This is a genomic window from Eikenella sp., assembly GCF_057315495.1.
On sequence record NZ_DBHKXY010000012.1, the window covers coordinates 1 to 40604 of the forward strand.

At 57.4% G+C, this 40604-nt stretch carries 35 protein-coding genes, 2 tRNA genes and 3 pseudogenes; 13 read left to right on the forward strand and 27 right to left on the reverse strand.

Features of this window, described 5'->3' with window-relative positions; genetic code table 11:
• Positions 1 to 491: 491 nt before the first annotated feature.
• The 12 genes and pseudogenes from apbC to ACO6EE_RS02090 form a co-directional block, all read right to left on the reverse strand.
• Positions 492 to 1574 (reverse strand): iron-sulfur cluster carrier protein ApbC, encoded by a 1083-nt coding sequence (apbC, locus tag ACO6EE_RS02035; protein ID WP_485958862.1) that lies wholly within the window; start codon positions 1572 to 1574, stop codon positions 492 to 494.
• 107 nt (positions 1575 to 1681) lie between these two features.
• Positions 1682 to 2932: a cell division protein ZipA C-terminal FtsZ-binding domain-containing protein gene (locus ACO6EE_RS02040; RefSeq protein ID WP_485958864.1), complete on the reverse strand. Its 1251-nt coding sequence runs from the start codon at positions 2930 to 2932 to the stop codon at positions 1682 to 1684.
• 190 nt (positions 2933 to 3122) lie between these two features.
• The gene (locus ACO6EE_RS02045) at positions 3123 to 4562 is read right to left on the reverse strand and encodes a sensor histidine kinase (RefSeq protein WP_485958866.1); all 1440 of its coding nucleotides are present in this window, start codon (positions 4560 to 4562) and stop codon (positions 3123 to 3125) included.
• A gap of 184 nt (positions 4563 to 4746) precedes the next feature.
• The gene (locus ACO6EE_RS02050) at positions 4747 to 5424 is read right to left on the reverse strand and encodes a response regulator transcription factor (protein ID WP_023887968.1); all 678 of its coding nucleotides are present in this window, start codon (positions 5422 to 5424) and stop codon (positions 4747 to 4749) included.
• A 302-nt stretch (positions 5425 to 5726) separates the two neighbouring features.
• On the reverse strand, positions 5727 to 7580 hold the full coding sequence (locus tag ACO6EE_RS02055; RefSeq protein WP_485958867.1) for a PglL family O-oligosaccharyltransferase: 1854 nt from the start codon (positions 7578 to 7580) through the stop codon (positions 5727 to 5729).
• The gene (locus tag ACO6EE_RS02060; protein ID WP_485958909.1) at positions 7577 to 7924 is read right to left on the reverse strand and encodes a DUF2069 domain-containing protein; all 348 of its coding nucleotides are present in this window, start codon (positions 7922 to 7924) and stop codon (positions 7577 to 7579) included. The genes ACO6EE_RS02055 and ACO6EE_RS02060 overlap by 4 nt, the downstream gene beginning before the upstream one ends.
• A gap of 341 nt (positions 7925 to 8265) precedes the next feature.
• Complete coding sequence (locus ACO6EE_RS02065; RefSeq protein WP_485958869.1) at positions 8266 to 9156, reverse strand: hypothetical protein; 891 nt, start codon at positions 9154 to 9156, stop codon at positions 8266 to 8268.
• A gap of 220 nt (positions 9157 to 9376) precedes the next feature.
• Complete coding sequence (locus tag ACO6EE_RS02070; RefSeq protein WP_485958871.1) at positions 9377 to 9517, reverse strand: hypothetical protein; 141 nt, start codon at positions 9515 to 9517, stop codon at positions 9377 to 9379.
• Positions 9518 to 9666: 149 nt separating this feature from the next.
• Positions 9667 to 10416 (reverse strand): twin-arginine translocase subunit TatC, encoded by a 750-nt coding sequence (gene tatC, locus ACO6EE_RS02075; protein WP_485958872.1) that lies wholly within the window; start codon positions 10414 to 10416, stop codon positions 9667 to 9669.
• Positions 10413 to 10889: a Sec-independent protein translocase protein TatB gene (tatB, locus tag ACO6EE_RS02080; RefSeq protein WP_485958873.1), complete on the reverse strand. Its 477-nt coding sequence runs from the start codon at positions 10887 to 10889 to the stop codon at positions 10413 to 10415. Before tatB ends, tatC begins: the two co-directional genes overlap by 4 nt.
• 3 nt (positions 10890 to 10892) lie before the next feature.
• Complete coding sequence (gene tatA, locus ACO6EE_RS02085) at positions 10893 to 11102, reverse strand: Sec-independent protein translocase subunit TatA (RefSeq protein ID WP_023887973.1); 210 nt, start codon at positions 11100 to 11102, stop codon at positions 10893 to 10895.
• A 381-nt stretch (positions 11103 to 11483) separates the two neighbouring features.
• Positions 11484 to 11710 (reverse strand): annotated as a pseudogene (locus ACO6EE_RS02090) (IS5/IS1182 family transposase); the annotation flags it as partial.
• Between the two features lie 24 nt (positions 11711 to 11734).
• Here ACO6EE_RS02090 and recC point away from each other — a divergent pair.
• The 4 genes from recC to dusA all read left to right on the forward strand — a co-directional run bounded on the left by recC (position 11735) and on the right by dusA (position 16431).
• Positions 11735 to 14980, forward strand: a complete 3246-nt coding sequence (gene recC, locus ACO6EE_RS02095) for an exodeoxyribonuclease V subunit gamma (protein WP_485958874.1) — start codon at positions 11735 to 11737, stop codon at positions 14978 to 14980.
• A gap of 240 nt (positions 14981 to 15220) precedes the next feature.
• Positions 15221 to 15296: transfer RNA gene (locus ACO6EE_RS02100), tRNA-Asn, on the forward strand.
• Positions 15297 to 15298: 2 nt separating this feature from the next.
• Positions 15299 to 15374 (forward strand) — tRNA-Lys (locus ACO6EE_RS02105).
• Between the two features lie 55 nt (positions 15375 to 15429).
• A complete protein-coding gene (gene dusA, locus ACO6EE_RS02110; protein WP_485958875.1) occupies positions 15430 to 16431 on the forward strand; it encodes a tRNA dihydrouridine(20/20a) synthase DusA in 1002 nt (333 codons plus the stop codon).
• 351 nt (positions 16432 to 16782) lie between these two features.
• Here dusA and yccS read toward each other — a convergent pair whose 3' ends face one another.
• The gene (gene yccS, locus ACO6EE_RS02115; RefSeq protein WP_485958911.1) at positions 16783 to 18978 is read right to left on the reverse strand and encodes a YccS family putative transporter; all 2196 of its coding nucleotides are present in this window, start codon (positions 18976 to 18978) and stop codon (positions 16783 to 16785) included.
• A 528-nt stretch (positions 18979 to 19506) separates the two neighbouring features.
• Here yccS and pnp point away from each other — a divergent pair.
• From pnp to ACO6EE_RS02130, 3 genes are all read left to right on the forward strand, one after another.
• Entirely contained in the window at positions 19507 to 21612 is a 2106-nt protein-coding gene (pnp, locus tag ACO6EE_RS02120) for a polyribonucleotide nucleotidyltransferase (protein ID WP_485958877.1), read from the forward strand.
• A gap of 344 nt (positions 21613 to 21956) precedes the next feature.
• Positions 21957 to 22451, forward strand: coding sequence for a winged helix-turn-helix transcriptional regulator (locus ACO6EE_RS02125; protein WP_485958879.1), 495 nt, complete (start codon positions 21957 to 21959; stop codon positions 22449 to 22451).
• 575 nt (positions 22452 to 23026) lie between these two features.
• Complete coding sequence (locus ACO6EE_RS02130; RefSeq protein ID WP_485958881.1) at positions 23027 to 24916, forward strand: ABC transporter ATP-binding protein; 1890 nt, start codon at positions 23027 to 23029, stop codon at positions 24914 to 24916.
• Positions 24917 to 24984: 68 nt separating this feature from the next.
• Here ACO6EE_RS02130 and tehB read toward each other — a convergent pair whose 3' ends face one another.
• From tehB to ACO6EE_RS02165, 7 genes are all read right to left on the reverse strand, one after another.
• Complete coding sequence (tehB, locus tag ACO6EE_RS02135; protein WP_485958883.1) at positions 24985 to 25848, reverse strand: tellurite resistance methyltransferase TehB; 864 nt, start codon at positions 25846 to 25848, stop codon at positions 24985 to 24987.
• A gap of 224 nt (positions 25849 to 26072) precedes the next feature.
• Positions 26073 to 26810: a TfpX/TfpZ family type IV pilin accessory protein gene (gene tfpZ, locus ACO6EE_RS02140; protein WP_485958885.1), complete on the reverse strand. Its 738-nt coding sequence runs from the start codon at positions 26808 to 26810 to the stop codon at positions 26073 to 26075.
• A 44-nt stretch (positions 26811 to 26854) separates the two neighbouring features.
• Positions 26855 to 27292 (reverse strand): pilin, encoded by a 438-nt coding sequence (locus ACO6EE_RS02145; RefSeq protein ID WP_485958886.1) that lies wholly within the window; start codon positions 27290 to 27292, stop codon positions 26855 to 26857.
• 121 nt (positions 27293 to 27413) lie between these two features.
• Positions 27414 to 27860, reverse strand: a complete 447-nt coding sequence (locus ACO6EE_RS02150) for a pilin (RefSeq protein ID WP_485958887.1) — start codon at positions 27858 to 27860, stop codon at positions 27414 to 27416.
• Positions 27861 to 28420: 560 nt separating this feature from the next.
• Positions 28421 to 29107, reverse strand: a complete 687-nt coding sequence (tsaA, locus tag ACO6EE_RS02155; protein ID WP_485958889.1) for a tRNA (N6-threonylcarbamoyladenosine(37)-N6)-methyltransferase TrmO — start codon at positions 29105 to 29107, stop codon at positions 28421 to 28423.
• Positions 29108 to 29425: 318 nt separating this feature from the next.
• Positions 29426 to 29863 carry an MliC family protein gene (locus tag ACO6EE_RS02160; protein WP_485958890.1) on the reverse strand — a complete coding sequence of 146 codons (438 nt, stop codon included), beginning with the start codon at positions 29861 to 29863 and terminating at the stop codon, positions 29426 to 29428.
• 373 nt (positions 29864 to 30236) lie between these two features.
• A complete protein-coding gene (locus ACO6EE_RS02165; RefSeq protein ID WP_485958892.1) occupies positions 30237 to 30869 on the reverse strand; it encodes an MBL fold metallo-hydrolase in 633 nt (210 codons plus the stop codon).
• A 126-nt stretch (positions 30870 to 30995) separates the two neighbouring features.
• Here ACO6EE_RS02165 and orn point away from each other — a divergent pair, with 126 nt between their 5' ends.
• The 3 genes from orn to pgi all read left to right on the forward strand — a co-directional run bounded on the left by orn (position 30996) and on the right by pgi (position 33789).
• The gene (gene orn / locus ACO6EE_RS02170; RefSeq protein ID WP_485958894.1) at positions 30996 to 31583 is read left to right on the forward strand and encodes an oligoribonuclease; all 588 of its coding nucleotides are present in this window, start codon (positions 30996 to 30998) and stop codon (positions 31581 to 31583) included.
• A 153-nt stretch (positions 31584 to 31736) separates the two neighbouring features.
• Positions 31737 to 32132 (forward strand): energy transducer TonB, encoded by a 396-nt coding sequence (locus ACO6EE_RS02175; protein WP_485958895.1) that lies wholly within the window; start codon positions 31737 to 31739, stop codon positions 32130 to 32132.
• Between the two features lie 7 nt (positions 32133 to 32139).
• On the forward strand, positions 32140 to 33789 hold the full coding sequence (gene pgi, locus ACO6EE_RS02180) for a glucose-6-phosphate isomerase (protein WP_485958896.1): 1650 nt from the start codon (positions 32140 to 32142) through the stop codon (positions 33787 to 33789).
• Between the two features lie 60 nt (positions 33790 to 33849).
• Here the strand turns inward: pgi and ACO6EE_RS02185 are convergent.
• Positions 33850 to 33998 (reverse strand): annotated as a pseudogene (locus ACO6EE_RS02185) (IS5/IS1182 family transposase); the annotation flags it as partial.
• Between the two features lie 51 nt (positions 33999 to 34049).
• On the opposite strand from ACO6EE_RS02185, the gene ampD reads away from it, so the two are divergent.
• From ampD to ACO6EE_RS02200, 3 genes are all read left to right on the forward strand, one after another.
• Entirely contained in the window at positions 34050 to 34613 is a 564-nt protein-coding gene (ampD, locus tag ACO6EE_RS02190; RefSeq protein ID WP_485958897.1) for a 1,6-anhydro-N-acetylmuramyl-L-alanine amidase AmpD, read from the forward strand.
• A 576-nt stretch (positions 34614 to 35189) separates the two neighbouring features.
• A complete protein-coding gene (gene fabG, locus ACO6EE_RS02195; RefSeq protein ID WP_485958898.1) occupies positions 35190 to 35918 on the forward strand; it encodes a 3-oxoacyl-ACP reductase FabG in 729 nt (242 codons plus the stop codon).
• The gene (locus ACO6EE_RS02200) at positions 35918 to 37141 is read left to right on the forward strand and encodes a beta-ketoacyl-ACP synthase (protein ID WP_485958899.1); all 1224 of its coding nucleotides are present in this window, start codon (positions 35918 to 35920) and stop codon (positions 37139 to 37141) included. Before fabG ends, ACO6EE_RS02200 begins: the two co-directional genes overlap by 1 nt.
• 157 nt (positions 37142 to 37298) lie before the next feature.
• On the opposite strand, the gene ACO6EE_RS02205 is transcribed toward ACO6EE_RS02200, so the two are convergent.
• The 6 genes and pseudogenes from ACO6EE_RS02205 to ACO6EE_RS02230 all read right to left on the reverse strand — a co-directional run.
• Positions 37299 to 37772 carry an OsmC family protein gene (locus ACO6EE_RS02205; protein WP_485958901.1) on the reverse strand — a complete coding sequence of 158 codons (474 nt, stop codon included), beginning with the start codon at positions 37770 to 37772 and terminating at the stop codon, positions 37299 to 37301.
• Positions 37773 to 37931: 159 nt separating this feature from the next.
• A complete protein-coding gene (locus ACO6EE_RS02210) occupies positions 37932 to 38558 on the reverse strand; it encodes an alpha-ketoglutarate-dependent dioxygenase AlkB family protein (protein ID WP_485958903.1) in 627 nt (208 codons plus the stop codon).
• Complete coding sequence (locus ACO6EE_RS02215; protein WP_485958905.1) at positions 38548 to 39210, reverse strand: methylated-DNA--[protein]-cysteine S-methyltransferase; 663 nt, start codon at positions 39208 to 39210, stop codon at positions 38548 to 38550. Before ACO6EE_RS02215 ends, ACO6EE_RS02210 begins: the two co-directional genes overlap by 11 nt.
• Complete coding sequence (locus tag ACO6EE_RS02220) at positions 39168 to 39380, reverse strand: hypothetical protein (RefSeq protein WP_485958906.1); 213 nt, start codon at positions 39378 to 39380, stop codon at positions 39168 to 39170. Before ACO6EE_RS02220 ends, ACO6EE_RS02215 begins: the two co-directional genes overlap by 43 nt.
• Positions 39381 to 39538: 158 nt before the next feature.
• The gene (locus tag ACO6EE_RS02225) at positions 39539 to 40300 is read right to left on the reverse strand and encodes an SDR family oxidoreductase (RefSeq protein ID WP_485958908.1); all 762 of its coding nucleotides are present in this window, start codon (positions 40298 to 40300) and stop codon (positions 39539 to 39541) included.
• A gap of 175 nt (positions 40301 to 40475) precedes the next feature.
• A pseudogene (locus ACO6EE_RS02230) lies at positions 40476 to 40604 on the reverse strand (4,5-DOPA-extradiol-dioxygenase); the annotation flags it as partial.

A 40604-nucleotide genomic window follows, 5' to 3' on the forward strand; every position in this document is an offset into this window, starting at 1 on the left:
CTATTCTAAATTTGAGCAGAATCCAAACCCTTGGGGCAGGGGGATGCGCTGCCCTTCTGGGGAAAGTGAGTTTGAGCAGAGAACGGTTACCTTTGCAATTAAAGTTTTAATCCCATCCAATCTCAGTCGGAGACTACAAAATGACTAATCAACAAAAGCAGAACCACACAGCCACCACTAATAGAATGTGCAAACCGGTTCGCGCAATAAATCCATTCTGTCGCCAACAGCCTGCGGCCATCAGGCTACCTGAAACCCGCTAGGCAGGCTTTGATTCCTGCCTGCCGCATTAAAAGGCTACCTGAAAACATCAACTTCGGCGCAGTGGAAACAAACCTGTGGCTTGCGCCTGTTCCTGCCTGCCACATCAGGCGGAGAAATAGTTTTCAGGTAGCCTCACCGTGGGCTTACCCGATAACAGATAACCAAAGGCTACCTGAAACCGCAGACAAACGGTTTCAGGTAGCCTTTTTGTATTCCGGCCGCACTGTTTATTCCACCACAATCTGCGGGAAGCGGTTGCTGAAGTCTTTGCCTTTGGCGGCCACGGCCAGGGCGGTTTGCCAGGCGGCTTCTCTGTAGATTTGGGCGATGGCGGGGTGGGCGGCCTGCATTTGGGCGGCGCTGCCGCTGTCCATGGCTTCGCGCACGGGCAGGCTCAGGGGCAGCTGGCCCAGCAGCGGCACGCCGAGGCGTTCGGCCAGCGCTTTGCCGCCGTCTTGGCCGAAAATAGGCTCGTGATGCCCGCAGCGGCTGCAAATATGCACCGACATATTTTCCAGCACGCCGAAAATGGGGATGTTGACTTTGCCGAACATATCCACGGCTTTGCGCGCGTCGATCAGGGCGATGTCTTGCGGGGTGGTCACCACGATGGCGCCGGTAACGGGGATTTTCTGCGACAGGGTGAGCTGGATATCGCCGGTGCCGGGCGGCAGGTCAACCAACAGGTAGTCCACATTATCCCATTCGCTTTGAAACAGCAGCTGCTGCAGGGCCTGGCTCACCATGGGGCCGCGCCATACCACGGCTTGGTCGGTATCGACCAGAAAGCCGATAGACATCACTTGGATGCCTTCGGCCGAGCGCACGGGGATGAAGTGTTTGTTTTCCTGCTGCGGTTTGCGCTCGGGCACGCCGAGCATGGTGGGCTGGCTGGGGCCGTAGAGGTCGGCATCGAGGATGCCCACGCGCGCGCCCATGTTGTGCAGCGCCACGGCGAGGTTGGCGGCGGTGGTGGATTTGCCTACGCCGCCTTTGCCGGAAGCGACGGCGATGATGTTTTTCACGCCGTTGATGGTGCGCACGCCGGGCTGGACTTTGCGGGCGGTGATTTCGCTGCGGATGTTGGTTTGCACGTTGGCATCAAAACCGGCTTGGGCCAGCGCGGCGGCGATGTTTTGCTTGAGCCGGTCGGCAATATGACCGACGGGAAAACCGAAGCAAAGTTCGATTTGCAGGCCACTAGCAGTTTGTTCGATAGCTTGCAGGGCATGGCTGCTGCCGATGGTGAGGCTGCTGTTGGGAATAGCGACGGCCTCGACGGCGGCGCGTAGGGTGTTATCGTTGTGCATGATGTTTTTCCTTGAGGTGTGTGTGGATTGGGGAAACAGGCTACCTGAAAACGGGAAATACCGTTTCAGGTAGCCTGTTTGGTTGGCCGGGCGTTTGAGCGGGTTGGCTACGAGAACAGCCGTTTGGCCAGCTCGCTGCCGGGCTCGATGCCCACCCGTTTCATTTCGTCTTGCCGCGCCACCACATAGCTGCGGATTTCTTTCAGCCATTGGGTGGACAGCTCTTCGAGCTTGTCGTTGACCAAATCCAGGCCGAGCATGCTGGAAAGCTTAACGGCGATATCCATGAAGCGGTTGAAGTTTTTCTCGCCATCGGGGATGTGCGGGGCATCAAACAGCATGCTGATGCCGCGATAATTCTGGGTGGAGAGTAGGGTGGCGGTGAAGGCGCTGTTGTCGAGGGTGGAGATGGCAAACAACGGCTCGCCTTTGGCATCGTTCAGGTAGAACATGCCGTCGTGGGAAAGCTCGAAGCCTTGGCGCTCTACCGCGTTGCGCAATTCTACGCCGCTCACGTTGTTGCGGGACACCAAATGGATGGCGATGGTTTGATCCACGCGGGCGCACAGGTCGTCCAGCGGGCGGGCGATGGAAAGGAAGGTGTCGATGTCGGTGAGCAGCAGGCCGCCGTCCATTTTTTCGGCAAAGGCATTGGCCTGTTCGCCGAATTGCTCCAAATCGGCAATACTGGCCAAGCCGTTGCGGCTGATGGCTTGCAGGCCAATCACGAAACCTTGGTAGTACACGCTGGGAATCGGCTCGGCGATTTGGAAGCGGTCGTCCATGGTGCAGCCGGCGATGCGGAAGCGGTGGCGGCTGGAAAGGCGCGGCATGGCGTGCAATTCCTGCGGCTCTTTCAGGGAAATGTAGCAAAGGTAGTCGAAGCGGCTGTCGAACCAGGGCAGCTGCTGCTTGGCCAAATCCTGCAAATCGAGCAGCAGCTTGCGTTTGGCCGGCTCTTGGGTTTGCGAGGGTGCGGCCGCCGGCACGGGCTGGAAGTTGAACGCGGGGGCTTCGGCGGCGGGCTCGGCCTGCAATACCGGCTCGGCAGGGGCGCTGTCGGCTGCGGCCGGCGTTTCGGCAACAGGCGTTTCGTCGGCCGGTTCGCTTGAACGGCTGAATTTAACAAAGGCCGGCTGCAGGCGCGGCGCAGCCTCTGCTTCGGCTGCGGGAGCTTGCTGCTGGCCGTCGCGCACGGAATGGGTGTGGCTTTCCATCAGCGCGTCTTTATCGGCATGGCCGAATTGGGCGCGGATGGAATCGCGGTATTTCTTTTCCTGATAGGTGTTGTATAGCAATACGCCGAACACAGGGGCAAAAATGAGGATGGCGATAATCAGAATGGTGTTGGTGCTCATTGATACTTCCGAAGGGGAGCTGTCGAAACAGCGGAATTATATAGCGAAAAGGCTTTCTTTCCCATAGACGGCCGTTTCAAACCCGGCCATATTGTGTTGGCTCGGTTTAATTTGAAACGATTATCGGGGTGCGGGCGGGAATAAGGCTACCTGAAAAATACGCGCTCCTACTGCAGCAACGGCTTCCGGTTTATTTGCCTTCATCCTGCCCGCGCTCTTTTTCTTCGCGTTCTTTTTCTTCCAGCTTCTGCTGTTTGGCGGTGAGCTCGGGCAGCTCGAAGTGGATGTTCAGGCCGTTGGGCTGCACATTGGCGGCGCTGATGCGGCCGTTGTGTTTGCCAATTACATGGCGGGCAATGGCTAGGCCAAGGCCGGTGCCGGGTTTGTGCGCTCCGCTGTCGGCGCGGTAGAAGGCGGTGAAGATGTGCGGCAGCTGGCATTCGTCCACGCCCGGGCCGTTGTCGGCAATATCGATGTACCAATGGTGTTTGTGGCCGGAGAGACGAACGTGGATTTTGCTGCCTTCCGGGCTGTAGGCCATGGCATTGCGCAATACGTTGTCGAAGGCGCGGTAGAGGTAGCCTTCGTTGGCAGAAACAGTGGCTTCGGCATCGGCCGGGTCGTAGGCAAAATCGATTTGCTGATTGTTTTGGCAGGCGATGGCGCGGCAGTCGTCCACCAAGTTTTCCAAGAAGGGCACCAGCTTGAGCGGGTCTTTTTCCATTTCCACGTTGGCGGTTTCCAAACGGGAAAGGGTGAGCAGCTCGCCCACGAGTTTGTCCATACGGGTGAGCTCGGATTCCAGGCGCTTGATGTTTTGCTCCTGTTTGTGCGGCTGCACTTGCAGCAGGGCGAGCAGCGCCTGCATACGCGCCAGTGGGGAGCGCATTTCGTGCGAAACGTGGTGCAGCAGGTGGCGTTCGCGTTCCACCAGTTTTTGCAGGCGGCCGGCCATGTGGTCGAACTGGACGGCGAGTTTGGCCAGTTCGTCGCGCCGGCCGAGCAGCTGGTGGGAAATCCGGGTTTCGAGGTCGCCTTCGGCCAGGCGGCTCATGCCGCGCTCCAGCGTGCGGATGGGCTGGGAAATATTGCGGGCAAGGATGTAGGCCAGAAGCAGGCCGACAATGATGATGAAGCTGAGGATGATGAGCTCGTGCCACACCGGCGCCATTTCCACGCCGGGAATCATCAATGGGGAAGGCAGACGGGTGGGCTGTTGTTTGTCCCAATCGGCCAGCATGAAGATGTATTCTTCGCCCAAAGGGTCGTAGGCCACGCGCACGGCGCGGGTGTTAGGGTATTCGGCGGCAAATTTGCGGGCGGCCAGGATGCGGGCGGGCTCGACCTGGCGCTGGAAAATATCGGCTTTGCTGTCGCCGGAAATCACTAAGATGTTGTCGAACGTGGGGGTATTATTCCAGTCTTGCAGGGTTTCGCGCACGCCGGAGAGGCCGCGGGTTTGGAATACGGTAACGGTGCTGTTGAGCAGGCCGGTTTCAAAGGCACGCTGCTGCTTGAAACGACTTTCGGCCATTCGGTCCTGCACCAGCCAGAAAGAGAAGCTGGCCACGAAAATGGCGGCGATGATGACGAAGAAAAAGGTGAGGAAAATCCGCTGGAACAGTTTCATGAATATGCTTTGGCGGGAAGGTTTGGCCGGCCACAAAACAATGCCGCCGTCAGTCGGTTTAGGCTTGGCGGCGGCCGTTGGGTGGACAGTGCAAACGAAGAAGCGATATTTTCAGGTAGCCTTTATCCTGTTTGATGCAGGCTACCTGAAAGCGCAAGCTTCAATTAAAGTTCAAATCGAAATATCAGTTTTTCACAAACAGATAACCCAGGCCGCGCACGGTTTGGATGAGCGAGGCATCGCCCAGTTTGTGGCGGATGCTGGAAATGTGCACATCGATGCTGCGGTCGAACTTGGCCAGCTTGCGGTCGAGCGCTTCGAGCGAAAGGGTTTCTTTGTTCACCACCTGGCCGGCATGGCGCATCAGCACTTCCAACAGATTGAATTCGGTGCTGGTGAGCTCCAGCGGGGCTTCGTTGATGGTGGCTTGGCGCTTGGCCGGATAAAGGGTAACGTCGCTCACGGAAATCACATTGGGCGTGTTGTTGTCCGGCTCGGCCAGGCGGGTGCGGCGCAGGATGGCGTTGATGCGCGCCAAGAGTTCGCGCGGCTGGCAGGGCTTGGGCACATAGTCGTCGGCGCCCATTTCCAAGCCGATGATGCGGTCGATGTCGTCGCCTTTGGCAGTAAGCATGATGATGGGGATTTTGCTCTGCTGGCGCACGGTTTTGAGCACATCCAGCCCGCTGAGCTTGGGCATCATGGAATCCAGCACCACCACGTTGTAGTTGCCGGAGAGAATTTCGCTTACGCCGGCTTCGCCGTCCGGCACGCTGCTAACTTCCAGCCCTTCGGCGCTCAGGTATTCGGTTAAGAGCTCGGTGAGCAGGGCGTCGTCGTCTACCAATAAAACACGGTTCATACTTACTCCTTAGTATTTTATGTGCCGTTGCAGCACAGAAATTTTGCTGCCGGGGCTTGCCCGGCAATCTGGCCAACCAACGTGATTTTTCCAGCTCGGCAGCCGGGATTAGGCTGGTTGACTATTGAATTTCAAGCGTCTTAACACTTTGCCTGATACAGGCGAACAAGCCAAATTCTTTTGCGTATCTTTGCGTAAGCCGGGCGGGATATCACGGATGTTATGCTTGTTTAAGCCCGGCAACAAATGGCGCTTGGTTTTAACGGGGTTGCCGCTTCACTTTCAGGTAGCCTCATCCCTCGTCAAACCCCGCTGCCGCTGCGCGAAGCCGGGCGGCTGCCGCTGTTGCCGGCAGGGGCGGAAGCGTTGCCGCAGGTGAGGTTGCCGGCGGCCTGGGGCATGGTTTGCACATACAGCTGGCACTGCTCGCGCAGGGGCTGCACCACTTCGGGCGCGGCACGAAAAGCGGCAGCGGTGCTGAGCAGGCCGGGCATTTGTTTGGGGTAGTAGCGGCCCATGTTCACCAGCCAATCGGCAGCTTCGCGCGGGCGGCCTTCTTGCTCTAAATAGAAGGCGCGCACGGCAGTGTTGGCATAGGGTCGGAACAGGCTGGCGCGCAGGGCGGCATCACGCCCCCACTCGGGCAGCGGGCGCAGCCAATCCACTTTGCGAATCAAGCCCATCTGTGCGTAGTATTTGAGGAAATAGTGTTTGCTTTCCAGCTCGCGCAGGGTGTCCACCTGTTTGTATTGCGGATAGTTTTCGGTGGGATTGGCGTAGGCAAATACCAAGCGGTGGTAGGCAAAGCCGTATTGCACAATGATAACGGCCGCCAGCGCGGCAAAGGCCATGCCGAAACGTTGCGGCCACTTGCCGGCCTGCACGATATACCAGCCGGGCGCTTTGGCCGGCGTGAGGCTCATCATCACAACAAACGGCGTGAGGAAATACACATACCACAGCGGATACTCCAGCAGGCTGTGGCACAGCGACACGCTCATCAACGCCAGCATCAGCGCCGAAGACGCGCCCAATCCCTTTTTCAGGTAGCCCTTGGCCACCGCTAGCCAGCCGCCGAACACCAAAATGGCACCCACCACGCCCATCTCGGCCAAGATTTCCAGCATACTGTTGTGGCTGTGGGTAAACAACACGCCCACGTCATAATTGCGAAACGCCGAGCCACGCATGGCCAGCGCGAAACTCTCGTGCGCATAGCCCTGCCAGCCTACGCCCAGCCACGGATGCTCGGTAAACACCGTCCACGCCTTCGCCCATTCCGAAGAGCGCCCCGGGCTGGCCGCATCGCCCGACACCAAACGCCCCACGCCGGAAGATTGCACATCGGGAGCCAGCCACGTATCCACCAGCCAAGGCATAATCAACTGCGCCGCCAGCACGCCCAGCACCAACAGCCCCGTCAGCGCGCACCAACGGCGCAACGGGCGGCCGCCCAACACATACAATAGCGGCACCAGCAGCAACAACGCCCCCACATACACCATAATCGTGCGCGAAGTAATCACTCCGATGACTTGCAGCAAAAACACCGCCAGCGCCAACGCAATCAGCCCCGGCAACCGCCGCCTGCTCCACAGGTAGCCCAGCGCTAGCACGCCCCACATCATGTAGTGCCCCAAATGGTTGCGCTGCCCCACCTGGCCGAACACAAAATACTTCTGCGGCGCGCGCATCATCCCCGGCAGCCAGGCCGTGTGGCCGACAAACTGAAACACGCACACCAAGCCCTGCAACACCGCCCCGCAAAGCAGCGCCCAGGCAAAAATTTCCACCACCCTATCCTGCCCCAGCCGGGCTACCTGAAGCCGACAAGCCCAAGCCAGCAGCGCCATCACACAAAACACCGCCGCCGTCAAATCCGACATTTCCGGATACGGCAGCCGCAAAATCCGCGCCTGCACCAGCCAAAATCCCGCCAGCAGCACAAAAAACACCATCGCCCCCGGCAGCCGCGCGCGCGCCGGATTGCGCCACAGCGTGAGCAATGCAAACAAAGCGGCAAACAGCAGCGAGCCGCTCTCAATAAACCAGCCGCCCTGCGGCCCCGTGCGCCAAGACGACAAAAACGGCACCACCGCCATCAGCGCCATGCCCAGCCACACCACCCAGCTTTCTTTCAACCGTTCCCACATCATGCCCGCTCCCTCTTGCCTGCCCGCATAAACATCAGGCACGACACAAAAAACACCACGCCCGCAGCCAAAGCCGCCGCCGCACAAACCCGGCTTGCCGGCTGCGCGTCAAACAGCCGCACTACCGCCTCCGCCGCATAAAACAGCACCAACATCCCGCCCAGCAGGAAAGTTTGCCTGTTGCGCCGCAACACCCCCGGCAGCAGCAGGCACAAAGGCAGCGCCTTCAAAGCCAGCCAAGAACCGCCCGGGCGCAGCGGCGAGAGCCACAGCTCCCAAGCCAAGGAAAGGAAAATTAGCGCAAACAGGCTGCACACAGCCGCGCGGTAGGCAAAAGATGGCGAAATCGGCATTGCTTGTTCAAATTAAAAAAGAATCGGGTTGAATAAATTAAAGAGGCTACCTGAAACCGGCAGGCACGATGCCGCGCCCGCCCGTTCCGGCAGAAATTATAGCCAAAGCAAACATGTTTTCATACAAACGGCAGATACAAAAACTGCCCGCAATCCGCCTCCCCGCCCGAGGGGTGATAGAGCGGGCGGCAAACCGCAGCTTGGTTTTCACTTCGTTAGCACTGAAGTTTTCAGGTAGCTTGATGGCCGCAGGCTGTTGGCGACAGAATGGATTTATTGCGCGAACCGGTTTGCACATTCTATTAGTGGTGGCTGTGTGGTTCTGCTTTTGTTGATTAGTCATTTTGTAGTCTCCGACTGAGATTGGATGGGATTAAAACTTTAATTGCAAAGGTAACTGTTCTTTGCTCAAACTCACTTTCCCCAGAAGGGCAACGCATACCCCTACCCCAAGGATTGGGATTTTGTTCAAGTTCGGAATAGCCTAACTCCGGCACAAAGGCATACATGGTTTTCTCAGCCATTAGTTCATTGGTTTGGGTATCGATAATCTTGATGGTTGTTCCCGCTATCCAATGTTTGCGGTTTTCCCAGGAAATATCGTTTTCGTAGGTAACAGCATAGCGGGCACGGGGGTGGGGATTCAGTTGTTTATCCTCAACCCACTCCTGATTTACCTTGTAAATGCTATAATGAATAATTGAATTATCTTTCTGTAAAACGTCAGCATAGATATACCTTGGAAAGCTAAGATTAGAACGGAGAAGAAATTCCTCAATATATCCCTCTCGCTTCGACTCACTCTCCACCGCCGCATCCTCCCACATCTGGTCTTTCAGCGGGTTGTAGCTGTTATCCTGATACTTCTCGTCATCCCCGCGCACTTTCAGCAGCAGGATGCCGTCCACATTGTCCGCCGTGCGGTAGATCTTCTCGCCGGCGTTTTGGCACAGCTGGTCGAAGCGGGCTTTGGCGGGATCGTAGCGTTTGCGCCATTCGGCTTCTTCCGCTTCGGCTTCCCGCCTCTCCTGCATTTTTTCTACCTGCCCTACCGCATAAAGCAGCCCGGCTACAGCCAGCCCGGGCAGAAATATTAACTGCGGGTTTTTATTAAATAGTTTGGGGTTTATCTGATAACAGGCAAAACTTACGGCCAGGATCAGCAATATTATCCCGCCCCAATGAAACAGGTTATAGATGAAGAGAACATCGCGTGTGGTAATCATGAAGGATGGTGTCCTTTGCTTATTTGGCCGGGTTTTGAATCGGGCTGCCTATAAGGCTACCTGAAAAGTTTTCGGCATGTTTGGGAGGGGCTTTCTGATTGCAGGCTTGGCTTTTAAGTTTTCACTTCGCTGAAGTTTCTTATTTTCAGGTAGCCTTTCGGTAGGCACTTTTCCCTTCTTGAGGCTACCTGAAAACCTTTCCTTTGCTCTTTACCAATCTTCACCGCCTGTTTTCAGGTAGCCTCTTCCGTACCAATCCCCGCCAAACAACAACACCGCTGTGCGCAGCATGAAGGCCATGCTGGCGGCAGCGGTGTTGCTGTTGGTGCGGCGGTACGGCGTGTTCGCGGGGGGAATCCATTTGGGCTCCGGATCGGGTCGTATCGGTATCGTTTATGTGCGGCATGGTAACTTGGTGGCAAAAATGCACTTTTGCTTCCCCGCCCGCCGCAATGGAAAGGCTACCTGAAAATGCCAACGCAGGGCTTGGCGGCGCTAAAGCTGAGGCTTTCAGGTAGCCTCATCTGCTTCTGCGCTGTCCGCCGCATCTGCATTCGGCTTAAACAGCCGGCACATCAGCAAGCCCGCCTCATACAGCGCAATCAGCGGCACCGCCAGCAGAAACTGCGAAATCACATCCGGCGGCGTCACAATCCCCGCCACCACAAATGCCACCACCACCACATAAGGCCGCGCCGTTTTCAGCGCCGCGAGCGATACCGCCCCCATCCGATACAGCAGCACCACCAACACCGGCAGCTCAAACGCCATACCGAAGGCCACAAACATGCCTAGTACGAAGGAAAGGTAGCGGTCGATGTCCGTCATCATGCTCACCCCTTCCGGCGTGGCCGAGGCAAACACTTTAAACACCAGCGGGAACACCAAAAAATAGCAAAACGCCATCCCCGCAAAAAACAGCCCCACGCTCGAGAGCAACAGCGGCAGCACCAGCCGTTTCTCGTGCCGGTAGAGCGCCGGCGCCACGAAGGCCCACAGCTGGTAGAGCGTATGCGGCAGCGACACCAAAAACGCCGCCATCAGCGCCACCTTCAGCGGCACAAACACCGGCGCAATCACATCGATCGCCTGCATATGCGCCCCCGGCGGCAGGCTCGCCATCAAAGGCTTGGCCACCAGCGCATACAGCCGGTTGGCAAACGGCACCGCCGCAAACAGGCACAGCAGCAACACCGCGGTCACCCACATCAGGCGGCGGCGCAATTCCTTCAAATGTTCCACCAAAGGCTGCGCGTTCATCTGCCGCCTCCCGCCTGTTTGCGCACCCGCAAACGCGGCTGCACCCGCACGCGCGGCTGCAGCTTGCGCCGACACGCGCGCGAGCGCTGCCCCAGCGAAGGCGTGTGAAAGCCCGGGGCATGGGGCGTATCCCGCAGGGCGGGCAGGCCGTCTTCATCCAGGCCGAAATCCGCCGGCGTGCGCTGCGGCGGCAAACGCTCCCAGGCGGGCACATCCGGCGCGGCTGCCGAACGCAGATGCTGCATTTCCTGGCGCAGCTCGCTGGCTGTATCCGCCAGCGTTTCCTGCATCCGGCGCAAATCCGCCATATCAGCATGCTGCGCCAGCTCGGCTTTCAGGCTGCCGGCCAGGCGTTGGAGCTTGCCCGCCATCCGTCCGGCAGCACGCGCCGCCTGCGGCAGCCGCTCCGGCCCGAGCACCACCAGCGCCACCAGCGCCGCCAGCAGCATCTCGCTGAACGCGAAATCAAACATCGCCTATTCGCCCGGCTTCTCTTCTTTATGCTCGACAATCTGCTTGGGCGCAGCCGTTTCGCTTTCGCCCTCGCTGCCTTCGTTTAGGCCTTTTTTAAAATCGTGAATCGCCCCGCCGAGGTCTTTGCCCACATTGCGCAGCTTCTTCGTGCCGAAAATCAGCACCACCACAATCAAAATCACCAGCCAATGCCAGCCGCTAGAAATACCCATCATTCTTTCCTTTCAATCCATTCAACGGCAGCACACATAAGGCTACCTGAAACCGGCGCGGCAGGTTTCGCCAAAACGTTGTTTCCGGCCGAATCAAACAGCCCCGCCGCCAATCTGCAAACAGCCGCGATTGTAACAGCGGGCGCGGCAAACCGAAAGAACGGCGCGGCGGGCGGATGGTATTGCAACAGGGCGGCAAGCAGCCCAACAGTCGGCGCAAACCATGCCTTGCCAATTTCAGGTAGCCTTTGCTACGGCGGCGGGCGGGTATTAAGCCCATTCCCACGGGTTTCAGACAGCCTGCCAGAGAGCGGGCTGCAAGCAATCTTGTGGCGCAAACTTATCTGCCAATCTGGATGAAGGCTACCTGAAAACGGGAGTCTAACCAGCCGCCGGCTTAGCCAAGCCGCTATATGCGCCCGCCAAGCCCATTCTCATCATTTCAGGTAGCCTGCTGCCACGCCGCCAAACCCGGCCGTTCGCTATATATAGTGAATTAAATTTAAACCAGTACAGCGTTGGCTCGCCTTGCCGTACTATTTGTACTGTCTGCAGCTCGCCGCCTTGTCCTGATTTAAATTTAATCCACTATAATGCCGATTCCTTCTTAATTTCTTGCCTCCGCCCGCGCCATGCTCCATCTTTATTCTTCCAACCGCCTCGAATTTCTTGCCGAAACCGCCGTTGCGCTGATGCAGACTACGCCGCCGGAAGCGGTGTTTGCGCCGGAAGAAATCGTGGTGCAGAGCCAGGGGATGCGCCGCTATCTCAATCATTATTTAGCCGAGCGCAGCGGCATTGCGGCCAATTTGCATTTCAGCCTGCCTGCAGCCTTGAGCTGGCAACTCACGCGCCGCTTCCTGCCCGATGCGCCACGCCTGAACCCGTTTGCGCCGGAAGTGTTGCGCTGGCGGCTGCTGCCGCTGTTGGAAAATGCCGATTCGGCTCTGCCGGCCGTATTGCAGGGCTACCTGAAAAGCAGCACGGCGGCGACCTATCATTTGGCAGGGCGGCTGGCGGACGTGTTCGACCAATATTTGGTGTACCGCCCACATTGGCTGGCGCAATGGGAGCAGGGCAAACTCAACGGCTTGGGCGCAGACGAAGCCTGGCAGGCCGCATTGTGGCGCACGCTCGCCGCCGAAGCCCCCGCCGCCCACCGCGCCGCGCAGCACGAACGGCTGCTGGCCGCGCTGAATCCGGCGCGCCTGCCGCAGCGTTATTTGGCGTTCGGCATTTCCACGCTGGCGCCGGTGTATCTGGATTTGTTGCAGGCCTTGGCCGAACACACCGATGTGCACCTGTTCGCGGTCAATCCCAGCCAGCAATACTGGGGCGACATCCAAAGCCCGAAACGGCTGGCCGCGCAGGCCGAACCCGCAGCCGAAGAAGCCGGCCACCCGTTGCTCTCCTCGCTGGGCAAACAGGGGCGCGATTTTTTCGACCGCCTGGCCGTGAGCACCCGCGCCATGGAACAGGTGGAACTCTTCCCCGCGCCGCCCGAATCGCCCAGCCTGCTGCAACGCCTGCAGACCGATATCCAGCTGTTGAGGCTACCTGAAAAAGGCAACGCGCAGATGGACGGCAGCATCGTGATCCAAGCCGCCCACAGCCCACTGCGCGAGCTGCAAATCCTCAAAGAACACCTATTGCGCCGTTTGGCAGACAAGCCCGAGCTGCAACCGCACCACATCGCCGTGCTCACCCCCGCCGTGGAAGACTACCTGCCCTTCATCCACGCCGTGTTCGGCGAAGCCGCGCCCGGCAGCCGCGCCCTGCCGTATTCCGTGGCCGACGTGCGCCTCAGCCGCAGCCAGCCTTTGATGTTGCTGGCCGAGCAGCTCATCGCCCTGATGCAAAGCCGATTCGAAACCGAACGCCTGCTGCCCCTGCTCGATGCGCAAGCGGTGCGCCGCCATTGGCAGATTGATGAAACCGATGCCGAATTCCTGTGCCGCAGCGTGGCCGAACTCAACGTGCATTGGGGCGCGGATGCCGAAATGCGCGCCGAGCACGGCGGCAGCGGCAAGGCCTTCACTTGGCAACAGGCCGCCGAACGCAGCGTGCTGGGCTGGCTGCTGCCCGAGGGCGAAGATGCGCTGTGGCAGGGCGTACACCCTTGGGCGGCCGATTTTGCCCGCCAGCCTGCCCAAGCCGCCTGGTTTGTATTGCTGGGCAAACTGCGCGAACACCACCGCCGCTGGCAAAGCCCCGCGCCCGTTGAAGGCTGGATCGAACGCTTCCGCGCCCTCTTGGCCGATGCCGCGGGCGATACCCCCGCCGAGGCCGACCAGGCCGCCTGGCAACAAATCAGCCAGGCCTTGGCTGCATGGCAGGAAGAAGCCTCGCTGGCGGGCTATACCGCAGCCCTACCCCCCGACACCGCCTGCCAGCACCTGCACCGCTTCTTCGGCCAAAGCAGCGAAGCCGCCCTTTTGCGCGGCGGCATCACCTTCTGCAGCATGGTGCCCATGCGCAGCCTGCCGTTCGACACTGTGTGCCTGCTCGGCCTGAACGACGGCAAATACCCGCGCCAAACCCCCGCCCCCGCCTTCGACCTGATCGCCCACCACCCCCAATCCGGCGATCGATCCCGCCGCGACGACGACCGCTACCTGTTCCTCGAATCCCTGCTCAGCGCCCGCAGCCACCTCTATCTGTCCTACATCGGCCGCGACCACCTCAAAGACGAAGCCCAAGCCCCCTCGCCGCTGTTGAGCGAACTCATCGACACGCTGGCACAAATGGCCGGCCAAAGCAGCGCCGACTTCACCGCAGCCCATGTGCGCCAACACCCCCTGCAAGCCTTTTCCGCCCGCTATTTTGCCCCGCCAGAGAATGGGGAAAACTCAGCCGGTCTTAGCGAAAACGGGCTTTCAGGTAGCCTGTCCGGCCTCCGCCAAGACTATGCCCAAGCCCTCAACCAGCCTGCCGCCGAAGCCACCCCCTTTATCGGCGACACCCCGCCCAAAGCCGCTGTCGAGCCCACGGTATCGCTCGACAGTTTCCTAAACTTCTGGAACAACCCGGTGCGCTATTGGCTGCGCCACGCCCTGCAATGGAAAGGCCCCTATGCCGACCGTCCCTCCGATTCTGCCGAGCCCTACGCCATCGAACATCCCGACGAAGTGAAGCAGCGCTACCTCGACGCCCGCCGCCAGCATGAAGATTTCGCCCAAACCGAAGCCAAGCTGCAGGCCGACAGCCTCCTGCCCGCCGGCCTGCTCGGCGAAATCCTGCAAGAGCCAGAGCGCACCGCCGCCAAGCAGCTCGATTCCGAACTGCTTGCCAGCCCGCGCGAGCCCGATTTCCCCTTCCGCTTCGAGCACGGCGGCCACACCCTTATCGGCAGCCTCACCCACCTGCACCAACACGGCCAAATCTTCTACTGCGCCGCCAAACTCAAAGCCCCCGCCGAAATTAGGCTGTGGCTGCAACACCTGGTGTATTGCGCCGTTCACCCCAAAGCACAAGCCACCCATCTCATCTCCCTCGACAGCCCGCAAACCCTGCCGCCGCTGCCGCAAGCGGAAGCTGCCGAACAACTTGCCCGCTGGTTCGACTACTACCTGCTCGGCCAACAGCAACCCCTGCCCCTTTTGCCCCGAACCAGCCTCGCTGCCGCCAAAGCCTGCACTGCTAAAGACCTTTCTGCCCAAGGGCTACCTGAAAAAGCCCTTACCGCCGCCCGCGGCAAATACCGTGACAGCCGCGACTACTCCGGCCAAAACCAAGATCGCGAAATCGCCCAAGTGTATGGCCGTGATGAAGACGAGCCGATTAACAGCCCCCTGTTTGCCCGCCTCGTTTTAGAGCTGCTCGCCCCGCTGCATTTATGGTTTACTTCTGAAGAGGGCAAAGGCAAAAAGGCCGGTTAAACAGGCAGGCCGTACTAAAAACATGTCGCACTCAGACAGAGGCTACCTGAAATTTGTTTAGCCGCATCAGAGGCGTGCGAGCCAGTTTCAGGTAGTCTTACTTCAAATTGCATCACAATTTAACCATCTGTATTTAAATTGCATTTTTAAATTTTCGCACAAACTGTTAAAAAATTTCCTCATTCGTGCCAAATTTCTATTGACAACTCTCCGCCCCGTCTCTAAAATGCGCGCTTCCTTTCCCCGATAGCTCAGTCGGTAGAGCGACGGACTGTTAATCCGCAGGTCGCTGGTTCGAGCCCAGCTCGGGGAGCCAAAGGGTCGTTAGCTCAGTCGGTAGAGCAGCGGACTTTTAATCCGTTGGTCGAGCGTTCGAATCGCTCACGACCCACCAAATTTTAAAAAGCCTAAACATCCCGTTTAGGCTTTTTCTTTATCCCCTGCCCATCATGCCCGTTCGCCAAACCCCCCCCGCCCGCCGTTTATCCGTTGCCCCGATGCTGGACTGGACAGATCGGCATTATCGCTACATGGCACGCCAAATCAGCCGCCATGCCTGGCTCTACACCGAAATGATTCATGCCGGCGCCATCATCCATGGCCAGGCCGAGCGTTTTTTAGGCAAAGACGAAAGCGAAAACCCGGTTGCCCTGCAGCTGGGCGGCAGCAACCCGGCCGATTTGGCCAAGGCCGCCGCCATCGCGGCAGGTTGGGGCTATGACGAAATCAACCTCAACTGCGGCTGCCCCAGCCCGCGCGTGCAAAAAGGCGCGTTCGGCGCCTGCTTGATGAACGAAGTGGATTTGGTGGCCGATTGCCTCAACGCCATGCAGGAAGCCGCGCCCGATTGCGCCGTAACCGTGAAACACCGCATCGGCATCGATCGCCAAACCGAATACCAAACCGTATGCGATTTCGTGGGCACGCTCTCCGACAAAACTGCCTGCCGCACCTATATCGTCCACGCCCGCAATGCCTGGCTGGAAGGCCTGTCGCCCAAAGAAAACCGCGATGTGCCTCCCTTGAAATACGACTATGTTTACCGCCTCAAACAGGATTTCCCCCATTTGGAAATCATCATCAACGGCGGCATCAAAACCAATACCGAAATCGCCGAACACCTGCAACACGTCGACGGCGTGATGATTGGCCGCGAGGCCTACCACAACCCGATGCTGATGCAATCGTGGGACAGACTGTTTTACGGCGAAAGGCTACCTGAAACCGATTTCAACACCCTTATTCACACGCTCTACCGCTATATGCAGCGCTCGCTCGCCGCCGACCCGGGTCTCACCATTCGCCACATGTTGCGCCACTACCTCGGGCTGCTGCATGGCCGCAACCATGCCCGAGTGTGGCGGCAGATGCTCTCCGATGCCACCTTGCTGCAAAGCAACCGCCCCGAATTGATTTTGGAAGCGTGGGAGAAGGTTTCCGCCGGGGTTTAACTGCATAAAAGGCTACCTGAAAATTCAGGTAGCCTTTTGCTTGGGCGCTGGTTTGAGTAGCGGCATGATGCAAGACTGCATGAACAGGCTGCCAGTGCGGGCTACCTGAAAGCCATCTAGCAACGCAGCCGCCAATAGCAACCGTGTTTTATAGTGGATTAAATTTAAACCAGTACAGCGTTGGCTCGCCTTGCCGTACTATTTGTACTGTCTGCGGCTCGCCGCCTTGTCCTGATTTAAATTTAATCCACTATAGCTTCGCAGAAACTCAGCCTTGGCTACGCCAAGACATGGTTTTAACTCCGTTGAAGCTTACGCTTTCAGGTAGCCCTTTGGGGCGCGAAGCATTGCCTAACCGCTGGTGCCCGCTGCGGCCGCCTCCTGCGTTTCGGTTTGGGTATCCTCCACGTCTTGCAAGGCCTGGTAGGCGGGGAGCAGGAGTTTGGCAATCAAGGAAAGCTGCTGCCAGAGGGTGTGGGCGTGGGGGCTGGCGCTGCCATCGGGGCGCAGGGCGGTGAGCTGTTGGCGCAGGGCGCTGTAGGCTACCTGAAATTCGGCTTCGGTCAGGCTGGGCAGCTGTTCGAGCAGGCGTGCGGTTTCATTAGCGGCCTGGGCGAAGGCGGCGTTGAAATCGGGCTCTATTTGGCCCGGGCTGAGGCGGCTACGGTAGGCGCCGAGGGCGGAGATATAGCCGTTGATGGCGTAAACGGTTTTGAGCAGGGTGAAGCCGCCGGGCAGGTGCGCGGCGTATTTTTTCGGCTCGCCGGACATGTCGGAAAGGGTGCTGCTCAGTTGGGCGGCGCGTTCGTGGGCGCGGCGGCGTTCGCTGCGGTAGGCGGCATCGTCGCACTGGCCGCCGTGCTGGAGCTGGTCGGTGATGCTTTTCAGGTAGCCTGCGTTGCCGGCCAAGGCGCGTTGGGCGGTGCGGGCGAGAGAAAGGTAGCGCCAATCCGGCCAGAGCATGGATACAGCCCACCAGGCCAGCACGCAGCCGACGATGGTGTCGAGCAGCCGCCAAGGCAGGGCGTCGATGCCGTGCAGGCCGGCGATGTAGAGATTGGTGATGGCTTGGATGGTGATGAAGAAGGTGGAGTAGCTGTATTTGTTGGTGCGGAAGAAGAAAAACAGGGTGCTGGAGGCGGCCACCACCGCCAATTGGGTGGCGAGCGAGGGGGTGAAATAGGGCAGTAGCGAGCCGACGGCCACACCGGCCATTGTGCCGACCACGCGCTGGATAAGGCGGCTTTTGGTGGCGGAATAGTTGGGCTGGCACACGAATACGGCGGTGAGCAGCACCCAGTAGCCCATGGGCAGCTTGAGGCTTTCCACTAAGGCGATACAGAGGAACACCACAATGGAAAGCCGCACGGCGTGGCGGAATACGCCGGATTCGAAGCTGAGGTGGCGGCGCAGGATATTGAGATGGCTGCGCCAGCCGTCGGCATCTTCGCGCACGATGCGGGTTTGCTCGCTGGCTTCGGTATAGCCAGCTTGTTCGCCGGCCAGGTGGGTGAGTTGGTAGTTGATACCGTAGAGGTTGTCGATAAGGCGGCGCAGGCTGCGCGGGCTCTTATCGGCTTGGGTGGATTGGTGGTGCTGGTATGAGCGGCGGATGCTGGCGGCCAGTTTGTCCAGCTTGGCATTGTCCGGCACCGTGCTGCCACGTTGCAGGCTGTGCGCCATGTCGCGGCAGGCCTGCGCCTGCCATTCGATCAGCCGCTGGATGCGGAAGATGAGGTCGCTGTGGCTGAGCTCGGCCACAAAGCGGCGGTATTCGCCGATGTAGCTGGAGCTGGCGCGCTCGTGGATGTCTTGCGCGGCAAAGTAGTAGTGCAGCATGCGGGCGGTGCGTGGGTGGCGGTGCTGGCCGCGCATGCGGTAAAACAAGGCGCTACGCACTTGGTTGAACGCGGCAATCACTTTGCCGTTTTGCATGGCCAGCGCGATTTGCCGCTGCTCGAGCTGGTCAGTGTCGTCGGGGTCGAAGAATTGGGCTTTGATGTCGAGATAGCCCGCGAGCTCGGTATAGGCAGCGGCCATGCTGTCTTGCACCGGGCGGTGCGGCAGGATGAGGTGCAGCAGCAGGGTGTTGCCGCTGTAGAGCAGCGTGCCGCACAAAATCAGCAGGGTGTTGGCATACCAAACCATGCTGTGGTTGATGGTGAGGATGGTGTAGAGCGCCACCACCAGTGTGCCGAAGGAGATGGTGCGGTAGCGCAGGCTGATGGCGCCGGACAGAGTAAACACGAAAGTGAGCAGCGTCATTGCGGGTAGAAACAACAGCGGCTGGCCAAAAGTAAACTGCACGGTGAGCGAGGAAACGCTGAAGGCGGCAATGGTGGAGAGCAGGTTTTGAATGCGGCCGGTGAGGCGGTTGTCTAAATCCACCAGGCCGCCGGCAATCACGCCGAGCACCAGCGGCATACACATCAGCGGCTTCTGCCAATACCACACGGCCAGCACGGCCATGCACACGCTAACCAGCATCGGCAGCGCGGCCAGCACGCGCGCGGAAAGCCATTTGAGCCGGGATGGGATAAGGGGCATGGTGGATAAATAAAGGATGAGTGGGAAAGGGCTGTATTTTAGCGCAGGCGGGCGCGGCATGATACGGCTGCACCTTCAGCAGTGGGGCAGGGTTTTCAGGTAGCCTTGCAATACGGAACACGAGCACTCCTATCGTGTTTGTCCGCACCGCAGCAAGTATGGCCGCCTGCTTTTGTAGCGGAAAAGACGGACGGCAGGCTACCTGAAAGCGCAAACTTCAACGAAGTTATAGTGGATTAACAAAAATCAGGACTAGGCGGCGAGCCGCAGACAGTACACACGTTACGGCAAGGCGAGCCAACGCTGTACTGGTTTTTGTTAATTCACTATATCTTGTTTATACAGTGCAATCTGCCCGGCAGCGTGTTAGAATGCGCGCCGGTTTCGGGCTGCGCTTTCAGGCAGCCTCAAGCCTTTATTTTATTTCCAACCTGCCCTGCCTGTCTGAAACCCTAACCATGCGCCTGCGTCTGTGCGGGCTTATGCTTAGTGTTTTAGCGGCAGCGGCCTTTTCCTAAAGGAATCTTAATGTTTAACAAACACGTCAAATCCTTCCAATACGGCCAGCACACCGTTACCATCGAAACCGGCGAAATCGCCCGCCAGGCTGCGGGCGCGGTAAAAGTATCCATGGGTGAAACCGTGGTGCTGGTGGCCGTTACCGCCAATAAAGAAGTGAAAGCCGGGCAGGATTTCTTCCCGCTCACCGTGGATTATCTGGAGCGTACCTATGCCGCAGGCAAAATCCCCGGCGGCTTCTTCAAGCGCGAAGGCAAACAGAGCGAAAAAGAAATCCTCACCAGCCGCCTGATCGACCGCCCCATCCGCCCGCTGTTCCCCGAAGGCTTCTTCCACGACATCCAAATCGTGGCCACGGTGGTATCGGTTGATCCGGAAATCGATTCCGACATCCCCGCCATGATCGGCGCTTCTGCCGCGCTGGTGTTGAGCGGCGTGCCTTTCGCCGGCCCCATCGGCGCCGCCCGCGTGGGTTACCTGAACGGCGAATACGTGCTGAACCCGACCAAAACCCAGCTGGCCAAATCACAGCTGGATTTGGTGGTGGCCGGTACTGCACAAGCCGTGCTGATGGTGGAATCCGAAGCCCAAATCCTGCCCGAAGACGTGATGCTCGGCGCCGTGGTATACGGCCACAATGAAATGCAGGCCGTTATCCGCGCCATCAACGAGCTGGCCGATGCGGTCAACCCCGAAGTGTGGGACTGGAAAGCGCCCGAAACCGATGCCGCCCTGGTGGCCAAAGTGCAGGAAATTGCCGGTCAAACCGTGGCCGAAGCTTTCAAAATCCGCCAAAAACAGGCTCGCACCGCCAAGCTGGACGAAGCCTGGGCTGCTGTGGAAGCCGCGCTGATCACGGAAGACACCGACACCCTGGCCGCCAACCAAATCAAAGGCATCTTCAAACATTTGGAAGCCAACGTGGTGCGCAGCCAGATTCTGGCCGGCCAGCCGCGCATCGACGGCCGCGACACCCGCACCGTGCGCCCCATCAGCATCCAAACCGGCGTGCTGCCGCGCACCCACGGCTCCGCCCTCTTCACCCGTGGCGAAACCCAAGCCCTGGCCGTGGCCACCCTCGGCACCCAGCGCGACGAGCAAATCATTGATGCCTTGAGCGGCGAATACACCGACCGCTTCATGCTGCACTACAACTTCCCGCCCTATTCAACCGGCGAATGCGGCCGCATGGGCGCGCCCAAACGCCGCGAAATCGGCCACGGCCGCCTGGCCAAACGCGCCCTGCTCGGCGTGTTGCCCACGCCCGAAGAATTCAGCTACACCATGCGCGTGGTGTCTGAAATCACCGAATCCAACGGCTCTTCTTCCATGGCCTCCGTGTGCGGCGGCTGCTTGAGCCTGCTCTCCGCCGGCGTGCCGCTCAAAGCCCACGTGGCCGGTATTGCCATGGGTCTGATTTTGGAAGGCAACAAATTCGCCGTGCTCACCGACATCTTGGGTGATGAAGACCACCTCGGCGATATGGACTTCAAAGTGGCCGGCACTACCGAAGGCGTTACCGCCCTGCAGATGGACATCAAAATCCAAGGCATCACCAAAGAAATCATGCAGATTGCCTTGGCACAAGCCAAAGAAGCCCGCCTGCACATCCTCGAGCAGATGAAAGCCGCCGTGGCCGGCCCGCAGGAGCTCTCGCAGCACGCGCCGCGCCTCTTCACCATGAAGATTAACCAAGACAAAATCCGCGACGTTATCGGCAAAGGCGGCGAAACCATCCGCGCCCTCACCGCCGAAACCGGCACCGAAATCAACATTGAAGACGACGGCACCATCACCATCGCCGCCGTGAACGTGGAAGCCGTGGAAGCCGCCCGCAAACGCATCGAAGAAATCACTGCCGAAGTGGAAGTGGGCCAAGTGTATAACGGCGTGGTGATTAAGATTTTGGATAACAACGTTGGCGCCATCGTATCCGTAATGCCCGGCAAAGACGGCTTGGTGCACATCAGCCAAATCGCCCACGAGCGCGTGAAAGACGTGAACGACTACCTCAGAGTCGGCCAAAACGTGCGCGTGAAAGCGCTGGAAGTGGACGACCGCGGCCGCGTTCGCCTCTCCATGAAAGCCCTGCTGGATCAAACCCGCGAGCAATAAACGCAGGCTGTAGGGTCTGTCGACACTTAAGAGTTTCCGTGTCTTTTTGCCCCCCAAGGCAGCATCTTCCACGTTGGAAATCCTCGCAAGGTATCCAACCTTGCTGCGGTTTCCGCCTTGGGGACAAAAATCCATTTGGAAAATTAAATGTCAACAGACCCTGGATAAAGCAAAGGCTACCTGAAAAAGTTTCAGGTAGCCTTTATTTGAAACTACAGAGAAGTGCTTTCATAGCGGATTAAAATAAGAATAGGACGAAGCGACTGGTCGTAGACGGCTCCCACGTACGGCCAGGCAACGCAGCAGCATTCTTATTTCAATCACGATAATGATAGGAGAAGCCCATGCCCAACCGCCCCACCTTCAAAGAAGCCGACAGCATCGACCGCCGCATCCTCAAGCTCTTGCAGGAAAACGCCCGCCTGAGCATGACCGAGCTGGCCGAACGCGTCGGCCTGTCTGCCACCCCCGTAACCGAACGCGTGCGCCGCTTGGAGCGCGACGGCTACATCAGCGGCTACCACGCCCGCCTCAACCCCGCCCGCTTGGGCTACGGCTTGCTGGTGTTCGTGGAAATCAAACTGCATTCCAAATCTGGCGATATTTTTGAAGAATTCCGCCGCGAAGTGCTGAAAATCCCGCAAATCCTCGAATGCCACCTCGTGTCCGGCGAATACGACTACCTCATCAAGGTTCGCCTGCAAGATATGTCCGCCTATCGCGACATGCTCGGCAAAATCCTGCTGCAACTGCCTTCCGCGGTAGAGAGCCGCAGCTATGTGGTGATGGAGGAAGTGAAGGAAAACGGGCCGCTGGCGCTGGAAGATTGGGAAGATTAAACCAAAGGCTACCTGAAAGCGTAAGCTTCAACGGAGTTAAAACGTGGCGCAGCGAAGTTTCTGCGTAGCTAAAGTTTCAGGTAGCCTTTTACTTCATTCAATATCCTATTCTCACTCCCTCCAACAGCCCGCTCTGCAAACTTCAAAACTCTTTCGACATCCACTGGGCCTCTGGCTGCCAAAACGGCAAAACAGAAGCCGCTATACAACCAGTTTTGCAATGTATGCCACGTGGCGGCTTGTCTCGAGATTGAGGCTACCTGAAAACGGCCGGAATTTTATTTTGTTAAACCGTGCTTTCAGGTAGCCTGAATGATTGGCTATGGCCGGCATCCGCTTGCCTAGTATGCCGCGTATTATTGCCCAGCGTCCTAACCCCGTTTTGTGCCCAGCCTTCTGTTTCTGTTATGATAGCCGTCTTTTTAGCCGCTCTTGAATACCACTCGGGCAGCCATATTTTTCAGGTAGCCTCAATCACATAGGCTACCTGAAAGCGTGAGCTTCAACGAAGCCAAAACATCAGTCTCGGCTAAAGCTAAAATTTGAATTCCATTTTAAATATAAAGCACCACACCATGTTTAACCGCTTATTCTCCTGGTTTGAAAACCGCGTCGATCCCTATCCTGCCAGCGAGCCGAAAACCCCGCGCAACGGGCTGTTTGGCTTCATTTGGAGCAATCTCGAAGGTGTACGCGGCTGGCTCGTGCTGCTGGCACTGCTCTCCGGCGGCATCGGCATTGGCGAAGCCTTGCTGTTTCAATTTATCGGCAAAATCGTCGATTGGCTCGGCCGCTATACGCCCGAGACGCTGTTTGCCGAAAAAGGCTTGGCGCTCGTTGGCATGGGGGTGCTGATGGTGGTGCTGGTGATTTGGACGTTTTTTACTTCCTCCATCCGCCTACAGGTATTGCAGGGGGTGTTTCCCATGCGCCTGCGCTGGAATTTCCACCGCCTGATGCTTGGCCAATCGCTTAGTTTTTATCAAGACGAATTTGCCGGCCGCGTGTCGGCTAAAGTGATGCAAACTGCGCTGGCCGTGCGTGACACGGTGATGACCATCGCCGATATGGTGATGTATGTGCTGGTGTATTTCATCACTTCCGGCGTGATTCTGGTGGCGCTGGATAGCTGGCTGCTGCTGCCTTTTGTGGGCTGGCTCATCGGCTTCAGCCTGGTAATGCGCTTTCTGATTCCCAGGCTCGGCCAAACCGCCGCCCGACAGGCCGATGCCCGCTCGCTGATGACCGGCCGCGTTACCGATGCCTACGCCAACATCGCCACAGTGAAGCTCTTCTCCCACGGTGCGCGCGAAGCTGATTATGCCCGCCGCTCGATGGAAGAATTTATGGTCACCGTGCACGCTCAAATGCGGCTGGCCACGCTGCTCTACAGCGCCAGCGCTGCGGTCAACACCATGCTTACCCTTTCTACCGCCGTGCTCGGTATTTGGCTGTGGCACAATGGCCAAGTAGGCGTGGGCGCTGTGGCCACCGCCACTGCCATGGCGCTGCGCGTGAACGGGCTCTCGCAATACATCATGTGGGAATCCGCCCGCCTGTTTGAGAATATCGGCACCGTGGCCGACGGCATGGGCACGCTTTCCAAGCCGCAAACCATCCTCGATAAGCCCGAAGCCAAGCCCCTGTTGGTGAACAAAGGCGAAATCTGCTTCAACCACATCGATTTCTCTTATGAGTCTGGCAAACCCCTGCTCAACGGTTTCAGTCTGCACATTCGCCCCGGCGAAAAAGTTGGCCTCATCGGCCGCAGCGGTGCCGGCAAATCCACTATTGTGAACCTGCTATTGCGCTTCTACGAGCCACAAAGCGGTCAAATCTGCATCGACGGGCAAAATATCGACAGCGTTACCCAAGAAAGCCTACGTGCGCAAATCGGCCTGGTCACGCAAGACACCAGCCTGCTGCACCGCTCGGTACGCGACAACATCGTCTACGGCCGCCCCGATGCCACCGAAGAAGATATGTTGCAAGCCGCCCGCCGCGCCGAAGCCGCCGAATTCATCCCCCAGCTTTCCGACGCCAAAGGCCGCAAAGGCTACGATGCCCACGTGGGCGAGCGCGGCGTGAAGCTTTCCGGCGGCCAGCGCCAACGCATCGCTATCGCCCGTGTGATGCTCAAAGACGCGCCGATTCTGCTTTTAGACGAAGCCACCAGCGCGCTCGATTCCGAAGTGGAAGCCGCCATCCAAGAAAGCCTCGATACCATGATGGAAGGCAAAACCGTTATTGCCATCGCCCACCGTCTCTCCACCATCGCAGCCATGGATCGCCTCATCGTACTCGATAAAGGCCGCATCGTGGAAGAAGGCAGCCACGCCGAGCTCTTAGCCAAGGGCGGCCTCTACGCCAGCCTGTGGGCACATCAAAGCGGCGGTTTTCTCAGTGTGAAAGAGCCAGAGGCTGGGCAGATGCTTGAGAAGGAGTTAAAGTCTGCTGGCTATTGAACAAACATGAATAAAGGCTACCTGAAAGTTTTCAGGTAGCCTTCTTTGCATGCAAAATACAAACTCATTCAACTGGGCTTTTTCGCCAACATCGTCACAAACTTCAATTGAATCGGCCGCCCTTGCGCATCGGTAGCGTGCATCGAACCCACGGCTTCTTCGTATTTCAGCAATTCCCAGCCGGCGTAATACTGCCGCAATTCATCTTCTTTAAATGTGAACGAAAATGGCATATGGCAGGGGTAGTCTGCCGTATCCATTGCCGACACAATCAAGTTATAGCCGCCGGGGCGGGTGTACTCCTGCATATCGGCAATAATCTCCGACACACGGTTGGCTTGGAGAAACATAAACACCACCGTGGCAAAGATAAAATCGTAATCTTCATTCAAAGCGGCAGCATTAATATCGTAAGCATCCGCCCGCAGCGGCAACTGTTCGCGCGCAGCCATATCCAGCACTGAAGCTACTGCCGCCGGGCTGTGATCCACAGCATGCACATCGTATCCGGCCAAGCTCAAAAACAGCGCATTACGCCCTTGCCCACAGCCTAAATCCAACGTTTTACACGGCGGCACAGTCTGCACTGCTTCGCGGATGGCGGAATGGGTAGCAGTCATGCCGTATTTTTTGTGGAAAAAGTCGGCTTTTTCGCAATGGAATTCCAGCTGCACGGCAAAATCATCATCCAGTGGTTCCACTTTATGCCAAGCCTGCGGGTAAATTGTCCACACCCCGCTTTCCGGCTGCAACACATGTTCCGCGAGTTCCGCGCCATCTTCTTGCAATTCATAAAACTTCAGCCGCCCACGCAATACGCGCAGCTTGCCGTAAGTACCAACTTGTGTGTTGTGCTGCGACAAAACTGCCGCTGGAATAGTGGCTTTATCCCATACCGGCATGGTTTTGTAGCAGATGAGTTCTGGATTCATTACTTCCCTCCTGAGCCGAAAAATAAGCAACCATATAATTATGGCGACTCTATGCAAACCTTCGCCATTTCCCTTGCAAAGAGCCAAGCGGAACGGCAGATTCATATTATATGCCAAACATTTCCAGTCACTCCAACTTGCTTTGTATGAAATAAAATCCTCTTCACCTATAAAAATAGGCTGCTTGGACTACTCCAAACAGCCTAAATCTTTTCATTCAACAACTATTTCCAAGGTCTTAAATCCACAATGCCTAACACTTGTTTATGCTTACTATCCAGCAACACAGCCATGTCCTCAGCCGGGGCTTTCATCGGCAGAAAACTATCTGCCTGCGGATAAGCAGCCAATTCTTTAGCCACCTGCTCTGCCGAGTTATATTGCTTCAACTCTTCCAATCCGTGCTTACGCTCCAGCATTTCTCCCCAACCTTCATTGATTGGCCGGTAGAGATCTGCCTGCATGGCAGGAGAAATTCCTTCCTGCAACTCTAGGAAAGTGCGCTGACTTTGCTCTGCTGCATCCTTATATGGGCGTACCGACACCCATTGTGGATAAAGTAAAGAATTAGATTGATACTCCGGCAAAATCGTTTTATCTGCAGCACGCACCACTGAATCCGCCTGCACCACCTCAAACCTTAGTTTATCAAAAGCCAGATATACCGGTCGGCTAACTGCAATAGTGTGCATGCCATATAAATAAGCTGCCAGCTGCACTGCAGCAATCACGCTCAAATCAAACTTCAGCGTTTTTTTCTCTTTGCTGCTAGCTACCAATAGCGTAAGCAATGGCCCCAACACCACATCGATACCAAGCATCATTAAGAAAATATGCGTTACCCCTACCGCCTTTTGTAGCGGTGCAGGATGCCATACCCAAAATACCAAACCGATACCGACTAAAGCAACCACTGCCGAAATCAACAGATGAATGCCTGCCGCCTTCAATCTAAACTTCATCACAGTTTACGCTTTTATCTTAAATCTTATTTAGGCCATCTAAATTACTGGCAAGAGCCGGGCAAACGCTCCGCACCCACCGTCCCGCTGCATTTCCAAGTAATAATTTGGCGGTTACCTGGGTTCGCAGTTGGCGTGAGAATAACGGTTTTACCATTATTCGCACCTTTATCGAATGTTACTGTAATCACACCATTTCCAGGAGTAATTTGCGTACCGCCAGCCGGAAAATACTTGCCTTGCAATGTGGTAGCAGTGGCAATAATAGGATTGCCAGTATTCGGGTATTGTCCCTCTTGCCAATAATATGTGCCGATATCAGTTTTTAATCCTTCGGTAGCTTTCAATGCCTCAGCTGCCTGGGCACGAGCAACATAATCCTGATAAGCCGGCAGCGCGATTGCTGCCAGAATGCCGATGATAGCAATCACAATCATCAGCTCAATCAAGGTAAAGCCCCTATTTGTGCCTATTTTATTCATGATTTAATCCAACTATTACAAATTTTGCCTATCATTTTGAGAAATCAGCCCCTCTCCACATTCGGAGAGGGGCTGCAGGAAACCAACTAAGGATTCCAAGTTGGGTTACCCCACTAAATTATTACTGGCAGCTGGTGGGCATACGGCTCTTATTAGTGAAACCAGAGCAGGTCCATTTAGAGATTTGACCAGTAGCTGGAACTGCAGTCGGAGCAAGTTTCAAAGTTTCACCGTTGTTAGCACCTTTGGTGAAGTTGATAGTGATAGAACCATCAGCGGGAGCTACAGTAACACCACCAGCGGCGAAGTATTTACCCTGCAGAGCCTGAGCACCATCCAAAATTGCCTTACCAGCGGCAGTGCTGTTATCCGGCCATGCATTTTGATCAGCGTAGTAAGTGGCGATATCAGTTTGTACACCGGCGGTAGCTTTGAAGCCTTCAGTAGCCTGTGAACGTGCAACGTAGTCTTGGTAAGCCGGCAGAGCGATAGCAGCCAAAATACCGATAATAGCGATAACGATCATCAACTCGATCAGGGTGAAACCTTTTTGTACTTTTTTCAACATGACATTTTCCTTTTAAAAATGGAACTTAATAAAACCGAATCTTCCGACCCGGGAACTTCAACCAAAAGAAGGAGACAACTAAAAAACTTCATTTTCGGCTAGGCTTGTTTGCCATCACCACGAGAAACATAAAGCAACGGCTATGCCAAAAAATAAAAAAACCGTTTTATTTATTTTATAAATATATGTTTTATAATTATATTTTGTTTTCCTTGCAATTTAAGTGGCTACCATATACGGCTATTCTGCATAGTTGGCTAATCTGGAAAACTGACATTTATCGTCAGTTTTTGGCCCACCATTTCGCACAGATTGCCGTTTTATGGGTCTCATTGCCTGCTAGTTTTTAGGTTGCTGCCATTTTAAATAGTGATTTTTGGCATTCCTGCTATATCTATCCACTTTCATCGGTGCGGCAATACCGCCACGGTATAAATAAGGCAAGGCGGCATGGTTATGCCGCCTTTGGGTAAGAAGAGTTAACTTCATAGCAACTTGCTCCTTTATAAAGAGCTTCCCTTTAACTATATGAAAGCTGCGCTACAGTTTTCAGGTAGCCTTTAACCTTCCGCAGCCATCACTGCTTCAATTAAAGCCGTTCCGTTTTCAATCCGAAACGCCACTTCCCAATCGTCCACTGCCATCTTATATACCCGCTGCGGCGTATCCTGATAAGCCGGGCGCGGATCCTGGGCGATGCTTTGTTCTATCAACAGGCGGATAGGCAGCGGCAGGGATGCTGCGCTTATCTCATCTGCCCAAGCTACTTCGAGCGGCACGGGCGGAATGGCGGCGAAGCCCGGGGCGGCATCGGGCTGCGCTTCCACAAAAGGCAGATAAGGTTTGATATCTAATACCGGCGTGCCATCGAGCAAATCCGCCCCGCCACACCACAGCCGCACTCCGCCCTCGGTTTCAATACGCTCCAGCTTGAGCAGGGAGAGCCCCAGCGGGTTGGGGCGGAACGGGCTGCGCGTGGCAAATACGCCCATTTTCCGGTTGCCGCCCAAACGCGGCGGCCGCACCAAAGGCTGCCAGCCCGCCCCGGCCACGCCGTGAAACACAAACTGCACCCAGATATGGCTGAAGCTTTCCAGCCCGCGTACGCAATCGGCAGAAAACTCGGGCAGGAATTCGATGCATACCCGGGCGGAAGGCACCAAGCCGGGCTGGCGCGGCACACCGAATTTCTGCTTATAAGGAGAGCGAACGTAGGCAATGGTTTGCAGGGTGTAGGTGGCTGGCATGGTTTGGGGCAATTAATATGAAAGAGATAAAAGGCTACCTAAAAGCGCTAGCTTCAACGGAGTTAAAATGATGTCTTGGGGCAGCCAAGGCTGAGTTTCTGCGAAGCTAGGGCGTCAGTTTAACGTAGTTCAAACGAAGTTTCCGTAGGAAGTGGAGTTTGTGTGAGATTGAGATTAAATTTTGGCAAGGCAGCAAGGTGTCGGTATCCTCCCCTCCTTTTTGCCCACCTGTCTTCTATACCCAATAAAAACCGGCAGCCTCGGAATTCCCGGGCTGCCGGCCTGATTTCACTAATGCGGCGTTGAATTGAAATCAGCTTACTGCTGGCGTTGGCAAGCGGTTTCTACGCTGTTGCCATAGGGGTCTTTGAAGCTGAACGCAGCTTCATTGCCCTTGCGATGCCACTCGGCGCCGCTGCCGAACAGGCCGCGGTTGCTGGTGTAGCGCTCGCCGGAGCCGGAAGTGGCGCGGTTGAGCACGGCACGTTTGTCGTCCAGTTGCAGGCTTACGCGGTCGGTACCTTGCTGGCGCACAGTTACAGACAAGCCGTTTTCACAGCTGAAGCGCTCAACGCTTGCGCGGCGCTCGCCACGGCGTTCGTGACGCGGAGCGGGCTCGTTGCCCGGATCTTGCATGCTGCTTTCATGGCGTTGGTGATGGTGATGACGGTGACCGTCGTCTTGCGGGGTGGCCACCACGCAGGCAGACAACAGCAGAGCCAAAGAGGCCGGTACAGCCCAAGTACGTACTTTCATTGTGTATTTCCTATAAAATGAGAAAATACCGCCATAGCCGGCGGCGAAAGCATCTTAGCCCAAAGTGTGTGATATAAAAAGAGGGATTAACCAAGATTTACGGCAATACCAATTATTCCGGCGAATAAGGCTACCTGAAAGCATTTGAGCAATTTCAGGTAGCCTTTAGGTTTGGCAATCATTCAGCTTTGGTTGGCGCGTTCCGGCTTCTCAGAAACTCCACCCCGGCTGTGCCAAGACATCGTTTTAACTCCGTTGGAGCTTGCGCTTTAGCTTCGCAGAAACTCACCCTTGGCTACGCCAAGACATCGTTTTCAGGTAGCCTCTTTTAAGACGGGCTGCATGTATCATCTGCCGCCTGCTGGTTTTAATCTTATAAAAACGGATTGTGCCGTTTTTCGTGACCGATGGTGGTGCTGCGGCCGTGGCCGGGCAAGACTATGGTGTCTTCAGGCAACACCAGCAGTTTCTCGCGGATATTGCGCAAGAGGTCAGCATGGCTGCTGCGTTCGAAATCGGTGCGGCCGATGGATTCGTAAAACAACACGTCGCCGGCAATCAGCAGGTTTTGTTCGGCGCAGTAAAACACCACATGGCCGGGCGTGTGGCCGGGGATGTGCAGCACTTGAAAGCGGTACGCGCCCACGCTTAATTCCTCGCCCTCTTCCAGCCAGCGGCTCGGGCTCACTGGCTGGGACACGGGAAAACCAAAGTTGGCAGTGATTTCGGGCAAGTTATCGAGCAGCCATTGGTCGTCACGGTGCGGGCCGATTACCGGCAGCGGGGTATGCTGAATCATCTCGGCCACGCCGCCGGCATGGTCGAGGTGGCCGTGGGTAAGCCAGATGGCTTTGGGCTGCACGCCGAGCTTGGCGGCTTCTTCCAGCAGCTGCGGCACGTCGCCGCCCACGTCTATCCACACGGCTTCTTTGCTTTCTTCGTCCCACAAGAGCGAGCAGTTTTGGCGGAAAGGGGTAACGGCGAACACGGTAAGGTTGAGCGGCATGGGTGGCTTTCTTTATAAGAATTTTCAGGTAGCCCGCATTGTGCCGCCGCGCGCGCCAAAGGTAAACCTTTTTAAGGTTTGGCGTATCCGCTACAATGCGCTATTTACCCCTTTGCGAGCAAGTTCATGCACACGCCCAAGCCCAACCCCCTCAACCTCTGCTGGCTCGATATGGAAATGACCGGCCTCAACCCCGAGCACGACCGCATTATCGAAGCCGCCGTGGTGGTTACCGATGCCGATTTAAACATCCTCGCCCAATCCGAATCCTACGCCATCCACCAAAGCGACGAACTGCTCAAAGGCATGGATGCCTGGAATACCAGCACCCACGAGCGCACCGGCCTCACCCAGCGCGTGAAAGATTCCACCCTTTCCGAAGCCGAAGTGGAACAACGCCTGCTCGATTTCGTGGCGCAATGGACACCGCCAGGCACCAGCCCCTTATGCGGCAACACCGTGCACCAAGACCGCCGCTTCATGCAGCGCTACATGCCCAAGCTGGAAGCCTGGTTCCACTACCGCAACCTCGACGTATCCACCCTCAAAGAGCTCGCCCGCCGCTGGCATCCCACCGCCTACAAAAGCTTCAGCAAAAAAGGCTCGCACCGCGCGCTGGACGACATCTTGGAGAGCATCGAAGAATTGCGCCACTACCGCCAAACCTTCTTACGCCTGCCCGAGGCCAACGAAACAAACCGAGAGGCTACCTGAAAGCGATGTCTTGGTGCAGCCAAGGCCGAGCTTCTGCGAAGCTAAAGCGTAAGCTTCAATGGAGTTACAACGAGCGCAGCGAAGCTTCTGCAAGGCAAAAACCTTTTTTCCGTTTTTCAGGTAGCCCTTCCACCCATCCATATTAAGAAGACCATGATCCGCAAAATCCTCCTGTCCGCCCTCGCCGCCCTGCTGCTGGCCGCCTGCGCTGCCAAGCCTTCATTTGAACCGGCCATGCTCGTCCACTCCGTGCAGCCGGTTTACCCACCGCCGCTGGAAGAAGAGGGCATCGAAGGCCGTGCCATCGTGCGGATGCGTATCGACACCCGGGGCAGCGTGAGCGAAGCACAGGTACTCTCCGCCTCCCACCCCTTATTCGCCCGCTCCGCCGTGCGTGCCGTCAGCCAATATCGCTTCACCCCGGCCAAACAAAACGGCCAACCTGTAGAATCCGACTTCACCCAAACATTTAGATTCCGAGTACCGGAAGAAAAACCCGACCATTCAGAAACTCCACAACCGCCCCGCCCACCCCTTCCCACACGCTAAACCCACCATGCTCCCTACCGCCCTCCCCGCCTGGCAAGCTCTGGCCGAACACCGCCGCGCCACCGCGCATTTGCACCTGCGCGAGCGCTTCGCCGCCGAGCCAAACCGTTTCGAGCGCATGCACGCCGAACTCAACGGCCTCCTGCTCGACTACAGCAAAAACCTCATCAGCGAAGATACCTTAGATCTGCTCTGCCGCCTGGCCGACGAATCCGGCGCGGCCGAACTGCGCCGCCAAATGTATGTCGGCGAAAAAATCAATCTGAGCGAACACCGTGCCGTGCTGCACACCGCCCTGAGGCTACCTGAAAACGCCGCGCCTGTGTATGTGGACGACATCAATATCGTGCCGCAGGTGCACGACGAATTAAACCGCGCCCTCGATTTCGCCGATCGCCTGCAAAACGGCACGCACACGGGCTGCACCGGATTGCCAATTCGCGACGTGGTAAACATCGGCATCGGCGGCTCGGATTTGGGCCCGCGCATGGTAGCGCAAGCCCTCGCGCCCTATCGGCAAAACCTGAACGTGCACTTCGCCGCCAATCTCGATAGCGCCGATTTAGACGGCATCCTGTGCCGCGTGCAGCCGGAAACCACGCTGTTTATCGTGGCCAGCAAATCCTTCCGCACCCCCGAAACCCTGCTCAACGCCCAAGCCGCGCGCCGCTGGTTTCTGCAATCCGGCCGCGGCGAAGCCGATATCGCGCAGCATTTCGCCGCCGTATCGGCCAATGTGGAAGCCGCTGCCGAATTCGGCATCGCCCCGCAAAACGTGTTTGGTATGTTTGATTGGGTGGGCGGGCGCTATTCCGTGTGGTCGGCCATCGGCCTGCCCGTGATGTGTGCCATCGGCCGCAAACATTTCCGCGAATTCCTGCGCGGCGGGCACGATATGGACGAGCACTTCCTGCACGCCCCGTGGCGGCGCAACATCCCCGCCCTGCTCGCCCTCATCGGCATCTGGCAGCAAAACTTCTGCGGCAGCACCAGCCACATCGTCATCCCCTACAGCCACGGCCTGCGCCGCCTGCCTGCCCACCTCCAGCAGCTCGATATGGAAAGCAACGGCAAAAGCCGCAACCGCCACGGCACCCCCGTGGATTTCACTACCGGTGCCGCTATCTGGGGCGAAGTCGGCGTCAACTGTCAGCACGCCTTCTTCCAACTTATCCACCAAGGCACGCAGGTGATTCCCGTCGATTTCATCGTCCCCCTCAGCGGCGAAGGGGCGGACGACGGCCGCCACCTCCGGCTCGTAGCCAACGCCTTCGCCCAAGCCGAAGCCCTCATGCGCGGCAAAAGCGAAGCCGAAGCCCGCGCCGAAACGGCCGGCAAGGGGCTACCTGAAAGCGAACAAACCGCCCTCGCCCGCCAACGCAGTTTCCCCGGCAACCGCCCCAGCAACACCATCCTCGTCGAACGTATCACGCCCTACACCCTCGGCCTGATTCTCGCCATGTACGAACACAAAGTCTTCATGCAGGGCGCCGTCTGGGGCATCAACTCCTTCGACCAATGGGGCGTGGAATACGGCAAAGAACTCGCCCAAACCATCCTGCCCGAACTGCAAGGCGCCACCCCCGCCGGGCACGACCCCTCCACCGCCGCCCTGATCCGACGCTACCAGCAGCAGATGGACAACACACAGCCATAACGGCCAAAGAGAAGGCTACCTGAAAACCAAGCGGGCATTTTCAGGTAGCCTTTCTCTTTGCTGCGGGCAGGAGTATAGTGAACTAAATTTAAACCAGTACAGCGTTGGCTCGCCTTGCCGTACTATTTGTACTGTCTGCGGCTCGCCACCTTGTCCTGATTTAAATTTAATCCACTATAAATGCCAATCCGCGATGATTTTTTCAGGTAGCCTTGCCCGCCAACCCGCTATAACTCCCTTCTCCCCTTCGGAACCCCATCATGACCACAACTTGGCACAACGGCTGGTGGCAGGGCGCGGTGCATTGCCCTTCGCCCAACTTCTCGCCCCGCCCCGCCGGCGAAACCGTTTCGCTGGTGGTGTTGCACAACATCTCCCTGCCACCCTTCGAATACGGCGGCAGCGCCATCAGCGATTTGTTCACCAACCGCATCAACCCGCAGGCACACCCCTTCTTCCCGCAGCTGGTGGATTTGCGCGTGTCCAGCCATTTTTTGATCGAACGCAGCGGGCAGGTGGTGCAGTTTGTGTCGGGCGACGACGCGGCACATCATGCCGGCGTATCACAATATCGCGGCCGCAGCGGCTGCAACGCCTTTTCGCTCGGCATCGAGCTGGAAGGCTGCGATTTCGAACCGTTCACCGAGGCGCAATACCAAGCCCTGATTCCGCTGCTGCACAGCATGGCGGCACACTACCCCATCGAAGCCGTAACCGGCCACCAACACATCGCCCCCGGCCGCAAAAGCGACCCCGGCCACTTCTTCGACTGGCCGCGCCTAGCCGCCGCCGGCGTGGTGCTGGCGGAAGGAATTACGGATTAGCTGCTGTCACACCAATGGCCACCGCCCATTGTGTTGGCATTTGATAAAAACTGAATTCTGTACTATGCCAGCTGTGCGGCTCACAGGCTACCTGAAAGCATGGCTTCACTAAAATGAAAATGAATTTTTAGTGCAATGCAAACCATTGCTCATCTATGAGTTGGCGCGTGCATACCAGCAATAGTCTGCTTGAGTTTTATTGGGATTTTGGTATACACGAAACGCAGTCCTATCATATTTTCATACTATCTCACATGGCCTCACCAAAACTTCCACCCGCATACAGAGGCCGGCCTCATTTAATCTCATTAACATCCACTCTTTCAGACGGCCTCAAACCGCCACAGGCTACCTGAAAACAGAATTTCAATGCCATTCAAATATGAAACGGCAACGAAATGCCAAAACAGCCGCCTAGCCATTCCGACAAATCCGGTTCGCAGGTACAATCCGCGTGCTGGCATCCCATCCAAACATATCCCAAAGCTTCAGCTTGGTGGAAACTTGCCGCACTTTGTTTTCAGGTAGCCTCCACTCGGCATAGGCCGCTCCAATCCATATCAAAGGAACCCCATCATGACCCAAACCATCCTCATCACCGGCTCCACCCGCGGCATCGGCCGTGCGGCGGCTTTGGCCTTGGCGCAAGACGGCTTCGACATTGTGGTGCACGGCCGCAGCCGTATGGCGGACGCCGAGGCGGTGGCGGAACAAATCCGTTCGTTGGGCCGGCAAGCGCGGGTGTTGCAGTTTGACGTGGCCAACCGCGCCGAATGCCGCCGCGCGCTGGAAGCGGATATTGAAGCGCATGGTGCGTATTACGGCGTGGTGCTGAATGCGGGGCTGACGCGCGACAATGCCTTCCCCGCGCTGGAAGACGAGGATTGGGACCGCGTATTGCGCACCAATCTGGACGGCTTCTACAACGTACTGCACCCGCTCATCATGCCGATGATCCGCCGCCGCGCGCCGGGGCGGATTGTGTGCATGGCCTCCGTTTCCGGCCTGGTCGGCAACCGCGGGCAGGTAAACTACAGCGCGTCGAAAGCGGGGCTGATTGGCGCGGCCAAAGCTTTGGCGGTGGAACTGGCCAAACGCAAGATTACGGTAAACTGCGTTGCCCCCGGCCTGATCGATACGGAAATTCTGGATGAAAACGTGCCGGTGGAAGAAATTTTGAAAGCCATTCCGGCGCAGCGCATGGGGCTACCTGAAGAAGTGGCGCATGCCGTGCGCTTTTTAATGAGCGAACACGCCGCCTACATCACGCGGCAGGTGATTGCGGTAAACGGAGGATTGTGTTGATGAAAACAAAACGGGTGGTGATTACCGGCGTGGGCGCGGTGTGCGCCTTCGGCCGCGAGTGGCACGAAATCGAAGCCGCTTTCCGCGCAGGCGAAAACGCCGTGCGCCGCATGAAAGCGTGGGATGCCTTCCCCGAAATGGAAACCCGCCTCGGCGCGCCGCTGCCCGCCTATGCGCCGCCCTCACATTGGACGCGCAAACAGTTGCGCAGCATGGGCCCGCTGGCGCAATACTGCACCGATGCCGCCGAACAAGCGCTAAAGCAGGCGGGCTTGCTCGGCGACCCCGTCATCCGTAACGGCAGCATGGGCGTGGCCGCCGGCTCTTCCAGCGGCAGCACCGCCGACGTGCTCGACATCGGCCTGCTACTTGCCCACCAGCCCAACAATTTCAACGCCAACACCTATGTGCGCATGATGCCGCACACCACCGCCGCCAACGTGGCCATCTTCTTCGGCCTCACCGGCCGCCTGATTCCCACCTCCAGCGCCTGTACCTCCGGCAGCCAAGGCATAGGCTACGCCTACGAAGCCATCAAATACGGCAAAATCCCCATGATGCTGGCCGGTGGTGCAGACCAGCTCTGCCCATCCGAAGCCTTCGTGTTCGACAGCCTCTACGCCGCCAGCCGCCGCAACTACGAACCCGAACTTACTCCCCGCCCCTACGACGCAGCGCGCGACGGCCTCGTGCTCGGCGAAGGCGGCTGCATGATGGTGCTGGAAGAATTGGAACATGCCCAAGCACGCGGCGCGCACATCATCGCCGAAATCGTCGGCTACGGCGCCAACTGCGACGGCAGCCACATCACCCGCCCCGAAATGCGCACCATGCAACACTGCATGGAGCTTGCCCTCGAAGACGCTGCCCTGCCGCCTTCCGCCGTCGGTTATGTCAGCGGCCACGGCACGGCCACCGAACAGGGCGACATCGCCGAAACCCAAGCCACCGCCGCCGTGTTCGGCCACGTCCCGATCAGCTCGCAAAAAAGCTACCTCGGCCACACCCTCGGCGCCTGCGGCTCACTCGAATCCTGGTTTGCCATCGAAATGATGCGCAGCGGCTGGTTCGCCCCCACCCTGAATCTGAACGACATCGACCCCCGCTGCGGCGAAGCCGACTACCTCACCGGCTCCGGCCGACACATCGACACCGAATACGTGATGAACAACAACTTCGCCTTCGGCGGCGTGAATACCTCGCTAATCTTTAAGCGTTGGTAAGGCGCATTTCAACTAAGAGGCTACCTGAAAACGGTTCGAAATATTTTCAGGTAGCCTTTCGTTTGTTTTCACTTAATTGGGGCAACACTACTGTAAAGGCTACCTGAAACTTTCAGGTAGCCTAAATATTCAGATATAAGCTGCGTTTTATCAGCCCTCACTCCACCACAATCTCACACTCACATTCCACTTTAAAATTCAACGAATTGGCGATAAAGCACAAACGATGCGCTTCGTGGTGCAGGGCTTTGGCTTGCTCGATGTGCTGTGCTTGGGTGATGGTGACTTGCGGGCGCAGCGTGGCTTTGACGAATCTGCCCGGCTGCGTGCGGCTGCCTTCATCCATCACGGCTTCGGCGTGGTCGGTGTAGGCGGTAACGGTGATGCCCGCCGCGCTGCACAGGTACAGATACCAGAGTTTGTGGCAGGCGGAAACGGCGGCCAGCAGCATGTCTTCGGGGTTGTGGCGGTGTTCGTCGCCGCGAAAGGCAGGGTCGGACGAGCCGAAAAGGTCGGGTTTGCCGGCGATTTGGACGGTGTAATCGCGCGAATAGTCGGTGTAGGACGATGTGCCGCTGCCCAAGTTGCCCGTCCATTCGACGGTGGCGCGGTAGGTGTGTTGTTTGCTCATGGGTGTCTCCTTGTGGCTTGGTGGTTTTGCTGCGTTGAAACTGCGATTTGAGGGCAGCCTGCACGGATTATACCGAACGGGCGGTGCAGTCGAATATTTGGATTTGCCGTGCATTAAATGTGCAGGCTGCTTTTCAGTTTTCAGACGGCCTTTTCTATTTTATCCCGCCATCACCCGAAACGTCAGATTAATCCGCGGCTCTTGGATGCGGGTGCTTTTCAGGATGGTGTGCAGCCAGTGTTTCTGCGTTTCGCCATGCATCACAATGAGCTGGCCGTGTTCCAGCCACATTTCGCGTTTTTCCTTGCTTTCTTTGTGTTTGAAGGCGAATTTGCGCGTTGCGCCGAGACCGAGGGAGGCAATGGCACTGTCTTTGGCCAGCCCCTGCCCTTCGTCACTGTGCCACGCCATGCCTTCGTTGCCGTTGTTGTAGCGGTTGAGCAGGCAGGAGTTGAAGCGGGTGGGGCAGATGCCGGCGATGGCGGCTTCCACGCGGTTTTTGAGTTCGGGCAAGACGCCGCTCCACGGCAGGGCGATGCGGTTTGCGCCGGAGTAGCCGTAGTTGTAGGACGTGTCGCCGTACCATGCAACTTCGCGGGCGGTGATGATGTGCTTGCCGAATATCACGGCTTCGTCGTGCCGCCAGGGAATATCACGCTGCAAAATTTCAAAATAACGGTCAGCTTCGGCGGCAGTGAAAATCCGTCCAAAATCGCTGACGATGCCGTCGTAGGGCAGAAGGTTGGCGTGCGGGTTGGCGGTTTCGGGGAAGAGGTCAAGCGTCATCAGTGTCTCCCAATTCGTGCGCCAATATCGCCATTTTGCGCCCGCGTTGCCAGCGGTAACCGCCAATGATGCCGCTTTCGCGGATGACGCGGTGGCAAGGGATGAGTAATGCAACGGGATTCTGTCCGATGGCCGTCCCAACGGCTCGCGCGGCGTTGGGCGAACCCATGCGCTGCGCCACCGTGCCGTAGCTTTGCAGGCTGCCTGCGGGAATATCGAGCAAGGCCTGCCACACTTTGAGCTGGAAGGGTGTGCCTTTGATGTGCAGGGTAACGCGGCCGTGCCGGGTGCGGAAGATGTCGGCGGCTTGGCGGTGGAATGCGGTTTCCTGCCCGATTAGGCGGGCGTTCGGATATTCGGCGCGCAATTCGTTCAGGACGGCGGAAGGGTCGTCTGAAAAACGCATGAAGCAGATGCCTTTGTCTGTTGCTGCTGCCAACAGGTCGCCGAAAGGGCCGGGAATCAGGCTGTAATCGATTTGCAGGCCTGCGCCGCCGTTTTTGTATTCGCCCGGGGTCATTTTTTCGATGCCGACAAATAAGTCGTGCAGCCGCCCCGTGCCGCTCAATCCGCCGCTGTGCGCCGCTTCCGCCACACTTTCGCTGTTTTTCAGGGCTTCTTTGGCACGGCTGATACTGATGTGTTGCAGCATTTTTTCGGACTGATGCCCGCCCATGCGGAAAATTCGCGCTGCAAGTGCTCGGGACTGACATGCACTGCTGCCACCACCTGCGCCAAATCGGGCTGCTCGGCGGCATGGTCGTAAAGGTATTCGATGGCGCGGGCAATGCACGTGAATTGGCGGATTTGATTCGGGGACATGGGGTTGTTTTGAAGTTTCATGGCGTTAGGATACGCGTAAAGCAGCCGGGTGGCGACCCGATTGTTGATGGGGTTGCGGTTCGGCAGGAAAAAGCAGCCTGCACATTCACAAAACAAAGTGCAGGCTGCTTTTTTATGCTTTCAGGCCGTCTGAAAACCTATTTTACCGCCGAATTTCCCCCATCCGCAGGTATTGCCGCACCCGTGATAAAACTGCTCATCGGGCTGACCAAAAATAAAATTGCGGCAGCGATTTCTTCCGGGCGGGCAATGCGTTTTACTGCGTGCAGCCCTTCTGCCCACGCGCGCTGTTGAGGGTCGGCAGACATCATTTCCGTGTCCGTGCCGCCGGGCAGCAGGGCGTTGGCGCGGATGCCTTGGGCGGCGTAATCGGCGGTAATGCTTTTGGCCAATGCGGAAAGTGCGGCTTTGGCACAGCCGTATGCACCCATGTTCGGCAGGGCGCAACTGGTGCCGACAAAGCTGGACGTGAATACCATCGCACCGCCGCCGCGTGCCAGCATGGCGGGGATTTGGCTGCGTGCGCCGAGGAAGGCGGCAGTCAGATTGCCGTCCAGCGTAACCCGCCATTCTTCAGGGGAAAGTTCCGCTAAAGGCTTGTACGCACCAAGCGTGCCTGCATTGTTGATTGCGATGTCCAAGCCGCCGAACTCGCGCTGCGCCGTGCGGACAACTGTTCCGTGCGTTTCAGGCAATACCGCATCGCCTGCCACGGTAACCGCCCGTCCGCCTTGTGCACGGATCAGGGCGGCGGTTTCTTCCAGTTTGTCGGTACGGCGGGCGCACAAAACAACATTGGCACCGTGTTCCACCAACAGTAGCGAAATTGCACGCCCGATGCCTGACGACGCACCTATGACGGCGGCTGTTTTATCTTTTAAATCCAATAGGTTTGACATAATCTTTCCCTGATGTTGCTGTTGAAAACGGCTCAAGTTTAGGGAAAGGCCTATGTGAAAGCGACCCGATTGTTGATGAGATTGCAGTTCGGGCAGAAAAAGCAGCCTGCAACCCATCTAGCGCCAACTGTCCGAAGCGATTTGCGCCCAGCCGCTTTCGGTTTGCCGCGGCCTTTTACCCGATTAAAACGGAAGTCATGCTGATCGAGCCGAAGGCGAGTTCGTCATTGAATATTTCCATATCGTCCTGCGGTTCGCGCAGCGCGGCGGTGTAGAGCAGCGGCAGGTAGTGTTCGGGCGACGG

What these genes read in the sequence shown, in the direction of transcription:
- tehB (WP_485958883.1), bottom strand. Translation starts at nt 25,848, where the DNA reads ATGAATCCAGAACTCATCTGCTACAAAACCATGCCGGTATGGGATAAA.
- ACO6EE_RS02040 (WP_485958864.1), bottom strand. Translation starts at nt 2,932, where the DNA reads ATGAGCACCAACACCATTCTGATTATCGCCATCCTCATTTTTGCCCCT.
- ACO6EE_RS02165 (WP_485958892.1), bottom strand. Translation starts at nt 30,869, where the DNA reads ATGCCGCTCAACCTTACCGTGTTCGCCGTTACCCCTTTCCGCCAAAAC.
- tatC (WP_485958872.1), bottom strand. Translation starts at nt 10,416, where the DNA reads ATGAACGCGCAGCCTTTGGTGGAACATTTGAAGGAATTGCGCCGCCGC.
- ACO6EE_RS02160 (WP_485958890.1), bottom strand. Translation starts at nt 29,863, where the DNA reads ATGAAAGTACGTACTTGGGCTGTACCGGCCTCTTTGGCTCTGCTGTTG.
- tsaA (WP_485958889.1), bottom strand. Translation starts at nt 29,107, where the DNA reads ATGCCAGCCACCTACACCCTGCAAACCATTGCCTACGTTCGCTCTCCT.
- recC (WP_485958874.1), top strand. Translation starts at nt 11,735, where the DNA reads ATGCTCCATCTTTATTCTTCCAACCGCCTCGAATTTCTTGCCGAAACC.
- apbC (WP_485958862.1), bottom strand. Translation starts at nt 1,574, where the DNA reads ATGCACAACGATAACACCCTACGCGCCGCCGTCGAGGCCGTCGCTATT.
- ACO6EE_RS02065 (WP_485958869.1), bottom strand. Translation starts at nt 9,156, where the DNA reads ATGATTACCACACGCGATGTTCTCTTCATCTATAACCTGTTTCATTGG.
- ampD (WP_485958897.1), top strand. Translation starts at nt 34,050, where the DNA reads ATGACCACAACTTGGCACAACGGCTGGTGGCAGGGCGCGGTGCATTGC.
- ACO6EE_RS02210 (WP_485958903.1), bottom strand. Translation starts at nt 38,558, where the DNA reads ATGACGCTTGACCTCTTCCCCGAAACCGCCAACCCGCACGCCAACCTT.
- tfpZ (WP_485958885.1), bottom strand. Translation starts at nt 26,810, where the DNA reads ATGAAGTTTAGATTGAAGGCGGCAGGCATTCATCTGTTGATTTCGGCA.
- orn (WP_485958894.1), top strand. Translation starts at nt 30,996, where the DNA reads ATGCACACGCCCAAGCCCAACCCCCTCAACCTCTGCTGGCTCGATATG.
- pgi (WP_485958896.1), top strand. Translation starts at nt 32,140, where the DNA reads ATGCTCCCTACCGCCCTCCCCGCCTGGCAAGCTCTGGCCGAACACCGC.
- dusA (WP_485958875.1), top strand. Translation starts at nt 15,430, where the DNA reads ATGCCCGTTCGCCAAACCCCCCCCGCCCGCCGTTTATCCGTTGCCCCG.
- ACO6EE_RS02045 (WP_485958866.1), bottom strand. Translation starts at nt 4,562, where the DNA reads ATGAAACTGTTCCAGCGGATTTTCCTCACCTTTTTCTTCGTCATCATC.
- ACO6EE_RS02055 (WP_485958867.1), bottom strand. Translation starts at nt 7,580, where the DNA reads ATGATGTGGGAACGGTTGAAAGAAAGCTGGGTGGTGTGGCTGGGCATG.
- ACO6EE_RS02220 (WP_485958906.1), bottom strand. Translation starts at nt 39,380, where the DNA reads ATGTCCCCGAATCAAATCCGCCAATTCACGTGCATTGCCCGCGCCATC.
- ACO6EE_RS02200 (WP_485958899.1), top strand. Translation starts at nt 35,918, where the DNA reads ATGAAAACAAAACGGGTGGTGATTACCGGCGTGGGCGCGGTGTGCGCC.
- ACO6EE_RS02205 (WP_485958901.1), bottom strand. Translation starts at nt 37,772, where the DNA reads ATGAGCAAACAACACACCTACCGCGCCACCGTCGAATGGACGGGCAAC.
- ACO6EE_RS02225 (WP_485958908.1), bottom strand. Translation starts at nt 40,300, where the DNA reads ATGTCAAACCTATTGGATTTAAAAGATAAAACAGCCGCCGTCATAGGT.
- ACO6EE_RS02070 (WP_485958871.1), bottom strand. Translation starts at nt 9,517, where the DNA reads ATGGATTCCCCCCGCGAACACGCCGTACCGCCGCACCAACAGCAACAC.
- ACO6EE_RS02125 (WP_485958879.1), top strand. Translation starts at nt 21,957, where the DNA reads ATGCCCAACCGCCCCACCTTCAAAGAAGCCGACAGCATCGACCGCCGC.
- ACO6EE_RS02175 (WP_485958895.1), top strand. Translation starts at nt 31,737, where the DNA reads ATGATCCGCAAAATCCTCCTGTCCGCCCTCGCCGCCCTGCTGCTGGCC.
- yccS (WP_485958911.1), bottom strand. Translation starts at nt 18,978, where the DNA reads ATGCCCCTTATCCCATCCCGGCTCAAATGGCTTTCCGCGCGCGTGCTG.
- ACO6EE_RS02150 (WP_485958887.1), bottom strand. Translation starts at nt 27,860, where the DNA reads ATGTTGAAAAAAGTACAAAAAGGTTTCACCCTGATCGAGTTGATGATC.
- tatB (WP_485958873.1), bottom strand. Translation starts at nt 10,889, where the DNA reads ATGTTTGATTTCGCGTTCAGCGAGATGCTGCTGGCGGCGCTGGTGGCG.
- fabG (WP_485958898.1), top strand. Translation starts at nt 35,190, where the DNA reads ATGACCCAAACCATCCTCATCACCGGCTCCACCCGCGGCATCGGCCGT.
- tatA (WP_023887973.1), bottom strand. Translation starts at nt 11,102, where the DNA reads ATGGGTATTTCTAGCGGCTGGCATTGGCTGGTGATTTTGATTGTGGTG.
- ACO6EE_RS02215 (WP_485958905.1), bottom strand. Translation starts at nt 39,210, where the DNA reads ATGCTGCAACACATCAGTATCAGCCGTGCCAAAGAAGCCCTGAAAAAC.
- ACO6EE_RS02145 (WP_485958886.1), bottom strand. Translation starts at nt 27,292, where the DNA reads ATGAATAAAATAGGCACAAATAGGGGCTTTACCTTGATTGAGCTGATG.
- ACO6EE_RS02130 (WP_485958881.1), top strand. Translation starts at nt 23,027, where the DNA reads ATGTTTAACCGCTTATTCTCCTGGTTTGAAAACCGCGTCGATCCCTAT.
- pnp (WP_485958877.1), top strand. Translation starts at nt 19,507, where the DNA reads ATGTTTAACAAACACGTCAAATCCTTCCAATACGGCCAGCACACCGTT.
- ACO6EE_RS02050 (WP_023887968.1), bottom strand. Translation starts at nt 5,424, where the DNA reads ATGAACCGTGTTTTATTGGTAGACGACGACGCCCTGCTCACCGAGCTC.